This window comes from Streptomyces sp. NPDC037290 (assembly GCF_055603245.1).
On the sequence record NZ_JBVJVZ010000006.1, the window covers coordinates 449,348 to 504,658 of the forward strand.

51 protein-coding genes (1 of these 51 running past the window's edge) are annotated in these 55,311 nt (G+C 71.2%); 22 read left to right on the plus strand and 29 right to left on the minus strand.

What is annotated here, in order from left to right:
• Positions 1-145: 145 nt before the first annotated feature.
• Together ACZ7HQ_RS23925 and ACZ7HQ_RS23930 are read right to left on the minus strand one after the other, a co-directional pair.
• Positions 146-1,120: a ParB/RepB/Spo0J family partition protein gene (locus ACZ7HQ_RS23925; RefSeq protein ID WP_470993359.1), complete on the minus strand. Its 975-nt coding sequence runs from the start codon at positions 1,118-1,120 to the stop codon at positions 146-148.
• Positions 1,117-1,317, minus strand: a complete 201-nt coding sequence (locus ACZ7HQ_RS23930) for a hypothetical protein (RefSeq protein ID WP_470993362.1) — start codon at positions 1,315-1,317, stop codon at positions 1,117-1,119. The genes ACZ7HQ_RS23925 and ACZ7HQ_RS23930 overlap by 4 nt, the downstream gene beginning before the upstream one ends.
• 657 nt (positions 1,318-1,974) lie before the next feature.
• Between ACZ7HQ_RS23930 and ACZ7HQ_RS23935 the strand changes: the two genes are divergently transcribed.
• Entirely contained in the window at positions 1,975-3,057 is a 1,083-nt protein-coding gene (locus ACZ7HQ_RS23935; protein WP_470993365.1) for a helix-turn-helix transcriptional regulator, read from the plus strand.
• 45 nt (positions 3,058-3,102) lie between these two features.
• Here the strand turns inward: ACZ7HQ_RS23935 and ACZ7HQ_RS23940 are convergent, their stop codons facing one another.
• The 4 genes from ACZ7HQ_RS23940 to ACZ7HQ_RS23955 form a co-directional block, all read right to left on the minus strand.
• Positions 3,103-3,645: a hypothetical protein gene (locus ACZ7HQ_RS23940; protein ID WP_470993368.1), complete on the minus strand. Its 543-nt coding sequence runs from the start codon at positions 3,643-3,645 to the stop codon at positions 3,103-3,105.
• 132 nt (positions 3,646-3,777) lie between these two features.
• Complete coding sequence (locus ACZ7HQ_RS23945) at positions 3,778-4,188, minus strand: RidA family protein (RefSeq protein WP_470993371.1); 411 nt, start codon at positions 4,186-4,188, stop codon at positions 3,778-3,780.
• Positions 4,185-4,946 (minus strand): IclR family transcriptional regulator, encoded by a 762-nt coding sequence (locus ACZ7HQ_RS23950; RefSeq protein WP_470993374.1) that lies wholly within the window; start codon positions 4,944-4,946, stop codon positions 4,185-4,187. The genes ACZ7HQ_RS23945 and ACZ7HQ_RS23950 overlap by 4 nt, the downstream gene beginning before the upstream one ends.
• Positions 4,943-6,082 (minus strand): sugar kinase, encoded by a 1,140-nt coding sequence (locus tag ACZ7HQ_RS23955; RefSeq protein WP_470993595.1) that lies wholly within the window; start codon positions 6,080-6,082, stop codon positions 4,943-4,945. The genes ACZ7HQ_RS23950 and ACZ7HQ_RS23955 overlap by 4 nt, the downstream gene beginning before the upstream one ends.
• Before the next feature lie 202 nt (positions 6,083-6,284).
• Here ACZ7HQ_RS23955 and ACZ7HQ_RS23960 point away from each other — a divergent pair, with 202 nt between their 5' ends.
• Complete coding sequence (locus ACZ7HQ_RS23960) at positions 6,285-7,565, plus strand: alanine racemase (RefSeq protein WP_470993377.1); 1,281 nt, start codon at positions 6,285-6,287, stop codon at positions 7,563-7,565.
• Between the two features lie 23 nt (positions 7,566-7,588).
• Positions 7,589-9,199 (plus strand): N-acyl-D-amino-acid deacylase family protein, encoded by a 1,611-nt coding sequence (locus ACZ7HQ_RS23965; RefSeq protein WP_470993380.1) that lies wholly within the window; start codon positions 7,589-7,591, stop codon positions 9,197-9,199.
• A gap of 6 nt (positions 9,200-9,205) precedes the next feature.
• Here ACZ7HQ_RS23965 and ACZ7HQ_RS23970 read toward each other — a convergent pair whose 3' ends face one another.
• The 3 genes from ACZ7HQ_RS23970 to ACZ7HQ_RS23980 form a co-directional block, all read right to left on the minus strand.
• Complete coding sequence (locus ACZ7HQ_RS23970) at positions 9,206-10,039, minus strand: S1 family peptidase (RefSeq protein WP_470993383.1); 834 nt, start codon at positions 10,037-10,039, stop codon at positions 9,206-9,208.
• Between the two features lie 149 nt (positions 10,040-10,188).
• Positions 10,189-10,605: a DUF1707 SHOCT-like domain-containing protein gene (locus ACZ7HQ_RS23975; RefSeq protein WP_470993386.1), complete on the minus strand. Its 417-nt coding sequence runs from the start codon at positions 10,603-10,605 to the stop codon at positions 10,189-10,191.
• A gap of 128 nt (positions 10,606-10,733) precedes the next feature.
• Positions 10,734-11,414 carry a hypothetical protein gene (locus ACZ7HQ_RS23980; RefSeq protein ID WP_470993389.1) on the minus strand — a complete coding sequence of 227 codons (681 nt, stop codon included), beginning with the start codon at positions 11,412-11,414 and terminating at the stop codon, positions 10,734-10,736.
• A gap of 126 nt (positions 11,415-11,540) precedes the next feature.
• On the opposite strand from ACZ7HQ_RS23980, the gene ACZ7HQ_RS23985 reads away from it, so the two are divergent.
• Both ACZ7HQ_RS23985 and ACZ7HQ_RS23990 read left to right on the plus strand, forming a co-directional pair.
• Entirely contained in the window at positions 11,541-12,752 is a 1,212-nt protein-coding gene (locus ACZ7HQ_RS23985; RefSeq protein ID WP_470993393.1) for a pyridoxal phosphate-dependent aminotransferase, read from the plus strand.
• An 89-nt stretch (positions 12,753-12,841) separates the two neighbouring features.
• Complete coding sequence (locus tag ACZ7HQ_RS23990; RefSeq protein ID WP_470993397.1) at positions 12,842-13,261, plus strand: SCO4983 family protein; 420 nt, start codon at positions 12,842-12,844, stop codon at positions 13,259-13,261.
• A 143-nt stretch (positions 13,262-13,404) separates the two neighbouring features.
• Here the strand turns inward: ACZ7HQ_RS23990 and ACZ7HQ_RS23995 are convergent, their stop codons facing one another.
• Positions 13,405-15,396 (minus strand): CARDB domain-containing protein, encoded by a 1,992-nt coding sequence (locus tag ACZ7HQ_RS23995; RefSeq protein WP_470993400.1) that lies wholly within the window; start codon positions 15,394-15,396, stop codon positions 13,405-13,407.
• Positions 15,397-15,662: 266 nt separating this feature from the next.
• Positions 15,663-17,483 (minus strand): phosphoenolpyruvate carboxykinase (GTP), encoded by a 1,821-nt coding sequence (locus tag ACZ7HQ_RS24000; RefSeq protein WP_470993402.1) that lies wholly within the window; start codon positions 17,481-17,483, stop codon positions 15,663-15,665.
• A gap of 309 nt (positions 17,484-17,792) precedes the next feature.
• Between ACZ7HQ_RS24000 and trhA the strand changes: the two genes are divergently transcribed.
• From trhA to ACZ7HQ_RS24020, 4 genes are all read left to right on the plus strand, one after another.
• On the plus strand, positions 17,793-18,506 hold the full coding sequence (gene trhA, locus ACZ7HQ_RS24005; protein ID WP_470993405.1) for a PAQR family membrane homeostasis protein TrhA: 714 nt from the start codon (positions 17,793-17,795) through the stop codon (positions 18,504-18,506).
• A gap of 183 nt (positions 18,507-18,689) precedes the next feature.
• Complete coding sequence (locus ACZ7HQ_RS24010; protein WP_470993408.1) at positions 18,690-19,322, plus strand: TetR/AcrR family transcriptional regulator; 633 nt, start codon at positions 18,690-18,692, stop codon at positions 19,320-19,322.
• A gap of 33 nt (positions 19,323-19,355) precedes the next feature.
• Positions 19,356-20,087: a Mut7-C RNAse domain-containing protein gene (locus ACZ7HQ_RS24015; RefSeq protein WP_470993412.1), complete on the plus strand. Its 732-nt coding sequence runs from the start codon at positions 19,356-19,358 to the stop codon at positions 20,085-20,087.
• Positions 20,088-20,148: 61 nt separating this feature from the next.
• Complete coding sequence (locus ACZ7HQ_RS24020) at positions 20,149-20,493, plus strand: hypothetical protein (RefSeq protein WP_470993415.1); 345 nt, start codon at positions 20,149-20,151, stop codon at positions 20,491-20,493.
• Here the strand turns inward: ACZ7HQ_RS24020 and ACZ7HQ_RS24025 are convergent.
• The 6 genes from ACZ7HQ_RS24025 to ACZ7HQ_RS24050 all read right to left on the minus strand — a co-directional run bounded on the left by ACZ7HQ_RS24025 (position 20,480) and on the right by ACZ7HQ_RS24050 (position 29,909).
• Complete coding sequence (locus tag ACZ7HQ_RS24025) at positions 20,480-22,885, minus strand: galactose oxidase-like domain-containing protein (RefSeq protein ID WP_470993418.1); 2,406 nt, start codon at positions 22,883-22,885, stop codon at positions 20,480-20,482. The genes ACZ7HQ_RS24020 and ACZ7HQ_RS24025 overlap by 14 nt on opposite strands.
• Positions 22,882-24,057 carry a glycosyltransferase gene (locus tag ACZ7HQ_RS24030; RefSeq protein ID WP_470993421.1) on the minus strand — a complete coding sequence of 392 codons (1,176 nt, stop codon included), beginning with the start codon at positions 24,055-24,057 and terminating at the stop codon, positions 22,882-22,884. Before ACZ7HQ_RS24030 ends, ACZ7HQ_RS24025 begins: the two co-directional genes overlap by 4 nt.
• Positions 24,054-25,703: an ArnT family glycosyltransferase gene (locus ACZ7HQ_RS24035; RefSeq protein WP_470993425.1), complete on the minus strand. Its 1,650-nt coding sequence runs from the start codon at positions 25,701-25,703 to the stop codon at positions 24,054-24,056. The genes ACZ7HQ_RS24030 and ACZ7HQ_RS24035 overlap by 4 nt, the downstream gene beginning before the upstream one ends.
• Entirely contained in the window at positions 25,700-26,968 is a 1,269-nt protein-coding gene (locus ACZ7HQ_RS24040) for a glycosyltransferase (RefSeq protein WP_470993428.1), read from the minus strand. Before ACZ7HQ_RS24040 ends, ACZ7HQ_RS24035 begins: the two co-directional genes overlap by 4 nt.
• Before the next feature lie 234 nt (positions 26,969-27,202).
• Positions 27,203-29,242 (minus strand): thioredoxin domain-containing protein, encoded by a 2,040-nt coding sequence (locus ACZ7HQ_RS24045; RefSeq protein WP_470993431.1) that lies wholly within the window; start codon positions 29,240-29,242, stop codon positions 27,203-27,205.
• Positions 29,223-29,909: an ArsR/SmtB family transcription factor gene (locus tag ACZ7HQ_RS24050; protein ID WP_470993434.1), complete on the minus strand. Its 687-nt coding sequence runs from the start codon at positions 29,907-29,909 to the stop codon at positions 29,223-29,225. Before ACZ7HQ_RS24050 ends, ACZ7HQ_RS24045 begins: the two co-directional genes overlap by 20 nt.
• Positions 29,910-30,041: 132 nt before the next feature.
• On the opposite strand from ACZ7HQ_RS24050, the gene ACZ7HQ_RS24055 reads away from it, so the two are divergent.
• A complete protein-coding gene (locus ACZ7HQ_RS24055) occupies positions 30,042-30,440 on the plus strand; it encodes a hypothetical protein (RefSeq protein ID WP_470993437.1) in 399 nt (132 codons plus the stop codon).
• A gap of 253 nt (positions 30,441-30,693) precedes the next feature.
• Here the strand turns inward: ACZ7HQ_RS24055 and ACZ7HQ_RS24060 are convergent, their stop codons facing one another.
• Positions 30,694-30,936 carry a hypothetical protein gene (locus ACZ7HQ_RS24060; protein WP_470993440.1) on the minus strand — a complete coding sequence of 81 codons (243 nt, stop codon included), beginning with the start codon at positions 30,934-30,936 and terminating at the stop codon, positions 30,694-30,696.
• A 543-nt stretch (positions 30,937-31,479) separates the two neighbouring features.
• On the opposite strand from ACZ7HQ_RS24060, the gene ACZ7HQ_RS24065 reads away from it, so the two are divergent.
• Positions 31,480-34,704 carry a tetratricopeptide repeat protein gene (locus ACZ7HQ_RS24065; RefSeq protein ID WP_470993443.1) on the plus strand — a complete coding sequence of 1,075 codons (3,225 nt, stop codon included), beginning with the start codon at positions 31,480-31,482 and terminating at the stop codon, positions 34,702-34,704.
• Here ACZ7HQ_RS24065 and ACZ7HQ_RS24070 read toward each other — a convergent pair.
• A complete protein-coding gene (locus tag ACZ7HQ_RS24070; protein ID WP_470993446.1) occupies positions 34,690-34,944 on the minus strand; it encodes a hypothetical protein in 255 nt (84 codons plus the stop codon). The genes ACZ7HQ_RS24065 and ACZ7HQ_RS24070 overlap by 15 nt on opposite strands.
• Positions 34,937-35,818, minus strand: a complete 882-nt coding sequence (mca, locus tag ACZ7HQ_RS24075) for a mycothiol conjugate amidase Mca (RefSeq protein ID WP_470993449.1) — start codon at positions 35,816-35,818, stop codon at positions 34,937-34,939. The genes ACZ7HQ_RS24070 and mca overlap by 8 nt, the downstream gene beginning before the upstream one ends.
• Before the next feature lie 116 nt (positions 35,819-35,934).
• Here mca and ACZ7HQ_RS24080 point away from each other — a divergent pair, with 116 nt between their 5' ends.
• Positions 35,935-36,333, plus strand: coding sequence for a DUF4307 domain-containing protein (locus ACZ7HQ_RS24080; protein ID WP_470993452.1), 399 nt, complete (start codon positions 35,935-35,937; stop codon positions 36,331-36,333).
• A gap of 191 nt (positions 36,334-36,524) precedes the next feature.
• Positions 36,525-37,025: a transcription elongation factor GreA gene (gene greA, locus ACZ7HQ_RS24085; protein ID WP_470993455.1), complete on the plus strand. Its 501-nt coding sequence runs from the start codon at positions 36,525-36,527 to the stop codon at positions 37,023-37,025.
• An 81-nt stretch (positions 37,026-37,106) separates the two neighbouring features.
• Here greA and ACZ7HQ_RS24090 read toward each other — a convergent pair whose 3' ends face one another.
• From ACZ7HQ_RS24090 to ilvA, 3 genes are all read right to left on the minus strand, one after another.
• A complete protein-coding gene (locus ACZ7HQ_RS24090) occupies positions 37,107-37,964 on the minus strand; it encodes an ABC transporter permease (protein WP_470993458.1) in 858 nt (285 codons plus the stop codon).
• The gene (locus ACZ7HQ_RS24095) at positions 37,961-38,944 is read right to left on the minus strand and encodes an ATP-binding cassette domain-containing protein (RefSeq protein WP_470993461.1); all 984 of its coding nucleotides are present in this window, start codon (positions 38,942-38,944) and stop codon (positions 37,961-37,963) included. The genes ACZ7HQ_RS24090 and ACZ7HQ_RS24095 overlap by 4 nt, the downstream gene beginning before the upstream one ends.
• Before the next feature lie 252 nt (positions 38,945-39,196).
• Entirely contained in the window at positions 39,197-40,426 is a 1,230-nt protein-coding gene (gene ilvA / locus ACZ7HQ_RS24100; protein ID WP_470993464.1) for a threonine ammonia-lyase, read from the minus strand.
• 162 nt (positions 40,427-40,588) lie between these two features.
• Here ilvA and ACZ7HQ_RS24105 point away from each other — a divergent pair, with 162 nt between their 5' ends.
• From ACZ7HQ_RS24105 to ACZ7HQ_RS24115, 3 genes are all read left to right on the plus strand, one after another.
• A complete protein-coding gene (locus ACZ7HQ_RS24105) occupies positions 40,589-41,095 on the plus strand; it encodes a MarR family winged helix-turn-helix transcriptional regulator (protein ID WP_470993597.1) in 507 nt (168 codons plus the stop codon).
• A 150-nt stretch (positions 41,096-41,245) separates the two neighbouring features.
• Positions 41,246-41,749 carry a sigma factor-like helix-turn-helix DNA-binding protein gene (locus ACZ7HQ_RS24110; protein ID WP_470993467.1) on the plus strand — a complete coding sequence of 168 codons (504 nt, stop codon included), beginning with the start codon at positions 41,246-41,248 and terminating at the stop codon, positions 41,747-41,749.
• A gap of 46 nt (positions 41,750-41,795) precedes the next feature.
• On the plus strand, positions 41,796-42,044 hold the full coding sequence (locus tag ACZ7HQ_RS24115) for a hypothetical protein (protein WP_470993470.1): 249 nt from the start codon (positions 41,796-41,798) through the stop codon (positions 42,042-42,044).
• A gap of 41 nt (positions 42,045-42,085) precedes the next feature.
• Here ACZ7HQ_RS24115 and ACZ7HQ_RS24120 read toward each other — a convergent pair whose 3' ends face one another.
• On the minus strand, positions 42,086-43,240 hold the full coding sequence (locus ACZ7HQ_RS24120; protein WP_470993473.1) for a cystathionine gamma-synthase: 1,155 nt from the start codon (positions 43,238-43,240) through the stop codon (positions 42,086-42,088).
• 152 nt (positions 43,241-43,392) lie between these two features.
• Here ACZ7HQ_RS24120 and ACZ7HQ_RS24125 point away from each other — a divergent pair, with 152 nt between their 5' ends.
• Positions 43,393-44,511 (plus strand): hypothetical protein, encoded by a 1,119-nt coding sequence (locus ACZ7HQ_RS24125; RefSeq protein ID WP_470993476.1) that lies wholly within the window; start codon positions 43,393-43,395, stop codon positions 44,509-44,511.
• Between the two features lie 110 nt (positions 44,512-44,621).
• On the opposite strand, the gene ACZ7HQ_RS24130 is transcribed toward ACZ7HQ_RS24125, so the two are convergent.
• On the minus strand, positions 44,622-45,158 hold the full coding sequence (locus ACZ7HQ_RS24130; RefSeq protein ID WP_470993479.1) for a hypothetical protein: 537 nt from the start codon (positions 45,156-45,158) through the stop codon (positions 44,622-44,624).
• A gap of 312 nt (positions 45,159-45,470) precedes the next feature.
• On the opposite strand from ACZ7HQ_RS24130, the gene ACZ7HQ_RS24135 reads away from it, so the two are divergent.
• The 3 genes from ACZ7HQ_RS24135 to ACZ7HQ_RS24145 all read left to right on the plus strand — a co-directional run bounded on the left by ACZ7HQ_RS24135 (position 45,471) and on the right by ACZ7HQ_RS24145 (position 47,269).
• Entirely contained in the window at positions 45,471-45,728 is a 258-nt protein-coding gene (locus tag ACZ7HQ_RS24135) for a DUF6400 family protein (RefSeq protein ID WP_470993482.1), read from the plus strand.
• Entirely contained in the window at positions 45,715-45,939 is a 225-nt protein-coding gene (locus ACZ7HQ_RS24140) for a hypothetical protein (RefSeq protein WP_470993485.1), read from the plus strand. Before ACZ7HQ_RS24135 ends, ACZ7HQ_RS24140 begins: the two co-directional genes overlap by 14 nt.
• Positions 45,940-46,537: 598 nt before the next feature.
• On the plus strand, positions 46,538-47,269 hold the full coding sequence (locus tag ACZ7HQ_RS24145) for a type 1 glutamine amidotransferase family protein (protein WP_470993488.1): 732 nt from the start codon (positions 46,538-46,540) through the stop codon (positions 47,267-47,269).
• Between the two features lie 67 nt (positions 47,270-47,336).
• Here the strand turns inward: ACZ7HQ_RS24145 and ACZ7HQ_RS24150 are convergent, their stop codons facing one another.
• Positions 47,337-48,383, minus strand: a complete 1,047-nt coding sequence (locus ACZ7HQ_RS24150) for an NAD(P)-dependent alcohol dehydrogenase (protein ID WP_470993491.1) — start codon at positions 48,381-48,383, stop codon at positions 47,337-47,339.
• A gap of 169 nt (positions 48,384-48,552) precedes the next feature.
• Here ACZ7HQ_RS24150 and ACZ7HQ_RS24155 point away from each other — a divergent pair, with 169 nt between their 5' ends.
• On the plus strand, positions 48,553-49,446 hold the full coding sequence (locus ACZ7HQ_RS24155) for a helix-turn-helix domain-containing protein (RefSeq protein ID WP_470993495.1): 894 nt from the start codon (positions 48,553-48,555) through the stop codon (positions 49,444-49,446).
• A gap of 78 nt (positions 49,447-49,524) precedes the next feature.
• Here the strand turns inward: ACZ7HQ_RS24155 and ACZ7HQ_RS24160 are convergent, their stop codons facing one another.
• From ACZ7HQ_RS24160 to ACZ7HQ_RS24170, 3 genes are all read right to left on the minus strand, one after another.
• Positions 49,525-52,764: a S8 family peptidase gene (locus ACZ7HQ_RS24160; protein WP_470993497.1), complete on the minus strand. Its 3,240-nt coding sequence runs from the start codon at positions 52,762-52,764 to the stop codon at positions 49,525-49,527.
• Between the two features lie 395 nt (positions 52,765-53,159).
• Positions 53,160-54,407 (minus strand): L,D-transpeptidase, encoded by a 1,248-nt coding sequence (locus ACZ7HQ_RS24165; protein ID WP_470993500.1) that lies wholly within the window; start codon positions 54,405-54,407, stop codon positions 53,160-53,162.
• A 231-nt stretch (positions 54,408-54,638) separates the two neighbouring features.
• On the minus strand, positions 54,639-54,983 hold the full coding sequence (locus ACZ7HQ_RS24170) for a hypothetical protein (protein ID WP_470993503.1): 345 nt from the start codon (positions 54,981-54,983) through the stop codon (positions 54,639-54,641).
• Between the two features lie 109 nt (positions 54,984-55,092).
• Here ACZ7HQ_RS24170 and ACZ7HQ_RS24175 point away from each other — a divergent pair, with 109 nt between their 5' ends.
• Positions 55,093-55,311 carry the 5' portion of a hypothetical protein gene (locus ACZ7HQ_RS24175; RefSeq protein WP_470993506.1) on the plus strand. The gene runs 102 nt beyond the window's last position, so 219 of the gene's 321 nt are visible here — the first part of the coding sequence; the start codon lies at positions 55,093-55,095; its stop codon lies off the right edge, out of view.

Consider the following 55,311-nt stretch of genomic DNA (forward strand, 5'->3'; position numbering starts at 1 on the left):
CCTCGTTTGGGGGGGGGGGGGGGGGGGGGGGTGGGGGGTGGTGGGGGGTGGGGGGAGTTTGGGGGGGGGCACCGGTGGCAAGGGACCTCGGTAAGGGGGGGCGGCTGGCCGTTCGCCCCCCCCCCCGCTCCTGGTACGCGCGGGTTCAGCTCACTTGGTCGAGCACGGTGACGAAGGACATCCACAGGTCGATGTGCTGGTGCACCGCGGCGATCAGCACGGCCCTGCTGTGCCGGGGCACGGCCGCCAGCAGCGTCTGCGAACCGTCGTCCACCAGCGCACGGTTGTCGAGCAGGCGCAGCAGCCGCCGTCCCGGCTCCGAGAACCGCAGCGAGGGGTCACGGGCGAGGGCGGCGAGGGGATCCGCGGCGGGGGTACGGCGCCGGCCGGGCACCGGCGCGCCGCGGTCACGGGCGACCGCGGCCAACGGGACGGGCCCGGCCGGAGCGCAGGTGTCCTTGCGCGCGACGGGGTCCTCGCCCCGCTGCACCCGGACCCGGACGTCACGGGCGGTGCCCACGGAGACCTGGGCGGCGGAGGCGATCTGCCGCAGCGACGCGTCCGGGTGGTCCCGCAGGTAGGCCGCCGCCCGCTGCCGTCCGGCGGAGGGGTCCACCGGGCGCGTCCGGCCGTCCCGCCCCACCCGGGTGTTCAACTGTGGCCCGTCACCGGATGAACTGCGCCTGATCGCGGCGACGGTCTTCGTGGACAGGCCCGCGGCCTGGGCTATCGACCGGTTCGACCACTGCGGGTACGCGGCCAGGATGCGGTGGGCCGCCGCGGTCCGCTCCTGCTGGGTCAGCCGCCGCCCGTGGTGCAGATTGGCCTGCACGGCCTGGACGAACGCCTCCTCCTGGTCTCCGTCGAAGAAGCGCACGTCGATCTCGGCGTGCCCGGCCAGCAGTGCCGCCGTGAGCCGGTGCATGCCGTCGATGACCCGCATCGTGCGCCGGCACACCAGGATCGGCGGCAGTTCCGGGAGCGCCATGAGTGACCTGGCGTAGGAGAGGTCGACCTCCCCGGCCCGGGGGGAGTCGGCGGGCGCCAGCGCCGAGACGGCCACCTTTTCCGTACGGCGTTGTGCGGGGCCGGTCTGCGTACGAGACGTCGCCGCGGTCATGGCCGGCTCTCCCGGAGGGCTCTGCCGACGGTGGTGAGCAACTCGGCGGCCACGATGGCCTGTTCGGCAAGGCGACGCGGCGCTTCCAGGCGGTCCGCGCCGCGGGGCGGGAGGTGCGCCGAACCGGTCACCGCCGGGCGCGGCGACAGCGCCCCGGCCGGTTTCCGGGCAGGAGAGAAGGAAGGCGTACTGGTCATGGTCGGTTTCCCCCTGGGTGTCCATGACGTGTGTCGAGCGGGTACGGGGTAGCCGGGAGCGTCACTGATCCGCGACTGGGCCGGTCTCGGGGGTGTCGGTCGGCTGCGGGAAGCCGCTGGTCAGCGACTGAGGAAGGCGGCGGCCGGAATCGGTTGCCGTGCGGTGCGCTCCGGCCTGCGGCTCACGGATGTGAGGAAACGGGCCCCCGCGTGGCCGGACATGCCGAACTCGCGCCGTACCGGAGCCACCGGGTGACAGAGTCGGCCGCCGGGTACGTCGTCGTCCCCGGCCTGCCGTCCACCATGGTCATGCTGCTGTACATGCTCGGACTTCCCCCGCCGTGCCATCACACATACCTCCGTGCACTGGCGAGTTCACAGGGTGGGCACTTCGATGGCCAGGTGGACTTGTGGCCGATTGGACGTGAGTGGCCACCGCCCGGCCCGAGGGCGCCGCTCCGGTGAGGTCCCGCGATCCGGCCAGAGGGTGTCGCCCGGGGCGCGCCACCCTGCCTTCCTTCTCTGCGGCCACCCTTCTGACCTGCGGGGACGTCTCGGTCCCGGCCCCAGGGCGCAGGGTTCAAGCTGTTTTCAAAACGGCTGTAACGAACCCTTGCGAGACTGCACGATGGGGACACGAAAACGGGGAGGAAGATTGTGGACAGCAGGACACCGGGAGACGCGCAACTCATTGACAGACCCGTCGTCTTCACCACCAGCGCCACGGAGTTACTGGCCCGGACCGTGGGCACGCTGACCGCGCTGACGACGGCCGACCTGGCGGACGGCTACCGCAGTCTGGCAGAGGCGGGCGGGCCGATTCCGCTGGAGGGGGCCGACGCCCGTCTGGGCGGTGCCGGGCGCAGCGCGCGTCTGCTGGCCATGGGGCTGGCGCACGTACTGCCCCACGACCCGCCGGTCCTGGCGGCCGCGGCACCGGTTCCGGCGCTGGAGGCGGCGCTGGCCCAGAAGCAGCACGATCTCCACGCCCAGTACGACCTCGTGGCCCGGGCGCAACGGGAGGCGGCGCAGATCCGTCAACTCGCCGACCGGCAGGGGCAGGAGGGCTCCTCCCACCGGCTCGCGCGCGTGCTCACCGACTCCGACGACATCGCCGCGCTGTCCAACACGATCGGAACGGCGGCCACCGAGGAGCACCTGACGCTGGAGACCTTCCGTTACGACCTTCCGCTGACGGAGAGTTCCGCACAGCCTCCGACGGCCGCGTCGATCGCCCGCGGGGTGCGGCACCGGAGCATCTACGAGACCGGGTTCCTGAGCGATCCCGTGGGCTCCGCGATCGTGGAGCGCTGCGCGGCCGCGGGCGAGGAGATACGTCTCCTGCCGCGACTGACCATGAAGATGAAGATCACGGACGGTGCGCAGGCCCTGTTGGCGCTCACGCCGACCGGCTCCAGCGTGGCCCTCCACCTGACCTCACCGGTCGTGGTGGCCGCCCTGCGCCACTACTTCGAACTGCTGTGGCAGGAAGCCCGGCCGCTGACGGCCCCGCCGCCCTCCGGGGGCGCCCTCGGGGAGCGGGAGCGTCAGCGTCTCGGGATCGCGGCGCTGATGCGGCAGGGCCTGAAGGACGAGGCCGTCGCCCGGCGCCTCGGCCTGACCCCGCGCACCGTACGGCGGCGCATCAGCGAGCTGATGGACGAGCTCGCCGCCGAAACCCGCTTCGCCGCGGGGGCCGAGGCCCAGCGCCGGGGCTGGTTCGACGAAACGGGCGAATAGCCGGGGAGACGGAACGGGCGGGCGGCCGGGCGGGGCGACGACGTGTCAGCCGGCGTCCTCGAAGTACGCGTCGAGCACCGCGTCCAACTGCTCGTCCCACTCCTGGAAGCGGGCCCTGGCCGCCGCCTCGATCTCGATCGGGTACCAGCGGCGGTCAGGGGTGTGCACGGTGACCGTGAAGCGCTTGCCGAAGCGGGGGGACTCCGTCTCGACCGCGGCGATCTCGTCCCAGCGGAACTCGCAGGACTCCTCGTCGAGGCTGAGGCGGACGCCCCTGCGGTCGGCCACGATCTTCGCGCGGCGGTCGGACGCCTCGAAGACCGGTCCGCCGGCCGCGGCGTCCTCCGACTCCTCGACCGCCTCGGCCTCCCCGCCCTCGTCCAGCTGAGCCGGGCCGGCGTCCGCCGTTTCGGCGTCCTCGGGTTCGGCGTCCTCGGGTTCGGCGTCCGCCGGCCCGGCGGACCTGGCCGCGGACGGGCCCGTGATGCCGGGGATGAACGCCGGGTCGAAACCGGCGCCCGTCACGGGCTCGGCCTTCAACGGCTCGGTCTCGGACGGCTTGCTGCTCGCTCCTATGCGCTGCTCCACGGCGGCAGTATGGACGACTTCCCTGTGCCGGAACCAGTCAGCCCGCTCATCCCCGGGTTCACTCACGTCACACTCACACGAACACACTCACGGGGCCAACGCGAAAGGGTCACGGGTTCGAGTGCCGGTCAATCAGTCGAGTACCGCCAGGGCGTCGATCTCGATCAGCAGCCCCCTGGGAAGACCGACATACACCGTCGTACGGGCGGGTGGGGGCTGGGTGAGTCCCTGCTGCTCGAAGTACATGTCGTAGATCTCGTTCATCTCGGCGAAGTGGTCCACGTCCGTCAGATAGACGCGGATCATCATCACGTCGTCCCAGGTGGCGCCGCCCTCCTCCAGGATCGCCCTGACGTTGGCGAGGGTCTGCAGGGTCTGCTCGCGCAGGGCCGGACCGGCCGGCGTCGGAGGCCTGCCCTCCTCGGCGGGCAGGAAGCCGACCTGCCCGGCGACCTGGAGGATGTTGCCCTTCCTGACACCGTGCGAGAACTTCGCGGGCGGGGCGGTGTGGGTCTTCGGGGTGAGCGCGATCTTGTCCGTCATTCGGGGTCCCTTACTGGTGTGCGTCCGGAGTACTCGCCGCTGATCGCGTCCGCGGTGCGGCGGACCTGTGGGAGCAGGGTGAGGAGTTCCTCGGCGGTGACGACCACGTTCGGCGCGGACACCGACATCGCGGCGACCACCCGGCCGTCGGCGCCGCGGATGGGGGCGGCGACGCAGTTGATGGACTCCTCGTGGCCACCGAGGTCGGTGGCCCAGCCCTGTTCGCGCACCGTGGCCAGCTCCCTGAGGAAGGCCTCGGCGTTCGGGGTCGAACGGGGCGTGTACAGGGGGTAGTCGAGCTTGTCCGCGAGGGCGCGGCGCTCGGGTTCGGGGAGGTCGGCGAGGAGGAGTTTCGCGACGGCCGCGACCGTGAGGGCGACGGGCTTGCCGATGCGGGAGTACATGCGGACCGGGTAGCGGCTCTCCACCTTGTCGATGTAGAGCACCTCGTTCTCCTCGTGGACGGCGAGGTGCACGGTGTGACCGCAGGCCTCGTTCAGCCGGACGAGGTGGGGGTGGGCGATCTCGCGGATGTCGAGGTTCTCCATCGCCTCCTGGGCGAGGGCGAAGAGACGGGCGCCGAGGCGGTAGCGCTGGTCGGACTGGCGGTAGACCAGGCCGTGCTCGTGCAGGGTGCGCAGGAGGCGCAGTGCCGTGGATTTGTGCACGCCGAGGCGGTCGGCGACCTGGCCGAGGCCGGCGGGTCCCTCCGCGAGCAGCGGCAGGATGCTCAGGGCACGGTCGACGGTCTGACTCATGGGGTGTTCGCCTCCTCCTTGTGCCGCTCGGCCTGCGTCCAGCCGGGGGCGAGTCGAAGTCTCCCCCATGCGGTGTCGTCCAGGGCGGTCAGACGGTCGGCGTGGGCCCGGGAGGGCGGGAGGGCCAGGTCACCGGGGGTGGTGAGGGCCGCCGCCGCGAAGAGGTGGCCGAGTCGGAGCCGGCTGCCCAGGGGGAGGTTCCGCAGGGTGCCGGAGAGAAAGCCCGCGGCAAAGGCGTCTCCGGCACCGGTGGTTGCCACGACGTCCACGCGCGGGGCCGGTTCGAAGATGGCCGTGGTCGCGGTGGGCCGGGGGCCGGTCGCGCGATCCTGCGCTGGAGGGGTGCCGTCCTTCTTCGGGAGGGGCGCCGCCTCGGCGGCACGACCGCCCGCGGGCCGGCGGAAGGGGTGCGCGCCGGCTGCGTCCGCCCCGGCGGCGGGGCCGTCCGTGGACAGACCGCGTTCGAACGCCGTCGCCCCCCGCTCCCTCTGTTTCACCACCAGCACCCCGGGCTCCGGCAGTGCCCTTCTGATCGCTTCCGGGCCGCCCGTGACGCCCCACGCCTGCTCCGCCTCGTCCTCGCCGACGAAGACGACGTCCGCCCGGCGGGCCAGGTCCAGCGACTGCAGGGCGGCCTCGGCGCTCGTCCACAGGGCCGGGCGGTGGTTGACGTCGAAGGACAGCAGCGGGCGGCCCGGCCGGGGAGCCGTCAGGGAGTGCACCAGGGCGCGGCAGTCGTCGGACAGCGCTGCCGTGATGCCGGACAGGTGGAGTACCCGGCCCGAACGTACCGCCGCGAGCTCCACGTTCCCGGTGCTCATCGCCGACGCCGCCGACCCCGCCCGGTAGTACGCCACCTCGTGGGCGCCCGTGCCCCGGTCGCCGGCCGTGCGGAAGTAGACGCCGGTCGGGCGGGACGGGTCGCGGGACACGGACGAGACGTCGACGCCGTACCCGGCGATGCCCTCCACCAGGTGCTGCCCGAAGCCGTCCGCGCCCACGCGGCTCACCCAGCGGGCGCTGTGGCCGGCGGCGGCCAGCACGCAGGCCACGTTGGACTCGGCGCCGCCGATCGCGCGGTCGAAGGAGGGCACGTCCGCGAGGCGACCCGGCCGGCTGGGCAGGAAGGTGACCATGGACTCGCCGAGCGCCACGACGTCCACGATGTCCACGCGGCCGTCCGCAACGGGTGAGACGTAAGCAGCGTCGTTGATGATGACTCCTGTCCGATATCCGGGTGGCGGTTCCGTTGACCCGGTGTCGGCGAGATGCTAGACACCAGTTAGCAACACATGCAATGACTGTTGCAGAGAATGCAACAGCCAGGAGAGGGGCTCCATGAGCACCGAAGCGCTCGCCCGGCTGGCCGAGGAACGCGTCGACCACCGTTTCAAGGGCCTCCCGCCGGACGCCGACGGCCTCACCGTCGCCGAGCTCACCGCCCAGCGCCGCAACCTCTTCACCGAAGCCACCGCGACCGGCGGCTTCACCACCCCCCTCCTCGCCCTGTCCGCCGAGCGCCTGGAGCACAACCTGGCGCTGATGGAGACGTACACCGCCCGGCACGGTCTCGCCTTCGCCCCGCACGGCAAGACCTCCATGGCCCCGCAGCTCTTCCACCGCCAGCTCGCGCACGGCGCCTGGGGCATCACGCTCGCGGTGCCCCACCAGGTGCGTGTCGCCCGGGCGTTCGGCATCCAGCGGGTGTTCCTCGCCAACGAACTGGTGGATGCCCCGGCGCTGCGCTGGATCGCCGGGGAACTCGCCGCCGACCCCGGCTTCCGGTTCGTCTGCTACGTCGACTCCGTGCGCGGCGTCGAGCTGATGGACTCCGCGCTCCGGGGCGCCGCCCGGCCCGTCGACGTCGTCGTCGAACTGGCCGCCGGACAGGGCGCCCGCACCGGCGTGCGCACGGAGGCGGACGCCCGGGCCGTCGCCGGTGCCGTGGCCGGCACCGGGACCCTGCGACTCGTCGGCGTCGCGGGCTACGAGGCCCAGGTGCCCGGCGCCGATCCGGCGCTGGTGCGCGAGTGGCTGACCCGGCTGGTCTCCCTCGCTGTCGAGTTCGACAAGGCGGGGCTGTTCGCGGACGCCGAGGAGATCGTGGTGAGCGCCGGCGGCAGCGAGTGGTTCGACGCGGTCGCCGACGTGTTCGCCCGGATCCCCGGGCTGTCGCTTCCCGTCCTGAAGCTGTTGCGCTCCGGCGCCTACGTCTCGCACGACGACGTGCACTACAGCAGGCTCACCCCGTTCAACCGGGTACCCGAGGAGGGCGCCCTGGAGCCCGCCTTCCGGCTGTGGGCGCAGGTGGTCTCGCGTCCCTCGGCCGACCAGGCCTTCGTCAACGCGGGCAAGCGGGACGCCGCCTACGACCTGGACCTGCCCGTCGTCCAGGTGGTACGCCGGGACGGTACCGAGCACCCGGCCACCGGGATCGAGGTGAGCGCCCTGTCCGACCAGCACCTGTGGCTGCGCACCGGACCCGGCGCGGACATCGAGGTCGGTGACTGGATCGGTCTCGGGCTGTCCCACCCGTGCACGTCCTTCGACAAGTGGCAGCTGATCCCGGTGGCGGAGGCGGACGGGACGGTCGTCGAGTACATCCGTACGTTCTTCTAGAGCCGGGGAAGGGGAGGCGGGGCATGGAGGACCTGGTCATCCGGGACGCCGACGTCGTCGACGGCAGCGGCGACGCGTCGTACCGGGCCGATGTGGTGATCGACGGCGGCCGGATCGTGTCGATCGTCAAGGAGGCCGCCGCGGCCGGCTGCCAGCGCCCGCGCGCCGTGCGGGAGCTGGACGCGGAGGGCCTGGTCCTCTCCCCCGGCTTCATCGACATGCACGCCCACTCCGACCTCGCCCTGCTGCGCGACCCCGACCACAGCGCGAAGGCGGCACAGGGGGTCACGCTGGAGGTCATCGGCCAGGACGGGCTGTCGTACGCGCCGGTGGACGACCGCACGCTTCAGGAGGTGCGGCGGGCGATCACCGGGTGGAACGGGTACGGCGACGACCTCGACCTCGACTGGCGGTCGGTGGGCGAGTACCTCGACCGGCTGGATCGCGGGACCGCCGTCAACGCGGCCTACCTCATCCCCCAGGGCACGGTCCGCGCGCTCGTCGTCGGCTGGCAGGACCGGCCCGCCACCCCCGAAGAGCTGGACCGGATGCGGCAGCTGGTCGCGGAGGGGCTCGAACAGGGCGCGGTCGGGCTGTCCTCCGGGCTCACCTACACCCCCGGCATGTACGCCCCCGACACCGAACTGACCGAACTGTGCCGGGTGGTGGCGTCGTACGGCGGCTACTACTGCCCGCACCACCGCTCCTACGGCGCCGGCGCCCTGGAAGCCTACGCCGAGACGGTCGCCCTCGCCCGGGAGGCCGGCTGTCCGCTCCACCTGGCCCACGCGACGATGAACTTCGGCGTGAACGAGGGCCGGGCTCCCGAGCTGCTGGCCCTGCTGGACCAGGCCCTGGACGCGGGCGCGGACATCACCCTCGACACCTATCCCTACACCCCCGGCTGCACCACCCTGGCCGCGCTGCTGCCCAGCTGGGCGAGCGAGGGCGGCCCCGGGGAGGTCCTGGCCCGGCTCACCGACCCGGCGACGGCGGACCGGATCCGGCACGACCTGGAGGTGACCGGGCCGGACGGGTGCCACGGCGTGCCCGTGGAGTGGGAGACGATCGAGATCTCCGGCGTCACCGACCCCGCGCTCGGGTACCTCGTGGGCCGTACCGTCCGGGAGGCGGCCCGCTCACGCGGCGAGGCGCCCTGGGACACCGCCCGCCGGCTCCTGGTCGAGGACCGGCTCGGTACGACGGTCCTGCAGCACGTCGGCCACGAGGACAACGTCCGCACGATCATGCGGCACCGCACGCACACGGGCGGCTCCGACGGCATCCTGCGGGGCGACAAGCCGCACCCGCGCGCCTATGGCACCTTCCCGCGCTATCTCGGCCACTACGTGAGGGAGTTGGGCATCCTCTCGCTGGAGGAGTGCGTCGCCCACCTCACCTCCCGGCCCGCGGCCCGGCTGCGGCTGCCGGACCGGGGGCTGGTGCGCGAGGGGTACCGGGCCGACCTGGTGCTGTTCGACCCGGGGACGGTGGCGCCCGGCGCGACCTTCGCCGAGCCCCGCACGCTGCCGGCCGGCATCCCGCACGTCCTGGTCGACGGCCGGTTCGTCATCGAGGGCGGAAAGCGGACGGACGTGCTCGCGGGCCGGTCCGTCCGCCGTACGCCGGTGTGACCGCCCTTACGGCTTCGGCAGGGTGCAGCCGGCCGCGTTCAGGTCGAGCTTGTTTCCGGTGGTGAAGCAGGCCGGGATGATGTACGTCTCCTCGGCGTAGTTGATGCCCTGGCGGACGGTGACGTTGCCGCTCTCGTCGACCTCGCAGGGGTTGTTCTCGGTGCAGCGCTCGCCGTCCTCGTTGCCGGTGTTGTTGACGGCGACGACCTTGCCGGTGGCGGTGTCGATCACGGGGGAGCCCGAGGTGCCGCCGATGGTGTTGCAGGAGGAGGTGTAACGGAGCGAGTCCTTCCAGGTCCAGTCGCCCTCCTTCAGCCGGTACACGAACCCGTCGACGTTGCAGCTGTAGGTGCGCTTCCAGTAGCCGGAGACGACCTTGATGGCGGTGCCGGCGGCGGGGTGGGTGTCCTGCACGGTGAGCGGGGAGATGCCGTAGGAGTTCTTGATGGCCGCGTAGGTCGTGGTGGTGCGGTAGATCGTGACGTCCGTGTCCGTCATGGTCGAGTAGACGACCTGGTTGGCACGGAGGGTGGCGACCCTGCTGCCGTTGGCGTTGAGCAGGCCGAAGCTACGACTGGAGGACTGGCCGGTGATGACCTCGCCGGGGCTCGGGAAGCCGGTCTCCAGGCAGTGGCCGTTGGTCAGCACGAGGGCCGGGTCGGTGTCCGCGGAGTTGGGGAAGCGGATGACGGAGCCGGAGCAGTTGCTGAGCGAGACGGTGCCGGCGAAGTTGACGGTGACCGCGGCGGGCTTGGCGGTGTGCGGGGCGGCGACCGCGGGGGCGGCGCCCAGCCCGGCCAGGGCCAGGGAGGAGAGTGCGGCAAGGAGAGGCTTGTTCATGTGGGGGTCCCCTCTGACGACTTGGGCGGCCGGACATCTTCCGGCGACCGGTGTTTGTCATGTGCATTCTCAACGCCAGGAGGGGTGCGAACAAGAAGCCACGTCAGGTCATAGGGGTTTCCCTGTGCCTCCCGCCCTGGGCAACCGCGTTATTTCTCAGGCGGTTTGGTGACAACCGCCCCGAACAGGGCGACGGCCCGGATCACGGTCTCCTGGGCGGCGAACCGGGCCTCGGTCAGGCCGAGCCGGCCGCCGCCCCACATGGACGAGGCGGTGAACCGGGGCGGAACGACCCACTCGCCGTCACGGCGGAATCCGCCGAACACGCCGAACGCGAAACGTGAGGCGGGCGCCCGGTCCACCACCAGGCGGTCCCCGGGCCCCGGTTCGGGCAGGCCGCGCGCGGCGGCCGCAGGCTCGCCGGGCGTCCGGGCACGGTGGACCCGGCCCAGCCGGTCGTCCAACTCGCCCAGCGGCAGGCGCCCGTCGGCCACGGCGGCCCGCACCCGCTCGACAGCACGCTCCCGGTCCTCGTCGGAGACGAGCGTGTCGGGAGCCGGCGGCACGTGTCCCGCGGGAGCGGGGTGACCGGTGTCATGCGGTCAACTCTGACAGGCGAACCCGTCACACCACCCTGCGGCAGGCCGAGTGACCTGGCTGAAAGCAGAGTTGCCGCAAAAGCGATGCCCGCCGGTCAGCGAGGGCGTTTCGTGGTGCCGTGGCCGTGGCCCCGGCCGCCGGGCAGGGCCGGTGTGGAGGAGGCCGGGTCGGTGGCCGGCGCGGTGGGCGCGGGCGCGGAGGTGGCCGGAGCGGGAGGCGGAGCGGTCGTGGCGGCGCTCGGGCCTTCGGCCGTCCGGGACCCGTGGCCGGCCGGGGGCGCGGCCGCCCCGGACGGCGCGACCGAGGCGGCGCTGACGGGGGTCGCCGAGGCCGGCCCGGCCGGGGAGCCGTCGTCCGTGCGGGGGCTCGCGGTGGCGGAGTCGCCGACGGCGACGCGTCCGTCGCCGGCCGGCCGGGATCCGTCCGGGGTCGCGGGATCCGTGCCGCCCGCCACGGCGGCGATCACCGCGACCGCGCCGGCCACGCCCAGCACCCCGGCGACGGCAGCCACCCGCCGGCGACCGCCCGTGCGCCGCCCGGCGCGCCGCCGCGCGGCCCGTCCCTCGCCCGGGCGGTACGGCTCGACGGGCCCGGCAGGCTCAGTGGGCTCACTGGGTTCGGTCAGCGGGGGCAGCTCGCGCGTCTCGTCGTAGGCGCTCTGCCAGCCGTGGGCGGCGGCGGGGTCGGTGTACGCCTCGTAGGCCGGGGCCGGGGCCTGCCGGAGGTACACGTTCGGTGGAGCCGGAGGCGTCGGCCGCTCCCGTTCGGTGGACATGACAGCGGATTGTAGGGACGCAAGGGGCTCGTGAGACAGCCTTCGGCGATATCCGGGCAAACCTCCGTGTCTCACGTGGTGGAAAACACGACCCGAGCCGCGTTACCGGGCCGTAAGCTCACGGTTATGCAGGTGATCCAGTCGACCAAGCTCGCCAACGTCTGTTACGAGATCCGGGGTCCGGTTCTCGAGGAGGCCATGCGGCTCGAGGCGGCGGGACACCGCATCCTCAAGCTCAACACCGGCAACCCGGCCGCCTTCGGCTTCGAGTGCCCCCCGGAGATCCTGGAGGACATCCTCCGCAACGTCTCCAGCGCGCACGGCTACGGCGACGCCAAGGGCCTGCTGGCCGCCCGCCGCGCGGTCGTCATGCACAACCAGACCCTCGGCATCGAGACGGACGTCGAGCACGTCTTCATCGGCAACGGCGTCTCCGAGCTGATCGTGATGGCCATGCAGGGCCTCCTCGACGACGGCGACGAGGTCCTCGTACCGGCGCCGGACTACCCCCTGTGGACGGCGGCCGTCTCCCTCTCCGGCGGTACGGCGGTCCACTACCGCTGCGACGAGCAGTCCGACTGGATGCCCGACCTGGCCGACATCGAGCGCAAGGTCACCGACCGCACCAAGGCGATCGTCATCATCAACCCGAACAACCCCACGGGCGCGGTCTACGACGAGGCCGTGCTCAAGGGGCTGACGGACATCGCCCGGCGGCACAACCTGCTGGTGTGCTCCGACGAGATCTACGACAAGATCCTCTACGACGGCGCCACCCACACGCCGACCGCCAAGGTCGCCCCGGACCTGCTCACCCTCACCTTCAACGGCATGTCGAAGGCGTACCGGGTGGCGGGCTACCGGGTGGGGTGGATGTCGGTCTCCGGGCCGCGTGCGCACGCCGACTCCTACATCGAGGGCCTGACGATCCTGGCGAACATGCGGCTGTGCGCCAACATGCCGGGGCAGCACGGCGTCGTGGCGGCCCTCAGCGGGCGCCAGTCGATCAACGACCTGGTGCTGCCCGGCGGCCGGCTGAAGGAGCAGGTGGACACGGCGTACGAGCTGCTGACGCAGATCCCGGGCGTGAGCTGCGTACGGCCCAAGGGCGCGCTGTATCTCTTCCCGCGCCTCGACCCCCAGGTCTTCAAGGTCAAGGACGACCGGCAGCTGGTGCTGGACCTGCTGCGGCGGGAGAAGATCATGGTCGTCCACGGCACGGGCTTCAACTGGCCGGAGCCGGATCACTTCCGGGTCGTGACCCTGCCGACGGTCGGCGACCTGCGGGACGCGATCACCCGGATCGGGAACTTCCTGGACGGCTACAGCCAACCGTAGCCGACGGACTCCATTCCGTGACACGACTCAACTTTAGACGAAATCCAAGCTAGGATGGCTTCCTGTCAGAGCACAGGAGGCCATCCCGCATGTACGAACCGATCCGCACCAAGTCGGTCCACAGCACGAGGGCCGGCACCGCCTCCGACTTCCCCCACCGGTCGTGCGAGGAGGAGCTGGACATCCAGCTGGCCGGACACCTCGCGGCCCTGCTCGCCGTGACGGACGAACTGCGCGGGTCGGCCCCCTCGGCCGATCTGGAGTGCGCCGCCGAGCGGCTCGCCGCACAGGTGGCCCGGCTGCGGTCAGGACGCGCCCCGCTGCGGGCGACACCGTCCGCCACCGGCGAGGCCACGGCCCTGCACCGGCGCGCGCACGCTCTCGCCGGACGCGCGCTCGTCGTCGCCGCCTCGCGCGCGGACACGGCGGCGGCGATCCTGTCCGCCGAGCGGATGGACGCCCACGCCGCGGCGCTGGCCGAGCCGAAGGAACTGAGCACCACCGCCTGACCCCTCCGGGGTCCCCCTGAGCGGCCCCGGTCCGCGTGCACCCGCAGCGACGCGCGGACCGGGCGCCACACGTCGCGGTGCCGGACCGGGTTCGGCCGGCCCCCGCACCAGGGAGACCGGCCGAGTCCCGATGGAGTCCCTGCTCAGGGGCAACTGATCCGCGTGTCGCCCGTGTCGGTGGTGCAGGTGTCGAAGTCGGGGCCGCCGTTGGCCGTGTCGTTGCCGGAGACGCCGTCGGCGGTGTACACCCGGTCGTTGCCGTAGGAGCCGTTCACCGAGTCGTTTCCGGCGCCGCCGTACAGGGTGTCGTTGCCGGTGCCGCCGTCGATGGTGTCGTTGCCGAAGTCGCCGTAGACGGTGTCGGCGCCGCCGTTCCCGCGGATCGTGTCATTGCCTCCCAGACCGCAGATGACGTCGTTCCCGGCCGTGCCGTTGAGGGTGTCGGGCCCGCTGGTGCCGACGATCGTGCAGCCGCGGGTGTTGGCGACGCCGCTGCTCGCCGTGGCCGTGTTGTTGCCCGGCACCGGGTCGCTCTGGGCGGCGGCGACCGTCGCGGTGTTCCGGAGCGTGCCGGTGGTGCGGGGTTCGGCGACCACCGTCACCGTGGCGCTCGCCCCCGGAGCCAGCGTGTTCAGGGAGCAATTGGCGCCGGTGGCGGTGGTGGTGCAGCTGCCCTGGGAGGTCGTGGCCGACACCAGGGTCACACCCGCTCCGGACATCGTGTCGCCCAGCGTGACACCCGTGGCCGCCGCCGTGGACGTGCCGGCGTTGGTCACGCGCACGGTGTACGTGGCCTGGTCGCCGAGGGTGACGGAGGACGGGCCCGTCTTGGTGACCGAGAGGTCCGCGCTGGGCGGGGGCGGCGGCGGTGCGCTGCCGCCACCCTGGTAACGGGCCAGCGCGAAGTCGCTGTTCGGGCCGCCCTGACCGGCTGCGACGATCTTTCCGTCGGACTGGAGTGCCACGCCGGAGGCCATGTCCGTGCCGCCGAAATCCGTGGTCACCTCACCGCCGGGACCGAAGCCGGAGTCCAGGCTGCCGTCGGGGTTGTACCGCAGGACCGCGAAGTTGCCGCCGCCGCCCGCGACGACGATCCTGCCGTCGCCGGGCTGCACCACCACATCCGCGGCCGTGCCACCGGGGGTGAGGACCCTGCCGTCGCCGTCGAGACTCGTGTCCAGGCTGCCGTCGGGGTTGTAGCGGGCCACCGCGAACCGGCCGCCGCTGCCACCGGTCGCGACGATCTTGCCGTCGGACTGGACCGCGAGGCCCTCCACCGCCTCGTAGTCGCCGAAGTCGGTGCGTTGGATGCCGTCGCCGGCGAATCCGGTGTCGAGACTGCCGTCGGCGTTGTAGCGGAGGACGACGAAGTCGAAGGCGGTCGACCCGACCTGACCCCCGACGACGATCCTCCCGTCGGGCTGCAGCGCCAGGGCACGGACGTCCCCGCCCTCCTGCGGCGACGCCGGCTCCGGGTCGGTGGTCACCATGCCGTCGCCACCCCCGAAACCGGTGTCCAGGCTCCCGTCGGGGTTGTAGCGGGCCACCGCGGCCTGGCCCCCGACATAGCCGGCGGCGACGATCTTGCCGTCGGGCTGTACGGCGACGTCCATGGCCTCTTCGGGGGTGCCGAAGTCGGTGAACACCCTGCCGTCACCGCCGCCGAACGTCGTGTCCAGCGTGCCGTTCGCGTTGTACCGGGCCACCACGAACCAGCAGCAGCTCTCGTAGCCCCGCCAGCTGCCGCCCGCCACGACGATCTTGCCGTCGGGCTGCAGCGCCACGCCGTGGGCCTCGCTCCACTGGAGATCCCCCGGCGCGATCATGTTGTTGACGGGGGTCGTCACCGTGCCGTCGCCGCCGAAGCCGGTGTCCAGGGTGCCGTCGGCGTTGTGGCGGGTCAGCGCGAAGTCGCTCTCGGGCACCGAGCCGTCGACGGTGGCGCCGACCGAGACGATCTTCCCGTCGGGCTGCACGACCACGTCATCGGCATGGTCGTCACCGCCGACGTCGGTGAGGACTCTGCCGGTGCCGCCGAAGCCGGGGTCCAGGTCACCGGGGGCGGCTACCGCGGTGCCCGGCAGGGCCAGGACGAGCGCGAGGACGGTGGCCGCCACGGTCCCGGCCCGCGCCATACGTGATCGAACACGAGTTGTGAACGATCGAACGTGAGGTGTGAACATGGGCGACAGCCTTCCGCCCCTCACCCACCGGCCCGGCCCGCCGCGGGCCGTGTCGCCCAACGGGCCCGGCAATCCACCCGCGTGGACGAGCAGTCCCGCCCAACGACCGGGACCCCGCACGCCGTTGTGCGGGGTCCCGGTGGGTTTGTCACCACGACCGGCCGTGACGATCGCTGGTCAGGGCATCCGGACCGGCCGTGGAGTCTTCAGCGGGCCGTTCAGCCCAGGCGCTCCACCAGGGCGTGGTACTGGTCCCACAGCTCCTTCGGGGTGTGGTCGCCGAAGGTGTTGAGGTGCTCGGGGACCAGGGCGGCCTCCTCGCGCCAGACCTCCTTGTCCACGGTGAGCAGGAAGTCCAGGTCGGACTCGGACAGTTCGAGACCGTTGGTGTCCAGCGCGCCCTTGGCCGGCAGCACGCCGATCGGGGTCTCGACGCCCTCGGCCTTGCCGTCGAGGCGCTCCACGATCCACTTCAGGACACGGGAGTTCTCGCCGAAGCCGGGCCAGACGAACTTGCCCTCGTCGTTCTTGCGGAACCAGTTGACGTAGTAGATCTTCGGCAGCTTGGACTGGTCCTTGTCCTTGGCCACGTCGACCCAGTGGCCCATGTAGTCGCCCATGTTGTAGCCGCAGAACGGCAGCATGGCGAACGGGTCGCGGCGCAGCTCGCCGACCTTGCCCTCGGCGGCTGCGGTCTTCTCGGAGGCGACGTTGGCGCCGAGGAAGACGCCGTGGTTCCAGTCGAAGGACTCCGTCACCAGCGGCACCGCGCTGGCGCGCCGGCCACCGAAGAGGATCGCCGAGATCGGCACGCCCCTGGGGTCCTCCCACTCCGGCGCGATGATCGGGCACTGCGAGGCGGGGGTGGTGAAGCGGGCGTTGGGGTGCGCGGCGGGCTCGGCGGAGTCCGGGGTCCAGTCGCGGCCCTTCCAGTCGGTCAGGTGGGCCGGGACCTCCTCGGTCATGCCCTCCCACCACACGTCGCCGTCGTCGGTGAGGGCGACGTTGGTGAAGACCGAGTTGCCCCACAGGGTCTTCATCGCGTTGGCATTGGTGTGCTCACCGGTGCCGGGCGCGACGCCGAAGAAGCCCGCCTCGGGGTTGATCGCGTACAGGCGGCCGTCCTCGCCGAAGCGCATCCAGGCGATGTCGTCGCCGATGGTCTCCACGGTCCAGCCGGAGATCGTGGGCTCCAGCATGGCGAGGTTGGTCTTGCCGCAGGCGGAGGGGAAGGCCGCCGCCACGTACTTGGACTCGCCCTGCGGCGGGGTGAGCTTGAGGATCAGCATGTGCTCGGCCAGCCAGCCCTCGTCACGCGCCATGACGGAGGCGATCCGCAGGGCGTAGCACTTCTTGCCGAGCAGGGCGTTGCCGCCGTAGCCGGAGCCGTAGGACCAGATCTCGCGGTCCTCGGGGAAGTGCGAGATGTACTTGGTGGAGTTGCACGGCCACGGAACGTCCTCCTGGCCCTCCTCCAGCGGGGCGCCGAGGGTGTGGACGGCCTTCACGAAGAAGCCCTCGTCGCCGAGCTCGTCGAGGACCGGCCGGCCCATGCGCGTCATCGTGCGCATGGAGACGGCGACGTAGGCGGAGTCGGTGATCTCCACGCCGATCGCGGACAGCGGGGAGCCGAGCGGGCCCATGCAGAACGGGACGACGTACATGGTGCGGCCACGCATCGAGCCGCGGAACAGGCCCTTCTCGCCGCTGAAGATCTCCCGCATCTCGGCGGGGGCCTTCCAGTGGTTGGTCGGGCCCGCGTCCTCCTCCTTCTCGGAGCAGATGAAGGTCCGGTCCTCGACCCGCGCGACGTCGGTCGGGTCGGACGCCGCGTAGTAGGAGTTAGGGCGCTTGATCGGGTCGAGCTTCGTGAAGGTGCCCTTGGCCACCAGCTCTTCGCAGAGCCGGTCGTACTCGGACTCGGAGCCGTCACACCAGACCACGTTGTCCGGCTGCGTCAGTTCGGCGATCTCGTCGACCCACGAGATCAGTTCCTGGTGGTTTGTGGGAACGCTGGAAGCCGAGTTGTCGCGCGCCACGGTTGCTCCTAAGTGAGGGATTTACACCCTGGTGAGGGATTTTGTCCTTGTTGCCCCGTGGGGGCTGCGACCCGGACGCTTCTGGATGCTCATCCGGTGCCGACTGCACTCATTTGATCGTATCCGACACGAGTGCCCATATGTCCAGGGGACCTCACAGGTGAGCGACGTGAGGAAGGCCACGGTTTTCCAGGGACGTTTACATTTCCTTTGCGTCCAGGTTTGCGTCACCTGAAGGTCTTTTTGCGTTCGATCGACCAAGAGCCGCGCTGATACCCGACTTACGGCTCCGTCGGTACCATGCCCCGCATGACTGCGTCCGCCCCTGACGCGCCCACGGAGACGCCGGCCAGTGGCCGCGGTCCCGTCGCGCTCTCCTTGCCGCACCCGGTCAAGCCCAGGCTCCGCGGCTGGCTGCACCTCGGCATGTTCCCGGCCGTACTCATCGCGGGCCTCGTGCTCACCGCCCTCGCCGACTCCACCAGAGGCCGTGTCGCCTGCGGGATCTACGTCCTGACGGCCTGCCTGCTGTTCGGCGTCAGCGCGCTGTACCACCGGGGCAACTGGAGCCCCCGGATGGACGGCGTCCTGCGCCGCCTGGACCACGCCAACATCTTCCTGATCATCGCGGGCACCTACACCCCGCTGACCCTGCTGCTCCTGCCCGGCGCCAAGGGCCAGTGGCTGCTGTGGGGCATCTGGGCCGCCGCCGCGGCCGGCATCGTCTTCCGCGTCTTCTGGGTCGGCGCACCGCGCTGGCTCTACACGCCCTGCTACATCGCGATGGGCTGGGCGGCCGTCTTCTTCCTGCCCGACTTCCTGCGCACCGGCGGCATCGCGGTCCTGATCCTGGTGATCGTCGGCGGTCTGCTCTACAGCGCCGGCGGCGTGGTCTACGGCATCAAGCGGCCGAACCCGTCACCGCGCTGGTTCGGCTTCCACGAGGTCTTCCACTCCTTCACGCTCGCCGCGTTCGTCGTCCACTACGTCGGCATCTCGCTGGTGGCCTACCAGCACGCGTAGACCCCCTCCCCCTTCCCGCCCGGCCACGGCTCACCAGCCGTGGCCGCTTCCTTGTGCCTGACATCAGCTGCTCATTGACATTCTCATCATTTTGAGAGTTACCCTCATTTCCGCGGACGGCGCCCACGGTGCCGTCGCCCCAGGCAGGGCCGCTCCCGTGGCGGATGCCCGACAATGACCCCCATGACGGCCGCACGTTCCCCCCTCTCCCCCGCCGACCGCCCGCAACCGAGCCTCCGCGAGCGCAAGAAGATCAAGACCCGTGAGGCGATCCGCAGCGCGACGTACGCACTGATCAGGGAACAGGGGTACGACGCCACGACGATCGACCAGATCGCCGACCGGGCCGAAGTGTCGCCGTCGACCGTCTTCCGGTACTTCCCGACCAAGGCGGACATCGTCCTCACGGACGAGTACGACCCGCTCATCCTGGAGGAGATCCGGGCGCGGCCCGCCGACGAATCCTGGTTCGAGACCATGCGGTACGTCCTGCACCGGGCCGTCGAGTCCGGCATCGACAACGACCCCGCGGTCTCCCGGCTGCGCACCCACCTCATGGTCCAGGTCCCGGCGGTGCGCTCGCGGATGATGGAGAGCATGTCGTCCACCGGTCGCATGCTCTGCCAGGCCATCGGCGAGCGCACCGGCGGCGACCCCGACGGCCTGGAGATCCGGGTACACGCCATGTCCCTGATCGGCGCCCTGATGGAGACGTCCATGTACTGGGCGGAGAACGACCACCGGGACGACTTCCACGACCTGATCGACCGCGCGCTCGACGTCCTGGAGCGCGGCCTGCCCAAGGAAATCCACTGAGGTGGGGACGGTCCGGCGTGCGATGCTGACGGAGTGAACCGCCCCGAGATCCACGTCGAAGTCGCCCCCGCGCTCCACCTGTTCGTGCCGGCCGCCCGACGGGCCGGCGCCACACCGCTCGGCACGGACGGCGTCTCGACCCTCGGCCATGTCATCGAGTCCCTCGGCGTCCCGCTGACCGAGGTCGGCGCACTGGAAGTGGACGGCCAGGAGGTACCGGTGTCCCACATCCCGCAGGCGGGCGAGACGGTGCGGGTACGCCCCGTCGAACGCCCCCAGCAGGTCCCCGGCGCCCCGCTGCGCTTCCTCCTCGACGTCCACCTCGGCACCCTGGCCCGCCGGCTGCGCCTGCTCGGCGTGGACTCGGCGTACGAGTCGACGGACATCGGCGACCCGGCGCTGGCCGCGCGCTCGGCCGCCGAGAAGCGGGTCATGCTCAGCCGCGACCGGGGCTTGCTGCGCCGCCGCGAACTGTGGGCCGGCGCCTTCGTCTACAGCACCCGCCCCGACGACCAGCTGCACGACGTCCTCGACCGCTTCGCCCCCGAGCTGAACCCCTGGACCCGCTGCACCGCCTGCAACGGCCTGCTGAGACAGGCCACGAAGGCTGAGGTGGCCGACCAGCTCCAGCACGGCACCCAGCGCTCGTACGACGTCTTCGCCCAGTGCACGCAGTGCGGCCGGGCCTACTGGAAGGGCGCACACCACGACCAGCTGGAGGCGGTCGTGGAGCGGGCCTTGAGCATGCGTACCCAGGGAGACTGAGCAGGCGGATTGAGTACGCTCGCCGATCCGCCGGGCCCGGCCGGCGCGGTGGGATGGGGTCATGAACACCACGACTCCGCAGCCGGGGACGCTCACCCCGCAGCAGAAGGACCGCTTCATCTCCGGCTGGGCCGTCGCCGGACTGGTCTCGCTCCTGCCGATCGTCGTCCTGTGCTGGATCGTCGTGCTCTCCGGTGAGCGCGGCAGCAAGTGCCTGGAGTACGGCGAGCAGTGCTCGACGATCCCCGGCCCGGCCCTCTACGGCGCCTTCTGGCTGGCGCTCCTCACCGGTGTCACGGCACTGGTGTGGCCCAGAGCCCGGTGGACGTACGCCAGGCTCTGGACCGTGTTCGTGCAGTGGGGTGCTCAGCTCACCCTGGGCGCGCTGATCCTCAGCGGCGCCTGACGTCCCCCTTCCCGCACGCCACCCCGTCCCGGTTCCGGTCCAGCCCCAGCGGGTCGTCGCCGCCGTTGACCTTCAGACGGCCGTAGTGGTTCTGCCCGAGCCAGGTGCAGCGCGCCGCCGCCGTCTTCTTCACGCCGGCCGGGAAGACCGTCGGCACACACACGTTGACCGAACCGTAGTGCCGGTCGCAGCCGGAGATCGTCGGGCTGACCGCCTGCGAGGTGCGCTTCTGGCCCGGGCCGGACTCCTTGCCGGACAGGTCGTCGGCGAAGGCGTGGATGTGCGGTGACGCGGTGGTGGGGCTGAGCGCCGCCGGGCCCGTCAGGTGCACCCACTTGGCCACCGAGGGCACCCCGTTGGCGTCGACCGCGAAGAGCATGTACCAGCCGGGCGGCGCGATGTTCGGGTTGTTCGTCACGTTCAGGTCGACGTTGTTGCCGTCCACCGACAGCGGCAGGTCGACGAAACGCTGGTTGGGGTCGGAGGAGTGGGTGACCGCGGCGGGGCGGATCAGCTCGGCCTTGGCGATGGGGTGGTCGACCGTGATCCGCTGGGTGTCGCCGTACTTCCACTCCTGGTTGATCACCGAGGTGATCGTCGGCCGCGTGCCCTTGTACAGGTAGGGCGGGGTGTAGATGGACACGTTGTGGTTCCAGCTGCCGTTGCCCGGGTTGTCGCCGGTGGCCATCACCCGGCCGTCGGGCAGCAGGAACGCCGAGGAGTGGTAACCGCGGGACTCGGGGTCGGCGTTCACCGGGGCGAAGGTGTTGGTCCCGGGGTCGTAGACCGACGATTCATGGACCGAGTTGGCCCGGTTGTGCAGGGCGCCGCCCGTCTCCAGCACCTTGCCGTCGGGCAGCAGCACGGCTGAGACGTACATCTTGCCCTGGTTGCCGGTCTCCGCGACCCTGCCGCCCGCGAGGTCGACCGTGCCCTGGGGGATCGGCGGCCCGGCGACGTACGACGGGTTGGCCTGCTTGAGGTCGATCACGTCGGTCAGCCGGTTCGCGTCCGGGTTGGAGTCGATGTTGCCGCCGCCGATGGTCAGCACCCTCTGGTCCTGCGCCGGGGGCAGCAGCACACTCGCCGACTGGTCGCGTTCGTCCTTGTTCTGCAGTCCCGGGATCTGGGTGATCGTGTTGGCGTCGTAGTCGTAGATCGCCGAGCCGGTGCCGGGGATGTTGTTGCCGAAGACATGGCTGCCCGTGTAGAAGAGGCGGCCGTCCTGCATCAGCACCATCGCCGGGTACAGGCCCCAGAAGGACCAGGTCTGGTTGACCTTCCAGGCCGGCAGCCACTGCTGGTCCTTGTCCGACCAGCGGTCGGCGGTCACCGAGCCCGTGGAGTCCTCGCGCAGCCCGCCGAAGGTGATGACGTCACCGTTGCCCAGCTCGGTGGCCGACGGGTACCAGTGGCCGTCGTTGAGGTCGTTGGTCCTGGTGTAGGTCTCGGTCTTCGGGTCGAAGATGTACGAGTCCTTGAACCCCTCGTAGCCGTGTCCGCCCGCCACCGGGTACGCCTTGTTGCCGCTCAGGACCAGCACCCGGCCGTCCTGGAGCTGCACATGGCCCGCGCAGAACATGTCCTTCGGCGTCGGGATGACCTTGTAGGTGCCGTTCGCCGGGTCGTACACCGCGGACGTGAACGTGCCCGCGTTGAAGGCGTCCTCGCTGTTGCCCGAGCCGGCGATCAGCAGCACCTTGCCGTTGTTGAGGACGACGGAGTGCATCGAGCGGACCGGGTTCTGCGTCGGCAGCACCGACCAACTGCCTTTGGCGCACTGGTCGCCGGTACCCGTGCACTGGGCGGGCGGCAACGCGTCGGGGACCTGCGCCATGGTGTAGTCGTCCGTGGTCGCCGAGCCGGTGCCGTAGACGGAGACACCCCAGGTGATGCGGTCGGTGCCGGCCGGGACCTCGGGGGTGCGGACCGTGGCCTGGGTCCAGGTGGACGCCATGTCGAGGGTCTTGACGTCGGTCCAGTACTGCCAGCCGGTCGTGGCGTCGTGCCGGAAGAGGGTGACGTTCGCGTCCGGGGTCGTGGTCTTGTACCAGAGCCCCAGGTCGTACTGCTTGCCGACGCTCACACCGGGCGCGCAGTCGGTGGACTCGGTGAGCATCGCCTTCCGGTCGCCGTCGACCCGGCGGGTCAGGGTGACCTTCATCGCCTTCGTGCCGGAGTGCGCGTCGGAGGTGGTCTCGTAGGTGAAGTCGTTGTCACCCCAGCCCGCCTTCTCCCAGCAGTACGGCATGTCGCCGCTGCCGGCCGTCTCGAAGCCGGGGTTCTTGATCAGGTTGGCGGCCTCGGCGCTCTGCGGCGCGGCCAGGAGCAGACCGGCGGTCAGGGCGCCCACCCCGGCCAGTGCGGTCCGCCTGCGGTACTTACTGCTCACACGGCTCTCCTTGCTCGGTTCCCCCGGCGGCGGGGGAGATAGACCAGCGCCTCGGTCCCGACGAAGCGCAGGACGAACGTCATGACCAGCGCGAGCGCGGTGGCGGCCAGCGCCCCCATGCCGAACCGGCCGACGAGAAGGGCGATCAGCGGGATGCGCAGCACCAGGTCGGCGTTGGCCAGCAGCGCGAACCGGCCGAGCCGGTCCCACCAGCGGCGGTGGGCGCGCCGGTCGCGGAACAGCAGGTGCTCGATGAGCAGGAAGTTCCAGGCGACGCCGAACTGGTTGGCGAGGATCTCGGCGGGCAGGTAGTGCATCCCGAGGGCGGTGAGGACGGACAGGCCCAGGAGGTCCGGTACGAAACCGCTCGCCCCGATCAGCCCGAAGCCCACCATGCGGGCCACCGGGGACGCGGCGCGCAGGCCGGCCAGGTGGCGCAGGAAGCGGAAGCCCTCCTGGGCGGTGGACTTGGACTCGCCGGCGAACCGGTCCTGGAAGACGAACGGCACCTCGGCGATGCGGCGGGGGCGGCTGCGGACGGCCAGCTCCAGCAGGATCTTGTAACCGAGGGGCTTCAGCACCTCGGCGGTGACCGCGCTGCGCCGGATGGCGAAGAAGCCGCTCATCGGGTCGCTGATGCCGTGCAGCCTGCGCGGGAAGAGCGCCTTGGTGAGCCAGGTGGCGCCGCGCGAGACGGCCACCCGGTAGCCGCCGGCGAGCCCGGCCCGGCTGCCGCCCTCGATGTACCGGGAGGCGACGACGAGCCCGGCGTTCGCCCGCTCGCCGGTGGCGACCAACTCGGGTATCAGGGACGGCGGATGCTGGCAGTCGCCGTCCATGACGACGATCCACTCCGAGGTAGCCGCCCTCAGCCCCTCGACCACCGCCCCGCCGAGCCCGCCGACGGGTTCCGCGCGGTGCAGCTGGGCCACCGGGAACGGGCAGTCCCGGGCGGCCTCGCGGATCACGTCGGGGGTGTCGTCGGTGGAGTCGTCCACGAAGACGACCTCGCAGGGCAGCCGCGCGGGCACCGACTCGGTGATCCGGTGCAGCAGCTGCCGGATGTTCGCCGACTCGTTGAAGGTCGGTACGACGACGGTGACGGCACCCGGTTCGGGGACCTCGACGGCGTCGAGGCCGGGTATGGGGGCGGTGTACTCGTGACTGCTCATCGGGTGCCTCCCGCGGCCGCCGTGCCGATCTGCCGGATCTCGATGCGGTCGGGCCCGGTGCCGAAGGTGGCGACCGGCGTGGAGTGCTGGATGGCGGCCCTGACGTTCGGCAGGTCCTTGGCGTCGCGGCGGACGGTCGGTGAGGCGACGACGTAGTCGATGTCCCGCCAGCCGTGCGGCAGGGCCCGGGTGACGGCCGGGTCGAGGTCTGCCTTGTAGAACCAGATGGCGCCGAGCCCGGGCCGGTAGCCGGCGTGTACGAGGTCCAGCCAGAGGGCGTCGTCGACGAGGACCCGGGTGCCCCCCGGGTCCGTGACCTTCGTGCCCAGCCAGTGGGACGCCTGCCGGTAGGGCCGGTTGGCGTCGGCGGTGACGGCGGTGCGGTCGCCGTCGTACCAGTGCGGTACGACGTAGGCGCCGGCGGCGAGCGCGAGGGTGGCGGCGAGCGCGTACCGGCCGCCGGTGACGTACCGGCGCTCGTTCTCCTTGCGCCATCTGCTGATGACCGCCTGCGCGACCGAGGCGGCACCGCCGGCCAGGACCAGGGCCAGGAAGGGCAGCGCGCCGATGACGTACATGGCGGGCAGATAGCCGCTGGGCCGCAGGGCGACCGCGGCGAGGACGGCGACCGTGAGGGCGGGCCCGGCGAGGGCGCGGGCGGTGACCGACCAGCGCCAGGTGAGCAGCAGGAGCAGGGCGCCGGCGAGGCCGCCGAGGGGCAGCACGCGGTCGTAGTACAGCCAGGAGTGCAGGACGCCGTACGAGCCGGAGCCGGGGTCGAGGATGAAGCCGGAACCGGGCCTGGACATCTGGTACGTGATGCCGTCCCACAGGGACACGTGTCCGGCGCCGGGCAGCAGCTCGCCCTTGAGCAGGGCGAACAGCGGGTACGAGAAGCCGATCAGGGCGCAGGCGGTGACGGCTCCGGTGAGGGCGAACTTACGGGTGTCGCGGTGGCTGTGCCGCCACATGGTGACGAACAGGGCGGGCAGGACGACGAGCATCGTCTCCTTGGTGAGGACGCCCGCGGCGGCGGCGAGGCCCGCGCCGAAGTGGTGCCAGAGGTGGCGGCTGGGCGAGGCGGCGAGGCAGAACGCCAGCAGCAGCCACATCACGGCGATGTTGTCCAGGAAGATCTCCCGGTTGAGGACGACCGCGAGCGGGGAGAGCCCGAACAGGGCCATGCCGAGTCCGGCGGCCCAGCGGGGCAGCGAGAGCCGGCGCCCGAGGACGTAGACGAGGACCGCGCTGACGCCGCTGACCAGCAGCATGACCAGCCGCATGGTGCCGACGGTCATGGCGCCGGGGCTGATCGCCGAGGGGATCCAGCTGAGCAGGGCTATCTGGATCCAGCCGAGCGGCGGATGGTCGTACCAGTAGGTGTAGTGGGCCAGGCCCCGGCCCTGCTGGACGGCCCAGGCCTGGGCGAGATAGGTGCCCTCGTCGTCGCTGAGGGTGGGGTAGTCGGCGATGTTCCAGCCCTGGACGACGAGGATCACCGCGAGCAGGACACCGCAGAGCACCAGGTCGGGGCGGGAGGAGCGGAGTCGGGGCGGCGACGTTCGACTGGTCGAACGGGTGGTGGGCACAGCTCGGCGTTGCGCGGGGACCTTCGCTGCGGTCACCGCGGGCAGTGTGGAGGTCACGCAGGAACGTCCTCTCGATGGGGCTCGGCCGCGGTGAGGTGCGCGCCGACGTGCGTGGTCAACTCCCAGTCGTTACGGCCGCGTTGCTCGCGCCACACGGCACGGATCGCGGCACCCGCGAGGAGGACCTGGTAGAAGGGGCCGCCCACGATGAGCTTCACGTAGTGGACGAAGCGGACCTTCAGGCCGTACTGCTTGCCGAAGTCGTGCAGCCCGACCACCTCGAAGACGAAGGTGACGGCGGCCGTGACCAGCGGCAGGAAGGTGAGGAAGGCGACCCCGACGGGCACGTCCAGGAACAGCGCGACGGCCGCGTTGAGCGGGATGACCACGCCGGAGAAGGCCTGCAGGAACGGCGTCATCAGCGTGTACCGGGCGAGCAGCCGCTGCCCGAACGCGGGCAGTTGCTTCCAGTCCCGCTTCCGGTACACCTGCAGGAAGCCCTGGTTCCACCGGGTGCGCTGCTTGAGCAGCGACATCAGCGAGCCGGGGGTCTCCTCGCGGGTGACCATGTCGGAGTCGTAGGCGACGACGACCTTCTTGCCGACGCTGGACAGCCGCACCCCCAGGTCGCAGTCCTCCGCGAGGCAGTCGGGGTCCCAGCCGTCCGCTTCCCTGAGGACGTCGGTCCGTACGAAGACGGTGTTCCCGCCGAGCGGGATGAACCCCTTCTGGGCGTGCAGGTGCAGCCGGGAGCGGAACCAGAAGAAGTACTCCAGGCAGTTGCGCAGGCTGTACCAGCTGGAGTGGAAGTTGATGAGCTGGACCCCGCCCTGGACGACGTCCGCCCGCGTGGTGCGGAAGGCGTGGTCGACGTGCGCGAGCAGCTCCGGATGGACCTGGTCCTCGGCGTCGAAGACCCCGACGACGTCACCGCGGCAGTGCGGCAGCGCCGTGTTCATGGCCTTCGGTTTGTTCTTCTTCTCGTGGGTGTCGACGACGACCCGGACGCGCGGGTCCCGGGCGGCGGCCTGTTCGGCGACGGCCGTGGTCTCCGGGTCGTCGTGCCCGACGATGACGATGATCTCGAAGTCGGTGTGCGCGGACTCCAGTAACCGCTGGATGGTGTGGTCCAGCACCGCCTGCTCGTGCCGCGCGGGCAACAGCAGGGAGAACGACAGGTGTTCACCGCCGTCCGGTCTGCCGAACCGGGTGGAGGCCAGCACCTCGGGCGTGCGCCACGCGTGCATCTGCCACCACAGGGTGAAGGCGGCCATCCAGAACAGGGCCAGTGAGACGGCGCCGATGAAGACAGACGTGAGCAAAAAGATCCCCCCAGATCCCCAATACCCCCTGTGCGCACGGCGGTTTGTCATGCCGTCGCGTCGCTGTGGAGAGACTAGGGGGGAAGTGTGAAGCGCGTGAGCCGTTCCGATAAATAGCCTGTTTCGGGAGGTGGTGCGGGTAGCGGGAGCTATCCGAACACCTGCTCACATTCGGACAGTTCACCCTTTGTCGGTCCCTGGCGTTCGCCCAGTTCAGCGGCCTTTCCGGGACTGTCAGTGACTGTTGAGCACAGCCCGCAGCCGCTCCGGACCGGTCGTCGGCGCGTCACAGGTGAAGTGACGGCAGACGTACGCCGCCGGCTCTCCGTCCACCAGCGGACGGCCGGCGAGGAGCGGGAACTCGTCACTGTCCGCGGCACCGACCGCGACCACCGCACCCGGGGCTGTCCCCAGAAGTGCCGTACGGTGCAGGGCCGCCGTCCCCTCGTCCGCCAGGTCGGGTCCCGGTCCGACGACGGCGACCTCCCTGGGCCCGTCGAGGAGGGCCTCGGCGACGGCGAGCCCCCAGCCGATGAACCGGGGCACGCGCGGCCCGAGGGTCTTCACGACCCCCAACGCCCGCTCGGCGGCGGCTCGGTGCGACTCGGACCCGGTGTGCGCGCCGTACGACAGCAGGGCGCCGGCCGCGGCCGTCCAGCCCGACGGTGCCGCGTTGTCGGTGGGGTCCTGCGGCCGGCGGATGAGCCGCTCGGCGTCGGACGCGGTGTCGTAGAGCGCGCCGCTGTCCGGGTCGGTGAAGCGGGTGAGCACATGACCGAGGAGCAGCCCGGCGAAGTCGAGCCAGACACCCTCGCCCGTCACGGACGCGAGCGCCAGGAAGCCCTCGGCGACGTCGGCGTAGTCCTCCAGCACACCGGCGTTGGGGCCGACGCGGCCGTCCTTGCTGGTTCGGGCGAGGCGGGCGTGCTCGTCGAGGTGCACCCGCACGAGGAGGTCGGCGGCGCCCAGGGCCGCCTCGATCAGGTCGGGCCGGTCGAAGTAGGCGCCGGTCTCGGCGAGTGCGGCGACCGCGAGGCCGTTCCAGGCGGTGACGACCTTGTCGTCCCGGCCGGGTGCGGGGCGTTCGGCGCGCTCGGCGAGGAGCCGCTCCCGGATGGAGGCGATCTTCCCGGCGTCGAAGACGCTGTCGCCCTGCGGCAGTTGGAGCACGGACAGACCGTGCTCGAAGGTGCCCTCCTCGGTCACGCCGAAGTACTGGGCGGCGAGGTCGCCGTCGGCGTCACCGAGGACGGCGCGCAGCCGCTCGGGCGTCCACACGTAGTACGCGCCCTCGACATGCCGTCCCGTTCCGTCGTCGCTGTCGGCGTCGAGCGCGGAGGCGAAGCCGCCCTCGTCCGTGCGCATCTCCCGCACCAGGAAGTCGGCGGTCTCCAGCGCGACGCGCCGGGCGAGCTCGGACCCCGTGGCCCGCCAGAGGTGGGCGTACACCCGGCAGAGCAGGGCGTTGTCGTACAGCATCTTCTCGAAGTGCGGTACGACCCAGTCGCGATCGACGGAATAGCGGGCGAACCCGCCACCCAGCTGGTCGTAGATCCCGCCCCGGGCCATCCGCTCGCAGGTGTCCTGGGCCATCTGCAGCGCGCCCTCGGCGCCGGTGCGCGCGTGGTGCCGGAGCAGGAACTCCAGCACCATGGACGGCGGGAACTTCGGCGCCCCGCCGAAACCGCCGCGCTGCGGGTCGTACTCGCGGGTGAGCCCGAGGAGGCCCTGCGCGAGTTCCTGTTCACCGGGCGGCCGGGGGGCCTGGTGGCTGAGCTCGCGCTGGGCGAGATCGCGGACGATCTTCCCGGCGACCTCGGAGACCTCGTCGCGCCGGGTGTCCCAGGCCTGCCGCACCCCTTCCAGCACCTGCCGGAAGGAGGGCATGCCGTGGCGGGGCGCGGGCGGGAAGTAGGTGCCGAAGTAGAAGGGTTCGGCGTCCGGGGTGAGGAACACGGTCATGGGCCAGCCACCCTGACCGGTGGCCGCCTGTACGGCCTCCATGTAGACGGCGTCGACGTCGGGGCGCTCCTCGCGGTCGACTTTGATGCTGACGAAGTGCTCGTTGAGGTAGTCGGCGGTGGCCCGGTCCTCGAAGGACTCGTGAGCCATGACGTGACACCAGTGGCAGCTCGAATACCCGACGCTCAGCAGTACGGGTTTTCCGGCCCTGCGGGCCTCGTCGAAGGCCTCGGCCGACCAGGGCCACCAGTCGACGGGGTTGTCGGCGTGCTGGAGCAGATACGGGGACGTCTCATGGGCCAGTCGGTTCACCGTTCCACTCTCCCACGGGCTCCGGGGCGGCGTGCCGGTCCGGCCCGGGGGCGGCGTGGCCCCCCGGCCCGGGAGCGGCGTGGCCCCCCGGCTCGGGAGCGGCGTCGCGGTCCGGCTCGGGTACGGCATAGAAACGCATCAGTACCGGGCGGGCCCCGTCCGGGGCCTCCTCGCGTGGATGGCCGTAGCGGTCGAGGAGCGCGTGGTACTCGCGCATGAAGTCGAGCAGTTCCGCCCTGGTCAGCCAGGTGCCGTGGCGCTGGACCTGGGCCCAGCCCTCGGGGCCGCGGTACTCGTGGTGGGCGCGACGGTAGAGGGCGGTGTCGAACTCGATCTTGAGGTGGGCGAGCTGGGCGGCCGCCTCGTACTCCTCCGGGGTCATCGTGGCGGGGTCCGGCGTGGTGTGCCGGAAGGGCAGCGACCGCCACCAGCGCTCGCGCCCGCCGGATTTCTCCGGGATCTCCTCGATGAGCCGCTGCTCGGCGAGTTTGCGCAGGTGGTAGCTGGTGGTGCCGGAGCTCTCGCCGAGCTCGCGGGCGAGGACGGTGGAGTTCGCCTCGCCGTGCCGGCCGAGGTACTCGAGGATCCGGCGGCGCAGGGGGTTGCCGAGGGACTTGTAGAGGGCGGTGCGCTCCAGGCTGGTCATCTCGGGCATGCCGTCGGTCATGCGGCCACGGTAACCCTGAGAACCCTGAGAAGCCCCTGAGGTCTGCCGACTTTTCTTTGCAGAATTTTCTCTGCGGTCTACGGTGGAGGCCGTCAGGGTGGAGGAGTCGGAAATGACGCGGAGGGGAAGGACGTGAGCGCACGGAGGAAGTGGCCCTTGGTTCTGCTGGGTGCGGCGGCGGTCCTGCTGGTGCCGTGGACGGTGGTGCTGGCCCGGACCCTGCCGGGCAGCACCGAGGTGGACAACTGGCCGCTGGCCTGGATCGGTCTCGACGTCCTCATGGCGGCGGGCTGCGCGGCAACGGCCCTGCTCGGCCTGCGCGGTGACACCAGGGCCCGTCTGACCGCCTCGGCGACGGCGTCGGTGGCGGTGCTGGACGCCTGGTTCGACATAACGACGGCGGGCGGGGGCGCTCCGCTGGCCGAGGCGGCGCTGTGCGCGGTGGCGGAGGCGGGGCTGGCGGGTGCGTGCGTGTATCTGGCGATATCCAACGGGCGTATCTGGCGGCATCCGAGGGGCGAGGACCGGTGAGCACCCGCTGAGATGAGCGCGCACGCGCGGGGACGGGCTCGGCCGGTGCGCCCGCCTCGCTGGTGCAAGCCGGCCTCGCTCAACGGCGGTTCTCTTTCCTGCGCGCCGTGGGCGCGGGCGTTCGGTGGTGGTCGGCAGGGCGGTCAGGAGAGGGATCCTGCCCCTGTTCCTGACCGCCCTGGGAGCGGATCGGGTGGACTTCTTCCATGTGTGGTTGTGTCGTTGGCGGACGGGAACTACCGCCGGTCGTCGGTCAGTTGCAGAAGTTGAGCAGGTCGAGGAGGCCGTTGCCGCACTGGAAGTGCTCGCCCCCGTCCCCGCCGCCGTGGCCATAGGCCGGGACGGCCTTGGTGACGACGTGCGTGGCGGGCGTCGCGGCCACGGCGGACGTGGCGGTTGCCACCCCCGCCGCACAGGCGATGCCCACGGCGGCGCTCACCGCGAATGCTCGCGGAATCCAGGAAACGGTCTTCTTGGGGTGAGGTGTGCTGTTCATGCACTCACCATGCACACCCCCGCAACCAGTTGCCCGCCGAGCGCATCCGAGCGGGTGAGACCCCCTCAGATCCGGATACGGCGGCCTCGGCTGACCGTGATTCACGGCCTGTCGGGGGGTGAGCATGTGCGGCGCGGCCACTGATCGGGTGACGGTGCCCATGTCCTCAACGGCCCAGGACCGCGCGCCCCCGAGGGAGGGACTCATAGCCGCAACTGGCTGACACGCGCGCTGTGTTGAACACGCGCCGGTCGAATGGGTCACGCCCCTCGCCGTCACCCGTGAGGGTGAGCGCGTGCAGACCATCCGGCCGGGAAGATATGGGACGCGTGGAGCAGCTTCCAGGGCAGGGGGTGCCGAGACCGTCCGTCCCGGCGAGCAGCGTTCTCCACGCGGACGACACGAGGGATCGTCTGCCGCCGCACAGCCGCGAGAATCCGGCACCAAACCCTCACCCACCCGCTGATCGTCGACCCCTCGCCATCCCGTCCCCCGCGAAGGACACTCATACGCAAGCGAGTTGACGCCGGAGGGGGACGGGACATGCGGGACGGGCATCGCGCGGAGGCCGAACGGCTGCTGGTACGGGCAGTCGAGGAGGAGGTCCGGCGCTCGGGCGGGCGGATCGACGGGCAGGTGCTGCTGTCCCGGGCGCGCGGTGCGCTGGACGCGATGGCGGGGGCGGCCGGTGAGGAGTACGAGACCTACACCCGCGCCCTGGACGAGGCCGAGGCGGGCCGGCTGACCTTCGGGCAGCGGTACGCCCGCCAGGGCGCCGGAACCGCCTTACTGGTGGCGGCCGTTGCCGCGGTGGCCGCCGCCGTGGCCGACCTGTCGCTCGGCACCGGTACGGGTACGGCCGTCGGCGCGGGCGTCGCCGCGGGCGTGGTCGGTGCCGCCGCCTCCGTGGTGAAGGCGGCCGGGGCCCATGTGCCCGCCGCGCACCACCACGCGGGCGCGGCCGGCCAGCCCGGCGGGCCGGAGCAACTGCGGCTGCAGTGGCTGACCGCGCTGGAGGTGCGCGGTATCCGTCCGTTCCTCGACCAGCAGCGGGTGATCAGCGCCTCCACCGGCCCGAAGAAGACCGGCGGCCCCACACTGCGCGGTGCGGACAAGAGCGCGGCGGCCCGCCGGCGCACGGTGCTGGAGCAGTCCTTCGGGCAACTCCCGGACGCGGCGGGCCCGTTCGCGGGGCGCCGGGCGGAGCTGGCGCGGATCCGGCAGTGGGCGCAGGCCGCCCGGGCGGCCACGGAGACCCGGCCGACCGTGGTCGTGCTGCACGGCGACCCCGGCTCCGGCCGGACCACGCTCGCGGTGCGTGCGGCACATGACCTGCGGGACCACTTCCGCGGCGCGGTGGTCGTGGACCTGCGGGGCGGCAGGCGCGAGGAGGCGCCGCTGTCGACCCGGGACGCCCTGCTGCATCTGCTCAACCGGCTGGGGGCACCGCGCGAGCAGTTGCTGTTCCGGGAGCGTTCCTCACCCGACCAGCGGGTCAAGCGGCTCGGCGAGCTGTACCACCGGCATCTGACCGGGCTGCCGGTGACGATCGTGCTGGACGACGCCTCGGACCCGGAGCAGGTGTGCGCCCTGGTGCCCGAGCGCTCCGACAGTCTGATCCTGGTCACCGCACGCACCGCGCTCGACCTGCCCGCCGACCTGCCGGCCTGGGTGCACCACCTGCCGCTCGAGCCGCTGGACGCGGCGGGCGCCGAGGAACTGCTGGGCGCCGTCGCCGAGGACGCGTCGGGTCCGTACGACGCCGAGTCCGCCGACCGGATCCGGGACCTGTGCGGTGGGCTGCCGCTGGCGCTCAGGATCGCGGGCTCCGCGCTCGGACCGCGCTCGCCCCGGCAACTGGCCGCGGACCTGGGCGCGTACGGCCCGGTGGAACCGGTGGAACGTGCCCTGTGGCTGCGCTACACCGACCAGCCGGAGCCCGCGCGCCGGCTGCTGCGCAGACTCGCGCTCGCGGGGCGTGCCTCGCTCGGTGCCGCGGCGGCCGCCGCCCTGCTCGCCACGGACGAGGCGGAGGCCACCCGTCACCTCGTCGACCTCACCGGGGCCGGCCTCCTCGACCATGTGCGCGGCAACCGCTACCGGCTGCACGACCTGGTGCGTGCCTACGCCCAGGCCCGGCTGCTGGACGAGGAGGACCCGGCCGAGCGCACGGCGGCGCAGGAGCGGCTGATCGTGAACTACGCCGAGCTGGCCGACTCGGTGCTGCGGCTGGTCGACGGGAACATGTCGACGCGGTCGCACCAGTTCGGCTCGCACGGCTTCACCTCGCTGGACGAGGCGCTGCGCTGGCTGGACGACGAGTCCAGCTTCATCACGGCGGCCCTGCGGCACGCGGAGGGCGTGAACCAGTCGGCGGTGCTGAACCTGCTGGGCGCGCTGTGCGACTACTGCCTGCTGCGCGGCGACCTGTACCGGCTCGGCGAGATCAGCGAGCTGGCGCAGGCCGTGGACCAGGGGCTGCTGGTGCGCTCGGTGCAGTGGCGCACCGGTATCGCGGCCCGGCAGCTGGGTGAGCTGGACAGGGCGCGCACCACGCTGACCTCGGTGGTGGACCTGTACCGGGAGGCACACCACGACGCGGGCGCGGCCCGCGCCCTGTGCTCCCTCGGGATCACCCTGCACCACCAGGGCAACCTCGTGGAGGCCGCCGCCAGGCTGCAGGAGGCCCTGGATCTGCAGGCGGCGCCGGAGCTCTCGACGGACCGGGCCTGGACGATGCACGCCCTGGCCGCCGTCCAGCGCGACCGGGCCCGGCTGGCCGAGGCGCTGGAGCTGCTCACCCGCTCCCTGGTCCTGCACCGCGAGGGCGGCTCGGTGCACGGCGAGGCCTGGGCGCACTTCCAGCTCGGCCAGCTGGCCCTGCGGCTGGGGGACGCGCCGCGTGCGGAGTCCGAGCTGCGGGCCGCCCTGGAGCGGTACGGCCGGACGCACGACGCGCGGGGCGAGGCGTGGGCGCTGACCCAGCTGGCCCGGGCACGCCTGGTCGACGGGGATGCCTCACCGGCCGTCGAGGGGCTCAGGCAGGCCGCCGCCCGGCACCGGGAGAACGAGGACGCGCGTGGCGAGGCATGGACGCTCTACTACCTGGGCCAGGCGCTGGAGGAGACCGGTGAGCTGGATCCGGCGGTGCGCGATCTGGAACGGTCCCGCACCATGTTCTCCCGGATGCGGGACGTCTACGGCCTGGCCTGTGCCCGGCACCACTCGGCCCGGGTCACCCGCGACCAGCGGGCCGCGCAGACCGGCTCGCTGCGCAACTCCGGCTTCGCCCGGCAGCTCCTCGTGGACGCCCGCGCCGACTTCCAGCGCATCGGCGTCGCCCACGGCGAGGCGTGGACCTGCCTGGAGCTGGCGGTGGTCGACGCGGGCAACGCCCGTACGCAGCCGGCGCTCGCCCTGTGCGACGAGGCGCTGGACCTGTTCGCCTCCTACGGCGACCGGCGCGGCGAGGACTGGGCCCGCTTCCTGCGCTGCACCCTGCTGCCGTACGCGGCGCCGGGCGGAGTGGAGGTGGGCACGGCGGTCGCCCAGGAGGAGCTGGCCCAGCTGGCCCGTGCCGACCACGCCCTGCGGGACGAGAAGCTCACCGACTACGTCCGGGCGTACGCCCTGCTGCTGGAACGCGGGGTCAGCCTGGAGGACGGCTGGCAGGCCTGGCGTCTGCGCATGACTCCGGACCGTCACGCCCGGGAGGTGATGGGCGTGACGGTGGCGGCCCCACGGGGGGAAGGCTCAGCCCTGCTGTGACGTGACCTGGCCGGAGGCCTGGCCCTTGCCGGTCTCCTCGCCGGAGGGCTCCGCCTCCTTGAAGTCGACCTTCCGCATGTGCTTGCTCATCGACTTCATCAGGCCCCACACCGCCAGGGCCATCACCGCGAAGACGATGAAACCGAGGACACCGGGGGTGACCTTGTTCTCGTCGACCTCCTTGGCGAGGGGGACGAGGTGCGTCACTGCCAGGCTCACGCTTGCGCTCATGTCAGGCATTGTCCCGGATGCCCGCGAAGAGGTCGTCCTCGGGGAGGGAGGTGTCGACGAGGGACTTCGCGAGCTCGTACTCCTCCGTCGGCCAGACCTCCTTCTGCAGCTCCATCGGCACCTTGAACCAGCCGCCGTCGGGGTCGATCTGCGTGGCGTGCGCGATCAGCGCCTTGTCGCGGATCTCGAAGAAGTCCGCGCACGGAATGTGCGTGGTCAGCGTGCGCTCGACCCGCTCGAACTCCTTCCACCGCTTGAGCCAGTCCCCGTACGGCGACTCCATGCCGCGCTCCAGCAACGCCTGGTGGAGCGCTTCGGTGCGGGGGCGGTTGAAGCCCTGGTTGTAGTACAGCTTCTGCGGCTGGTAGGCCGGGCCGAACTCGGCCTCCGGGTACTTCTCGGTGTCCGCCGCGCCCTCGAACGCCACCATGGAGATCTTGTGGGTCATGATGTGGTCGGGGTGCGGGTAACCGCCGTTCTCGTCGTAGGTGGTGATCACCTGCGGGCGGAAGGAGCGGATCTGGCGCACCAGCTCACCGGCCGCCTTGTCGACGTCCTCCAGGGCGAAGCAGCCCTCGGGCAGCGGCGGCAGGGGGTCGCCCTCGGGCAGCCCCGAGTCGACGAAGCCGAGCCACTCCTGCTTGACGCCGAGGATCTCGCGAGCCTCGTCCATCTCCTTCTTGCGTACCTCGTGGATGTGCTCCTCGATGTACGTGTCGCCCTGCAGCTTCGGATTGAGGATGGAGCCGCGCTCTCCGCCGGTGCAGGTCACCACCAGCACGTCCACCCCCTCGGACACGTACTTCGCCATGGTGGCCGCGCCCTTGCTCGACTCGTCGTCGGGGTGCGCGTGAACGGCCATCAGTCGCAACTGGTCAGTCAAGACTCAATCCTCGGTAACTCGGCGCCCCCGTGGCTCCGGGTGCGATCGGCGGCTTCTATAGTGACGGAATCGGGGGGCGAATAATTCCGGGTCCGGTTCCTGCCGAGAGGACGATCATGAGTACGGCAAGCACGCGGCTGCCCGAGGGCCGCTACGGCCGGTCCTCGGACGAGCGTGCCGACCGCAAGCTCAGGGTCGCCGGTGCGGTGCTCGGCGCGGCCCTGCTCGTACTGGTCGGTTACTTCGCCTACCACTACGTCGTGGAGAGCCGGATCAGCGCCCAGGTGATCACCTTCGACGCCACGGACAGCGCGGTCAAGGTGCATCTGGAGGTCCACAAGGACTCCGGCACCTCGGGCTACTGCACCCTGCGCTCCCAGGCGGCGGACGGCTCCGAGGTGGGCCGGGCCGACTTCCGGTTCACCGGGCCGGCCACGCGCATCGACCAGGTCGTCACGCTGCGTACGACGGCGAAGGGCACGACGGCCGAGCTGCTCGGCTGCCACAACGGCTGACGCAGGCCGGACACCCCCCGGCCGTCACCCGGAATACGTACACGCTGACCTGCGTTGATGTGATTCTGATGGCTTATGTCCTCCCCCTTCCGGCCTTGAATTGTTAGGCTCGTGGTTTCGCCCATCCGAGAGGGAACATTCTTCTGGGTAGGGCGATGCTTTGTATTCCCAGTACCGACGAGGAGCACCCTGTGACCCAGACCAGCGAGAACGTCACCTGGCTGACCCAGGAGGCGTACAACAAGCTCAAGGACGAGCTTGAGTACCTTACTGGTCCTGCGCGCACGGAGATCGCCGCCAAGATCGCCGCAGCGCGCGAGGAGGGCGACCTGCGCGAGAACGGCGGGTACCACGCGGCCAAGGAGGAGCAGGGCAAGCAGGAGCTGCGTGTGCGGCAGCTGACCCAGCTTCTCGAGAGCGCCAAGGTGGGCGAGGCTCCGGTCTCCGCCGACGGTGCCGTCGCGCCCGGCATGGTCGTCACGATCGCCTTCGACGGTGACGAGGACGACACGCTGACGTTCCTGCTCGCCTCCCGCGAGTACGCGAGCGCCGACATCGAGACGTACTCCCCGCAGTCCCCGCTCGGCACGGGGGTCATCGGCCACAAGGTGGGCGAGGACGCGGAGTACGAACTGCCGAACGGCAAGAAGGCCTCGGTGACGATCCTCAAGGCCGAGCCGTACTCGGGCTGATCCACACCTCGAGGGGACCTTGAGCCCCCGGTGTCCGCCGGATCCCGGCGGACACCGGGGGCTTCGCCGTGTCCGGAGCCGTCAGGCGGTGGCCGAGCGGTACTTGCGGACCGCGAGCGTACGGAACACGGCGATGATCAGTATCGAGTAGATCAGCGAGGCCCAGACCGGGTGCTCCATGGGCCAGGCGTGCGAGGCGGACCGGCCGGGGTTGGCGAAGAGCACGCGGCAGGCCTGCGCGGTGGCGCTGAAGGGGTTCCACTCCGCGATGTGCCGCAGCCATGGGGTCATGTGGCCGGGGTCCACGAAGGCGTTGGAGATGAAGGTGACCGGGAACAGCCAGATCAGTCCGCTGGAGGTCGCCGCCTCGGGGGTGCGGACCGACATGCCGATCAGGGCGCCGATCCAGGTGAACGCGTAGCCGAGCAGGAGCAGCAGGCCGAAGGCGGCGAGCACCTTGCCGACGTTGGTGTCGCCGTCGGAGCCGACGCGCCAGCCGACCAGCAGGGCGACGACGGCGAGCACGACCAGCGTCACGGCCGTCTGCACCAGGTCGGCGAGCGTCCGCCCGGTCAGCACCGCGCCGCGCGCCATCGGCAGGGAACGGAAACGGTCGATGAGCCCCTTGTGCATGTCGTCGGCGATGCCGGCGCCGGAGCTGGCGGTGGCGAACGTGACGGTCTGCGCGAAGATCCCCGCCATGAGGAAGTTCTTGTAGTCGACGGGGCTGGCGCTGCCGCCGATCTGCATGGAACCGCCGAAGACGTAGCTGAACAGCACCACGAACATGATGGGCTGGATCAGCCCGTAGATGATCATCTCGGGGATCCGGGACATGCGGATGAGGTTGCGCTTGGCCACCACCATCGAGTCGCGGACGGACCGGCTGACGGGGTTCCCGGGCGGTGCCACCCGCACGGTTTCGCTGACGGCGCTCACTTGACGGCCTCCTTGCCGTTCGCCTCGTCCTGGCCGGCTGCCTCGGCCACGTGTCCCGTCAGCGACAGGAAGACGTCGTCGAGGGTGGGGCGGCGCAGCCCGATGTCGTCTATCTCGATCCCGCGGGTGTCCAGCTCGCGGATGACCTCGGCGAGCAGCTTGGCGCCGCCGGTGACGGGGACCGTGAGCTTGCGGGTGTGCTCCTCGACCGTGACGTCACCCTTGCCGAAGCCGCCCAGCACCTCGGCGGCGGTCGTGATGCGGTCGCGCTCGTGCACCACGACCTCGACGCGTTCGCCGCCGGTGCGGGCCTTGAGCTGGTCGGAGGTGCCCTTGGCGATGACGCGGCCGTGGTCGACCACCGCGATCTCGTGGGCGAGGTGGTCCGCCTCCTCCAGGTACTGCGTGGTGAGCAGCAGGGTCGTACCACCGGAGACGAGCTGTTTGATGACCTCCCACAGCTGCTGGCGGTTGCGCGGGTCGAGACCGGTGGTCGGCTCGTCCATGAACATCACCGGCGGCGAGACCACGAGCGCCGCGGCGAGGTCGAGCCGGCGGCGCATGCCCCCGGAGTAGGTCTTGGCGGGACGGTCGGCGGCGTCCGCGAGGTTGAACTGCTCCAGCAGTTCCGATGCGCGCTGCCTGGCCGCCCTGGCCCTCATCTGGTACAGCTGCCCGACCATCTGCAGGTTCTCCCGGCCGGTCAGGTACTCGTCGACCGCCGCGAACTGGCCGGACAGGCCGATGGAGCGGCGCACGGCGTCGGGGTGCTTGAGCACGTCCACTCCCGCGACGACGGCCGTGCCGCTGTCGGGGCGCAGCAGGGTCGTCAGGCAGCGGACGGTCGTCGTCTTACCGGCGCCGTTCGGTCCGAGGAGGCCGAGGACCGTCCCCTCGGGCACGTCCAGGTCTACGCCGTCGAGGGCCCTTACGTCGCCGAAGGTCTTGACCAGGCCTTCGGCATGGATGGCGCCTGGCATGTCAGTCTCCACGTCATCGGGGATGTCGGTCGGGACTTCTCGTTCTTCTGACTTCTGAGCGGGATTCTTCGCAAAGGCTAGGTTTGATCGCCCTGTTACGCCCGCCCTTTTCCCGGTACGGCAGGGCGGAACGGCGACCACCCCCACACCATAACGCGATGTATCGCGTCCTACAACGCACTTCACCCGGACGGATGGCGGGACGGGCGGCGAGGCGAGAGCGGCGGGGCGGATGGCGAGTCGTGCTCGGCGTCAGCCGATGACCGTGTACCCCGCGTCTCGGAGGGCCTGGCCGACCTCGACGCAGTGGGCCGGGCCCTTCGTCTCCAAGTGCAGCTCCACCTCCACCTCCGTGAGGCCGAGCCGCGGGTCGGTGCGTACGTGACTCACGTCGAGGACGTTGGCGTCGACCGCCGACAGCACCCCGAGAAGCGTGGCGAGGGCACCCGGGCGGTCCGTCAGGCGGAGCCGGACGGCCAGGTAGCGGCCCTGCGCGGCCATACCGTGCCGCAGCACGCGCTGCATCAGCACCGGGTCCACGTTCCCGCCGGAGAGCACCGCGACGACCGGGCCCTCGAAGGCGTCCGGCGCCGCCAGCAGCGCCGCGACAGGGCTCGCCCCGGCCGGCTCCACGACCAGCTTGGCCCGCTCCAGGCACAGCAGCAGCGCGGCCGACAACTGGTCCTCGCTGACCGTGCGCACCTCGTCGACCAGGTCCTGGATGATCCCGAACGGCACCATGCCCGGCCGGCCCACCTTGATGCCGTCGGCCATCGTCGCCGGGTCCCGCACCGCCACCGGGTGCCCTGCCGCCAGCGAGGGCGGATAGGCCGCCGCGCCCTCCGCCTGCACCCCGACGATCCTGACCTGCGGCCGGATCGCCTTCACCGCCACCGCGATGCCGGCCGCAAGCCCGCCGCCGCCGATACCGACGACGATCGTGCGCACCTCAGGGCACTGCTCCAGTATCTCCAGGCCGACCGTGCCCTGACCTGCGATGACGTCGGGATGGTCGAAGGGGTGGATGAACACCGCGCCCGTCTCGGCGGCGTACTCCTGCGCGGCGTGCAGCGTCTCGTCGACCACCTGGCCGTACAGGCGCACCTCCGCGCCGTAGTCCCGGGTCGCGCTGACCTTCGGCAGCGGGGCGCCCTTCGGCATGAACACCGTGGAGCGCACCCCGAGCAGCGAAGAGGCCAGCGCCACGCCCTGCGCGTGGTTGCCGGCGCTCGCGGCCACCACGCCGGCCGCCCGCTCCTCCGGCAGCAGGCCGGCGATCCGCACATAGGCGCCGCGCAGCTTGAAGGAGCCGGTGCGCTGGAGGTTCTCGCACTTCAGATGCACCGGCGCACCGACCAGCTGGGAGAGGTGCCGGCTGCCCTCCATGGCGGTCACCCGTGATACGCCCGAGAGCATCTTCTGGGCGCCGCGCACATCGTCGAGGGTGACGGAACGCAGGGAGTCAGCGATGCCGTAGCTCATGCCTCCAGCATCGCAGTTCACGCTCGTACACGACTTGTGTGACCAAGCTCCGAGACCGGTTTGTGCAGCGCCGGTACGGCCTGGCGCCGGGCCGCGTACCCTGTCCCCCAACCCAGCAGCCCTTCATGAAGCGAGCCTCCGGCCATGCCCACAACACCTGAAATGTCGATGGACATGACGACCTTCGGTGACACCGGTCTCCTCGACACCCTCCAGCACGAGGTGGCCGTGTTCGCCCGCCGCGCCGAACAGACCCGGCTCGGCGGTGTCGGGCAGGTGCGCAACTCCATGGACCGCGCGGCGTATCTGCTGCTCAACCGGCTCGACAAGGAAGGCCCGATGGGCGTCAAGGCGCTCGCCGCGAGCATGGGCATCGACTCCTCCACGGTCACCCGGCAGGTGGCTCCCCTGGTCGACACCGGGCTCGTCAAGCGCACCTCGCACCCCGAGGACGGGCGTGCCGTGGTCCTCCAGCTGTCCCCGCGCGGGGTCGCCCGGCTCGAGGAAGTGCGCTCCTCCAGACGTCAGCTGATGGCAGAGCTGACACACGACTGGGCACCGGAGGAGCGCGAGCAGTTCTGCACGCTCCTGACCCGGTTCAACGGCGCGCTCTCCGCGCGGATGACCGTGCAGGGGCCCGCACCGGCGGAACAGTCGCCGGCGTCCTGAGACCGGACCGGCTCCGCCGGACCCCCGTGGGCACCGGTCGGTTCCGGAGTCTTGACCCCGGGCCGCCACTGGCCTCATATGAGACCAGGTCCTGCGTCGTACGCGGTTCACCTGTCCCGTACCGGGCAGGGCCCCTCAAGGGGAGGCGCGGTGCGTGATCGGCAGGTGCCCCGAGGTGCCCGCCGGGCCCGGGAGTTCGAGGCGTTCGTCGCGGGCGCGGCCGGCCGTCTGCTGCATGCCGCCACCCTGCTCACGGCGGAGGCACCGCACACCAACCCGCGCGCGCGGCGCCTTCTGACACGCGCGTTCGCCCACACCTACGCACGCTGGGACGGGCTGCACGGCGAGGACCCGTACGACTGCGCCCGCCAGTACCTCGCCACCCGGTTCGCACGCGCGACCTGGCACCGTCACGTCTCCTTCGGCCGCGCCCGCCCGGATCCCCGCAGCCCGCTCGCCGCGCTCACCCCGCAGGAGCGGCTGATCCTCGTACTGCGCCTCTACGAAGGCGTCGCCGAGGAACAGGCAGCGGCCCTGCTGGGCCTCCCCAGGGAACGCATCCGCATCATCTGCGAGCGCGCAACCGCCACCCTGCTCCTTCCGGTCCGCCCTGCGGCTCCGCACCCGGCGGGACGGAAGGTGGTGCCGTCGTGAGGCGGCGGGGCGGGGAGCAGAAGCCCTCTTGCCGGGGGAGGGAGTGGTGAACCGGGTTGAGCGGGAGGCCGCCGCACGGCAGATCATGGAGCAGGCTCCGGCGCCGGTGCCGCCGGACGTGTGCGCGGAGGCGGTGCGCCGCGGCGAGCGCCTGCTGCGGCGGAGGCTGCTCGTCCGCCGGGTGCTGTGGCTGCTGGCCTGCGCCGCGGCCGTCGCGTTCAGCGTGTGGGCGGCCCGCGTGCACCCGTGGGCGGAGCCGCCCTCCCAGACGACTCCGCCGATCACCGGCTGGTGAGCCGGCCCCGGGAACCGGCCCCGAGACGGCTGTCCTGTCGGCTAGCCCAGGGCCTGCTGCAGGTCTGCCAGCAGGTCGTCGACGTTCTCGATGCCCACGGACAGGCGCACCAGGTCGGCGGGGACCTCCAGTGCGGAACCGGCCGCGGACGCGTGCGTCATCCGGCCGGGGTGCTCGATCAGGGACTCGACGCCGCCGAGCGACTCTCCGAGGGTGAACACCTTGGCCCGGTTGCACACCTCGACCGCGGCCTCCTCGCCGCCCTCGACGCGGAAGGACACCATGCCGCCGAACGCCCGCATCTGCTTCGCCGCGACCTCGTGGCCGGGGTGCTCGGGCAGGCCCGGGTAGAGGACGCTGGTCACGCGCGCGTGCCGGGTCAGCATGTCGGCGATCTTCGTGGCGTTCTCGCTGTGCCGGTCCATCCGCACCGCGAGGGTCTTGGTGCCGCGCAGCACCAGCCAGGAGTCGAAGGGACCGGCGACGGCGCCCATCGCGTTCTGGTGGTAGGCCAGTTCCTCACCGAGGCCCTGGTCGGAGACGATCAGCGCGCCGCCGACCACGTCCGAGTGACCGCCCATGTACTTGGTCAGGGAGTGCACGACGACGTCCGCGCCGAGCGACAGCGGCTGCTGGAGGTAGGGCGTGGCGAAGGTGTTGTCGACGACGAGCTTCGCGCCCGCGTCGTGCGCGACCTGAGCGAGGGCGGCGATGTCGGTGATGCCGAGCAGCGGGTTGGAGGGGGTCTCCACCCAGACGGCCTTGGTCTTCGGGGTGATCGCGGCCCGCACGGCGGCCGGGTCGCTGGTGTCGGCGACCGACCACTCCACACCCCAACGTGTGGCGACCTTGGCGAAGAGCCGGAAGGTGCCGCCGTAGGCGTCGTTCGGGATCACCACGTGGTCGCCGGGGGTGAGCAGCGTACGCAGCAGGGTGTCCTCGGCCGCCAGGCCGGAGGCGAAGGCGAGGCCGCGGCGGCCGCCCTCCAGTGCGGCGAGGTTCTCCTCGAGGGCGGTGCGGGTGGGGTTGGCGCTGCGGCTGTACTCGTAACCGCCGCGCAGCCCGCCCACGCCGTCCTGCTTGTAGGTCGAGACCTGGTAGATGGGCGGGACGACCGCGCCGGTGAGGGGATCCGCGGTGTTGCCCGCGTGGATCGCGAGGGTCTCGAAGTGCTGACTGATGTGCCTGTCGCTCATGTGCACCGAGCGTAGTGCGCTCGGGCGGATGCTGGCGCCCGCGAGGCTCGACCCCACCGGACCGAGCCTCTCTGTCATGCACGTGCCCGGAGTTTTCCACAGCCCGAGGTGGGGGTTGGCCAATTGCCGGCGGGGTCTGGTTCGCTTGGGGCATGGCGATTCTCTGGCTGCTGATGGCGCTGCTCATGCTGAGCTTCGTGCTGCTCCCGCTCATGCGGCGCAGGCGCGGGGTGATCGAGCAGGTCCCCCCGGGGCACCCGGACGCCGCCGACCCGGCGGCCTACGGCTTCGTGCGCCAGGAGGAGCTGGACGTGCGCATGCCCGGACCGGACCAGGATCTGCTGGACGTCCTGGAGTTGGTGCAGCGCACCCAGGACTATCGTGCGGCCTCCCAGCTGCTGGCCGGCACCGGGGCGGAGGACGAGCAGCGCTGGCAGCGGGTGCAGGCCTTCGCCGGCGCCGCCGCGCTGGAGCTGCAGCAGCGCCCCGGCGGGGTGCACGAGACGCCGGGCGGCCAGTGGCTGCGGGTGTGGCGCGCCGAGCAGCCCAAGGACGCGGGCAGCGCCGCCGTCTATGCCGAGTTCCTGGTGCAGCAGACCTGGCGGACGTCGACGCCGGGCACGGACGACTTCCGGATCATCATGGAGGAGGCCCGGGACGCGTGCGGGCAGGCGGCCCTGCTGGCCCCCGGCGACCCGGTGCCGTACATCGTCGAGCTGTCCATCGCCCGTGGACTCGCCTACTCCCAGGCGGAGTTCGACCAGCTGTGGCTGAAGATTCTCGACCGTGCACCGCATCACATGGGTGCCCATCTGGCCGCGCTGCACTACTGGTGCGAGAAGTGGCACGGCTCCCGCGAGCAGGCGTACTCCTTCGCCGAGGCCGCCGCGGCGCGCGCCCCGCAGGGCTCGCTGCTCGCCGCGCTGCCCCTGTTCGCGGTCTTCGAGCACCTCCCCGAGGTGAACCTGGTGGCGAGCTTCTACCAGAGCGAGGTCGTCACCAAGGCGATGCACGGCGCCCTGCACGCGGTGCACTCGGCCCGCCCCGACGACCCGATGCTCGCGCACGTCCGCCATCTGCTGGTCTTCTTCCTGGTCCGCGCCGAGCGCTGGCAGGAGGCCATGCACCAGTTGATACACGTCGACGGGCACATCGGCGCGCTGCCCTGGACCCTGTCCGCCGACCCGGCCGCCGAGTTCGCCGTCTACCGCGCCCTGGCCGTGGGCGGTTACGAGGCGAACGGCGGCAGCCCGGCCACCCTCCCCGGCTGAGCCGGCGGACGCCCCGGCCGTACGACGTGGCCAAGGGGCGGTCCGTGGGGACCGCCCCTTGGCCAGATCCGGAAGTCCGGGGCCGTGCAGGGCCCCGCCTTCCGGCGCTGTCAGCCGCCGTTGTACGGGCTGGGGATCAGGCAGAAGTCGATGTGGCTGAGGCCGAAGAACAGGCTGCCGTTCGGGCCTGCGCCGGGGGGGGCGTGGAGGGCGGTGTCGGACGAGATGCCGTTGGGGAAGCCGTGGGCCGCGTCGTAGTTGTAGAGGTTCTGGTTCGGGCCGCCCTTGACGAAGACCTGGCGAGCAGCGGTCGCGCCGGTGATCGAGAAGTCGAACGTCTGGTTGTCCGAGCCGTGGATGGTGAGGGTGAGCGTCCCGTCACCGGGGATGTTGGTGACCGACGTCCCCTCGTGGAACGGTTCGTTGATCCGCAGTGCGGTCGATCCGGCGGGGCACACGGGGTCCCCGCCGGGGAAGGGAACTTCGGCGGGCTGCACGCCCGCGCCGCTCGGCGGACCCGGCAGCGCCAGGGCGGGGCTGGCGGCGACGCCGACTGCGACTACGGCCGTCAGGCCGGCGCCCAGGAACCGGGCTCCCCAGCGTGCGCGCCGGGACTGCGTCGTTGATCGAGTGGCTACTCGCATCACGAGCGCTCCTCCTTGATTCTGAGGATGTACGGAGTCTGGCCCTCGCGAGATCCCGCGCCAGTCGATTCGATGATTCGAATTCTGTGCATTTGTCCGCGACAGGGCGTCTCGAAATATGCCCGACCGCCCCGTCGCGCAACTCCACGACCCGTGGGCCGTAGTCCATATGAGCTTCATAACAGGCCAGAAAGGTGATTCGTCGTCAGTGCACGGTCACAGTCAGGCCGTTCCCCCGCCTGACCCCCTTCGACCTGCTGTGACGTGCCCCACGTGCCCTTGTCGCGACCGGACGACGTACCTATGTTCGGTCGCATGTCCACCCAAGATGCCGCGCTTCCCACCGAACCGGTCGACTTCGCCGTCGATCTCACCGGCCATGAGATGACCCGGCGGGCCCATGTCATGGACGCGCTCGGCGCCGACTGGGACCCCGTCGAGATGATGCGTGGCGAGGAGGAGGCGTACGACCTGCTGTACTCCGGCCTCGACCAGGAACAGCAGCGGATATACGACGCCCTCGTCGCGTCCGGGGTCCTCCCTCAGCGCGGAGACGGCCGTGCTTCCGCTTGATCCCCAGGCGGACATCGGACGCCGCGCCTGGGTGACCTGCCCGCACTGTGCGGACCACCGGGGCTGCGCCACGTGCGAGCAGGGTCGCAGGTGCTCACGGCACTGGCGTTATCTGCTCTCCAACACGGGCAGCCTGCTCCACCTGCAGTGCCCCTCGTGCACCCACGTCTGGGACCACGAAACGGGCTTCGGCGCCACCCGCACCGGTTGAGCACGGCTGCGCGGGTGTCCCTCCGGAGCGACGTGCCGGTGCGGTCGTCGTCAGGGTGAGGGGTGAGGGCCACCGTGGACGGGTGCTTCTCGTTCCGGGCTGGATGTGGCAGCGGGGGCCGGTGAGCCGGGGGGTGGGCGCCGTGGTGGTCTTCGGGGTGCTGAGCCTGTTGCACGGGCCCCGGGTGGCGCGCCGGATGGCCAGGTTCTGGCCCCGGCGAGACCACCGCCTCCTGGCTGGTGGTCGTGCTCTTCCTGGCCGGTCTGCTGTGGTGGCCCCGCAGCCGTGCCCGCCTCCTGGCCCGGGCCGGCCGGGCGGAGGCGTCGGCGCGCCGCGTGACGGGCGACTCCTGACCACGAGCCCCGGCGCGACCTCGTAACTCAACGCCGACTCCTCGACGCCGTTTCCTCGGCGCTGAACGCTCACCGCAACTCCGCGACCAGCCCCGCAGTTCCGTTCGTCCCGCTTCCAACCGCGCGACCCGGGGATCCGGTTCGGACAGGCGGGACCGCCCGGTAAATCCGGCGACGGGGCGGCCCCTGCCCCGTACATTCACCGCTCACGAGACCACAGACGCACAGCAGGGGGAGGCAGCGGGATGAGCACGTTCCTCATCGGCGGCGGGTGGGACACGGTCGAGGTCTACGAGCCGTTCGTCCATGCGGTCGGCCACGGCCGGCGCATCGGGTGTCTGGTCGTCGACGAGGGCGACGGGGCGGCCCGGTACGAGCGGTATGCCGAGGCGCTGCGGGGGGCCGGGCCGTGCACGCCCGTGCCGTTGCTCGTACCGCTGGGCGACCGGTTCGAGCCACAGGAGGCGCTGGACGGGATCGACGGACTGCTGGTGTGCGGTGGGCTGACACCCGCCTACCAGGAGGCGCTCGCGGACTGCCGCGAGCGCCTGCCGGCACTGCTCGCCGGGCGCGGGATGCCGTACGCGGGCTTCTCCGCCGGTGCCGCCGTGGCCGCGCGGCGGGCGGTGGTCGGAGGGTGGCTGGTGGACGGGGTGCCGGTGTGCCCGGAGGAGACCGGGGAGGACCTGGCGGAGGTCGAGGTGCGGGCGGGGCTCGGGCTGGTGCCGTTCGCGGTGGACGTCCACGCGGCCCAGTGGGGGACGCTGGCCCGGCTGGTCGCGGCGGTCGGGCGCGGGGACGTGCCGTACGGCGTCGCCGTGGACGAGAACACCCTGGTCACGGTGGAGCACGGGGAGGCGCGGGTGGCGGGCCGGGGACGCGTCCATGTCGTACGGCCCGGCGGGGGCGGGGGTGTGCTGGTGCGGGCCCACCGGGCCGGGGAGGGGTTCCCGGTGACTCCGGCCGGGACCAGCTGAGGCATGCCTCCCCCTCCCCCGCACCGCCCGCCTGCCGCGCTGCCGGGCACCGGGCAGGACCGGTGACTCAGATCGTGGCCGTGTCGATCACGAAGCGGTACCGGACGTCGCTGCCCACGACACGCTCGTACGCCTCGTTGATCTGGTCGGCCCGGATCAGTTCGATCTCGGCGCCCAGGTTGTGCTCGGCGCAGAAGTCGAGCATCTCCTGGGTCTCCTGGATGCCGCCGATCCCGGAGCTGCTGATGCTGCGGCGGTGGCCGAACACCGAGGAGAGCAGGATGTTCACCGGCTCCTCCGGGATGCCGACGTTCACCATCGCACCGTCCGTGCGCAGCAGGGACAGGTAGGCATCGAAGTCGAGCGGCGCCGACACCGTGTTGAGGATGATGTCGAAGGTGCCCTTGAGGTCCTCGAAGGTCTTCGGGTCACTGGTGGCGTGGTAGTGGGTGGCGCCCAGCTTCAGACCGTCGTCCTTCTTGCGCAGGGACTGGGAGAGGACCGTGACCTCCGCGCCGAGGGCGGCGGCGATCTTCACTCCCATGTGCCCGAGGCCGCCCAGGCCGACGACCGCGACCTTCTTGCCCGGACCGGCGTTCCAGTGCTTCAGGGGCGAGTAGGTGGTGATGCCGGCGCACAGCAGCGGGGCCGCCACGTCGAGGGGGAGGCCGTCGGGGATGCGGACGACGTAGTTCTCGTCGACGACGATCTTCTGCGAGTAGCCGCCGTAGGTGGGCTGCCCGTCCTTGCCGACGGAGTTGTACGTCCAGTTCGGGCCGCCGCCGGTGCAGTACTGCTGCAGACCGGCCCTGCAGTTGTCGCACTCACGGCAGGAGTCGACCATGCAGCCGACGCCCACGCGGTCGCCGACGGCGTACTTCGTGACACCCGGGCCGACCTCGGAGACGACGCCCGCGATCTCGTGGCCGGGCACCATCGGGAAGATCGCGGTGCCCCAGCCCTCCCGGGCCTGGTGGATGTCGGAGTGGCAGATACCGGCGAACTCGATGTCGATCAGGACGTCGAACTCGCCGACCGCGCGCCGCTCGATCGTGGTCCGCTCCAGCGGGGCCTTCGCGGCGGGCGCGGCGTAAGCAGCAACAGTGGTGGTCATGCCGGGGTTCTCCTAGCGATGTCATCGCGCCCGGCTGCCTTTCCGCCGGGCACGCAATCACCCTCTCTCACGCTACGACGGCCACCCAGACCACGCCTCTGCGTACGTCTGCCGTGCCTACCACTGGCGGGGTCAGGTTCCTGTACGTACGACCGTGAATACTGGTTGTATGGAAAACCAGCCCCTGCCCTCCTCCCCGCCCCTGGACCGGCGGGCCGAACTGAGCGAGTTCCTGCGCAGCCGGCGGGCCCGGCTGAAGCCGGAGGACGTGGGGCTGCCCGACTTCGGCCGGCACCGGCGGGTGCCGGGGCTGCGCCGCGAGGAGCTGGCACAGCTGGCCGGGGTGTCGGTGGCGTACTACACCCGCCTGGAACAGGGCAACGGGCGGAACGTCTCGGCGGAGGTCCTGGACGCGATCGCCCGGGCGCTCAGGCTGACGGACGCCGAGCACGCGCACCTGACGCATCTGGCCAAGCCGAAGTCGCACAAGAAGAAGCCGGCGGCGCGCCAGCAGCAGGTCCGCTCCTCGCTGCGGCAGCTGCTGGACACGATGGACGGCGTACCGGCGTACATCGTCGGGCGGCGCTCGGAGATCCTCGCCTGGAACCGGATGGCGGCGGCGCTCTTCGGCGACTGGGCGGAGCTGCCGCCCGCCGAGCGCAACTGGGCCCGCCTGGTGTTCCTGCGCCCCGACTACCGCGATCTGTTCGTCGACTGGGAGCAGAAGGCGATCGACATCGTCTGCGCCCTGCGCATGGACGCGGGCTGCTATCCGGACGACCCGCGGCTGTCGGCGCTCGTCGGTGAACTGTCCGTCAAGAGCGACGAGTTCCGCCGGCTGTGGGCGACGCACGACGTCAAGGAGAAGAGCCACGGCGTCAAGTGCCTGCACCACCCGCTGGTGGGTGACCTGTCCCTGAACTTCGAGTCCTTCCGCCTGACGGAGGACACCGACCAGTCCCTGGTGACCTACCACGCCGAGCCGGGCTCCCCGTCCGCCGACTCCCTCCGGCTCCTGGCCAGCTGGGGCACGGACGCGGCCCACGCGGTGCCGTCGGCCTGACGGCCCGCCTCCCGGTGTGAAAAGGGGCACCCGGAGCCCTGCTCCGGGTGCCCCTCACTCGTCAGTGGGCGCTGCGGCTCACTTGCCGAAGTACGCGTCGTAGACCGTGATCTGCGACGTGTTGCCCTGCTTGTCGGTGATCGTGGAGCGCAGGGAGAGGGACGCGCCCTTCGCCGGGTTCTTCACGGTGATCCTGCCGCCGCGGACGTCGGCCTTCTTGAAGGTCGTGCCGTCGTAGGAGACGTACACCGTGAGCGACTTCAGGTTGCCGCCCGCCGCGGAACCCTCCACGGTGACCGGGAAGGTGACCGTCCGGCCGGCCTCGACCCGGCTGTCCAGGCCGGTCGTGACGCCGTAGCGCAGGACGGAGGCGGGGAGCTGGACCGCGGTGCCGGACACCTTCCTGGAGCGGAACGTCCAGGTGGCGTCGATCCGGGAGGAGGCCCGGGCGACGCTCGCCGAGCGCTTGACCGAAGTGGTCAGCTTGTAGGCGGCGTCACCGGCCGGCACCTTGAAGGTCGCCTCGCCGACCAGCGGGTCGTCGGTGGAGCCGACCTTGGTGCCGTCGCGGTAGAGGGTGGTGTTCACCGAAGTGAAGGCCGAGGACCCGGGGTGGCTGCCGGAGTCGGCGAACAGCGGCAGCGAACCGTAGATCTCGTCGCCGTTGCGGTAGAGGCCGAAGTCCTTGTCGAGGTGCGGGCCGAAGACCGCGGTGTTGACCGTCCTCGTGTAGCTGCGGCCGGCCTTGAAGGAGGACTCGCCGAGCGAGTACGAGGCGTCCGTCAGCGGGAAGCCGTCCTGGTCGACCCCGCCGTACTGGGTGAACTCCAGGTCCCACAGGACCCCGCCGACGGCGGACAGGTGCAGGGTGCGGATGCCGGGCAGCTTCTGCGGCACCTCGATGGACGAGGCGCCCGTGCTGCCGGGCAGCCAGCCGGCGGCCCCGACCGAGCCGGTCCTGCCGTCCACGGAGGAACCGAGCCGGGCCTTGACGGTGGCCAGCTCGCTCGCCTTGTAGTGCTTGGTGTAGCCGGTGGCGAGCCTGGTGACCGGGCCGCCGCCGGTGACGTCGTACTGCTCGCTCGTCCCCCTGGTCCAGTGGCCGTCCCACTGCTGGTACAGCTGTCCCGCGGGGAGCTTCGGGCCCAGGTGGGCGGTGCGGAAGTTCTTGTACGTGTCCAGGAACCAGCCGTAGCCGTACTCGTAGTCGCCGATCGTGAGGGTGTAGCCCGGCGAGGCGAACTGCGACGTCACGTGTGAGGCCGGCACGGTGATGTCCACCGGCTTGGCCTTGCGCGCGTCGATCGTGATCGTCTGCTTCTTGGCGACGGTCAGCTTCGGCTCGGCGATCCAGTCGGCGCCCTTGGTGCCGTCCTCGCTCCCGAAGACGGAGGAGTTGAGGATGTACGTGCCCTTGGGCGCGCGCACCCTCACCGTGCCGGACGGGTCGTTCGGGCTCGCTTCCGTGCCCTTCGCCAGGCCGCCCACGCCGCTGAGGTCGGCGCTGTAGTACTTGGCGGGCTTGCCGTCACGGCCGATGAACTTCAGCGTGACGTCGTACGACTCCACCTCGCGCTGCACCGCGGCGGCCGTGCGGACGCTCTGGCCGGCGCCGGTCGCGGTCACGTACGCGGAGTAGGCGCCGTCCAGGGTGCCGCCCAGCCTGGTGTCGGCGGTGAGGTCGACGGACGCCCTGCCGTGCGCCGGGACCGTCAGCCGCGTCGCGCCCAGCGTGAAGAAGCCCGACGGGGCCGCGTGGCCCCTGGGGTCGGTGGCGGTGCTGCTCAGGGTGAGCGTGACGTCCTTGTCGCCGAGGTTGCGGTACGTCACCTTCCTGGTGACCGGCTTGTCGTCGGTGTGCGGCCACTGCTGCACACCGAAGCTCACCGAGACCGGCTCGGCGATCACGGTCTGCCGGTAGGCCTTGTCCACCGCGATTCGGCCCGAACCCTGCTGGAACGGCGTGTACTTGCCGCCCTTGGCGGAGCCGGTCAGCGCGCCCTTCAGCTCGGCGTAGCCCCAGTCGGGGTGTTCCTGCTTGAGGATCGCGGCGGCGCCGGCGACGTGCGGGGTGGCCATCGAGGTGCCGGAGAGGGTCAGGTAGCCCTCGGGCTTCTCGCCGACCTCCTGGTCGATGACGCTGCCCTTGGCCGCGGCGGCGGTGATGTCCACGCCGGGCGCGGTGACGTCGGGCTTGATGGCGCCGTCGCCGACGCGCGGGCCGGTGGAGGAGAAGTCGGCGAGCTTGTCCTTCTTGTCGACGGCGCCGACGGTGAGCGCGGCGTCCGCGCTGCCCGGCGAACCGATCGACTGGGGGCCGTCGTTGCCCGCGGCGATCGCGAACAGGATGCCCTTGGTGGCGGAGAGCTTGTTGACCTCGGCCTCGAGCGGATCGATGCCGGGGCTGTCGTAGCCGCCGAGGCTGAGGTTGACGACGGAGGCGCCCTGTGCGGCCGCCCACTCCATGCCGGCGAGGATGCCGGAGTCGTCACCGGAGCCGGTGTCGTCCAGGACCTTGCCGTTGAGGATCTTGGCGTCCGGTGCGACACCCCGGTACTTGCCGCCCGACCTGGCGCCGGTGCCGGCCACGATGGAGGCGACGTGGGTGCCGTGCCCGAAGTGGTCGGCGGCGTCGGACGCGGAGGTGAAGTTCCTGGACTGGACCACCTGGTCCTTGAGGTCCGGGTGACGGGTGTCCACGCCGGTGTCCAGGACGGCGACCTTCACGCCCTTGCCGGTGTAGCCCGCCTTCCACGCGACGGGCGCGCCGATCTGCGGCACGGACTTGTCGAGGGAGGCCCGGCGGACGCCGTCGAGCCAGACGTGCGCGATGCCGGAGGCGGCCCGGCCGCCGTCGGTGACGGCGTGCCACAGCCGGGCGGTGCCCTGGACGGGCGTCTGCACGGCGTCGGCGTCGAGGGCGCCGAGGCTGCGGCGCAGATGGCCCGCGCCCCGGACGTCGGCCCTGGCCGTGGCCGCGGAACCGGTGTAGCCGACGATGACCTTCAGGCCGTTCTTCTGGGCTCTGCGGGTGTCGGCCTTGTTCAGCTCGGTGACGTCGAACAGGCGCTGGTCCAGCACTCCGGAGGCCACCAGGCGCGCCGCGTCCACCGGGACGACGAGCGTGTGGCTCTTCGTTCTGCGGACCTGGACGGGTATGTGCTCACGTCCCTCGGCCCGCTCGATGCCGACGATCCGGCCCTTGGCGTCGAGGGCGACGCGGTCACCGGTGATGAGAGTGACATGGGTCTTCGCGGTGAGCGCGGAGGCGACGGTCGGGGTGCGCTCCGCGGGCCTCGCCGACGCCGGGCTGGTCATACCCGCTGCGAGGGCGACGGCTGCGGCCGTGGCAATACCGGCCGCAGCAGCTCTTTTCACTTGTCTGCGCAAGTTCTCCCCCTGGAGATGGAGTACCGGGCGAATTCCCCGTTCACCCGGGCGGGGTCGATGGCGTACGCAGGCACGGCACCCCCCGGATCACGCAGTATGCCGGGGGGTGTTCGGGCGGCTCAATGGACGAGAGGACGGTAAGAAAGAGCGACGGAAAACTGTTACGCCGTGGCCGGATCGCTGTAACAAACCGTCAGGTGCCGGCGTTCTCCCTCACTGTGATCATTCCCTTCCGGATGGTGGCGAGCCGCGGGGCCTTCTTCGCGGTCAAAAACGCCAGTGCCGCCCCTGGGGGCGGCACTGGAGAGGCAGGGACGGGAGCGTCAGACGGCGGAGCCGGCCTTCCACTGGGCCCAGCTCATGTTCCAGCCGTTGAGGCCGTTGTCGGGGGCGACCGTCTTGTCGCCGGTGTTCTGGACGACGACCACGTCACCGATCAGCGAGTTGCCGTAGAACCACGCGGCCGGCGTGTTCGGGTCGCCGGCGCCCTTGACGTCCTGCAGGCCGACACAGCCGTGGCTGGTGTTGACGTTGCCGAAGACGGACGGCGCGCCCCAGTAGTTGCCGTGGATGAAGGTGCCGGAGTTGGTCAGGCGCATGGCGTGCGGCACGTCCTTGATGTCGTACTCGCCCTTGCCGTCGGAGTCCTTGAAGCCGACCGTCGCGCCGTTCATCCGGGTCTGCTTGAACTTCTCCGAGATCACCATCTGGCCCTCGTAGGTGGTGTGCTCGGGGGCGCCCGCGGAGATCGGGATGGTCTTGACGACCCTGCCGTCCTGCGTGACCTTCATCTGCTTGGTCTTCGCGTCGACGTACGAGACCTGGTTGCGGCCGATGTGGAAGGTGACCGTCTTCTGCTGGATGCCGGTGACACCGGGCGCGCCCTGGACGCCGTCGAGCGCGAGCTTCAGGGTGACGGTGGAGCCCGCCTTCCAGTACTGCTCCGGGCGGCAGTCCATGCGGTTGGCGTTGAACCAGTGGCAGGCGACCTCCTGGCCGCTGCTGGAGCTGACCGTGATGCCCTTCTGCACGGCCGCCTTGTTGGTGATCGCCTTGTCGAAGTTGATCGACACCGGCATGCCGACACCGACGGTCGCGCCGTTGTCCGGGGTGAAGCTGCCGATGAAACTGTTGGCCGGGGAGACGGTGGTGAAGGACGCGTTCTCGTTGGCTATGCGGCCCTGGGAGTCCTTGGCCTCCGCGGCGACCTTGTAGGTGGTCGAGCGCTGCAGCTGGACGGTGGGCTTCCAGCTGGTCCTGTCGGCGGAGAGCTGACCGGGGACGGCCCTGCCGTCCTGAGTGGTCATCGTGACGCCGGTCAGCGTGCCCTTGACGACCCTGACGCCGGCCGAGTTGTTGATGGAGGCGTTGTCGGAGCCGTCCTTGGGTGTGATGGTGATCTGCGCCGCGGACGACTTCTTGGCCGCCGCCTCGTCGGCCTTCGCCTGCGAGCTGTTGCCGTCGTCGGCCGCCTTGGTGTGGCCGCCGCCGGAACAGCCCGTGAGTGCCAGCACACCACCGAGCAGTGCGGACGCGGCCATCAGGCCCTTGCGCCGCTTACTGTCCGTCATCACACGCTTCTCCATCGTTGCCGAATTCCGTGAAAACCCCGAGGTCCCCCGTTGCGAACCCTCCACGCTACGGGCGATCCGTCCTTTTCCACATGGTTCGCATGTGTTAGGCGCACCACGGTCGCCCCGGTCGCCCGAGGCGGATGGTGCGGAAGTCGTCCGTGCGCCCCCCTGAGACGACGAAGCCCCGGACGGCGGTTGCCGTCCGGGGTCATGGGTGCCCCGGGACGCTCAGCCGATGCCGTCCTCTTCTTCGTCGTCCTCCCCATCATCCTCGTCGAGGTCCCAGTCGGACGAGTCAGGGTCGTAGTCGATCCGCTCACTCGACCAGGACGCCTGCTGGAGTTCCACCCCGGGCACCTCGCTGACCAGGTCGAACGGGTCCACGAGATACGCAAGAGCCTCGGCGGTGTCTTCCGTCACAGCTCCCTCGGTCTGGGACCGCTCGGCCTCCGGAAGCTCCCGGTCCCGGGCGAGCCGGCCCAGCGCGGCCTTGGCCACCTCGTCCTCGTCCTGCACCTCGAGGACCAGCTCCACTCGAAGCCGTACAAACCGTGATGTGTCTTCAGCACTCATGGCGGGAGCGTACGACCGAAACCTCCCGTGACTTTCCTGTGACCCGCGACTTTCACTAACATCGCTCCCCACGGCCAATTCGCCAGCGTCACAAGGGGATCGATATTCCGTGTCATCCGTTCGCCGACCGCTGCTGACCGCCACCGCGGCGGGCACCCTGCTGTGCGCACTGTGGTTCGTCCCGTCCGCGAACGCGTCGCAGGACTCGGGCAGAGCGCGTGCGGAAACGTCCATGACACATGTGACCCAGCAGGCCAGGGCGGTGTCACGGGCGACCTCGGAGGCCGCCCGGGACGCGGCGGACGACACCGAACTCGCCGACACCGGA

What these genes read in the sequence shown, in the direction of transcription:
- ACZ7HQ_RS24050 (WP_470993434.1), bottom strand. Translation starts at nt 29,909, where the DNA reads ATGACCGACGGCATGCCCGAGATGACCAGCCTGGAGCGCACCGCCCTC.
- ACZ7HQ_RS24155 (WP_470993495.1), top strand. Translation starts at nt 48,553, where the DNA reads ATGGAAAACCAGCCCCTGCCCTCCTCCCCGCCCCTGGACCGGCGGGCC.
- ACZ7HQ_RS23990 (WP_470993397.1), top strand. Translation starts at nt 12,842, where the DNA reads ATGTACGAACCGATCCGCACCAAGTCGGTCCACAGCACGAGGGCCGGC.
- ACZ7HQ_RS24030 (WP_470993421.1), bottom strand. Translation starts at nt 24,057, where the DNA reads ATGAGCAGTCACGAGTACACCGCCCCCATACCCGGCCTCGACGCCGTC.
- ACZ7HQ_RS23970 (WP_470993383.1), bottom strand. Translation starts at nt 10,039, where the DNA reads ATGAACAAGCCTCTCCTTGCCGCACTCTCCTCCCTGGCCCTGGCCGGG.
- ACZ7HQ_RS23985 (WP_470993393.1), top strand. Translation starts at nt 11,541, where the DNA reads ATGCAGGTGATCCAGTCGACCAAGCTCGCCAACGTCTGTTACGAGATC.
- ACZ7HQ_RS23980 (WP_470993389.1), bottom strand. Translation starts at nt 11,414, where the DNA reads ATGTCCACCGAACGGGAGCGGCCGACGCCTCCGGCTCCACCGAACGTG.
- ACZ7HQ_RS24105 (WP_470993597.1), top strand. Translation starts at nt 40,589, where the DNA reads ATGTCGATGGACATGACGACCTTCGGTGACACCGGTCTCCTCGACACC.
- ACZ7HQ_RS23925 (WP_470993359.1), bottom strand. Translation starts at nt 1,120, where the DNA reads ATGACCGCGGCGACGTCTCGTACGCAGACCGGCCCCGCACAACGCCGT.
- ACZ7HQ_RS24165 (WP_470993500.1), bottom strand. Translation starts at nt 54,407, where the DNA reads ATGACGGACAGTAAGCGGCGCAAGGGCCTGATGGCCGCGTCCGCACTG.
- ACZ7HQ_RS24080 (WP_470993452.1), top strand. Translation starts at nt 35,935, where the DNA reads ATGAGTACGGCAAGCACGCGGCTGCCCGAGGGCCGCTACGGCCGGTCC.
- ACZ7HQ_RS24010 (WP_470993408.1), top strand. Translation starts at nt 18,690, where the DNA reads ATGACGGCCGCACGTTCCCCCCTCTCCCCCGCCGACCGCCCGCAACCG.
- ACZ7HQ_RS24070 (WP_470993446.1), bottom strand. Translation starts at nt 34,944, where the DNA reads ATGCCTGACATGAGCGCAAGCGTGAGCCTGGCAGTGACGCACCTCGTC.
- ilvA (WP_470993464.1), bottom strand. Translation starts at nt 40,426, where the DNA reads ATGAGCTACGGCATCGCTGACTCCCTGCGTTCCGTCACCCTCGACGAT.
- ACZ7HQ_RS24060 (WP_470993440.1), bottom strand. Translation starts at nt 30,936, where the DNA reads ATGAACAGCACACCTCACCCCAAGAAGACCGTTTCCTGGATTCCGCGA.
- trhA (WP_470993405.1), top strand. Translation starts at nt 17,793, where the DNA reads ATGACTGCGTCCGCCCCTGACGCGCCCACGGAGACGCCGGCCAGTGGC.
- ACZ7HQ_RS24125 (WP_470993476.1), top strand. Translation starts at nt 43,393, where the DNA reads ATGGCGATTCTCTGGCTGCTGATGGCGCTGCTCATGCTGAGCTTCGTG.
- ACZ7HQ_RS24135 (WP_470993482.1), top strand. Translation starts at nt 45,471, where the DNA reads ATGTCCACCCAAGATGCCGCGCTTCCCACCGAACCGGTCGACTTCGCC.
- ACZ7HQ_RS23965 (WP_470993380.1), top strand. Translation starts at nt 7,589, where the DNA reads ATGGAGGACCTGGTCATCCGGGACGCCGACGTCGTCGACGGCAGCGGC.
- ACZ7HQ_RS24170 (WP_470993503.1), bottom strand. Translation starts at nt 54,983, where the DNA reads ATGAGTGCTGAAGACACATCACGGTTTGTACGGCTTCGAGTGGAGCTG.
- ACZ7HQ_RS23955 (WP_470993595.1), bottom strand. Translation starts at nt 6,082, where the DNA reads ATGGTCACCTTCCTGCCCAGCCGGCCGGGTCGCCTCGCGGACGTGCCC.
- ACZ7HQ_RS23960 (WP_470993377.1), top strand. Translation starts at nt 6,285, where the DNA reads ATGAGCACCGAAGCGCTCGCCCGGCTGGCCGAGGAACGCGTCGACCAC.
- ACZ7HQ_RS24145 (WP_470993488.1), top strand. Translation starts at nt 46,538, where the DNA reads ATGAGCACGTTCCTCATCGGCGGCGGGTGGGACACGGTCGAGGTCTAC.
- ACZ7HQ_RS23995 (WP_470993400.1), bottom strand. Translation starts at nt 15,396, where the DNA reads ATGGCGCGGGCCGGGACCGTGGCGGCCACCGTCCTCGCGCTCGTCCTG.
- ACZ7HQ_RS24160 (WP_470993497.1), bottom strand. Translation starts at nt 52,764, where the DNA reads ATGACCAGCCCGGCGTCGGCGAGGCCCGCGGAGCGCACCCCGACCGTC.
- ACZ7HQ_RS24020 (WP_470993415.1), top strand. Translation starts at nt 20,149, where the DNA reads ATGAACACCACGACTCCGCAGCCGGGGACGCTCACCCCGCAGCAGAAG.
- ACZ7HQ_RS24095 (WP_470993461.1), bottom strand. Translation starts at nt 38,944, where the DNA reads ATGCCAGGCGCCATCCATGCCGAAGGCCTGGTCAAGACCTTCGGCGAC.
- ACZ7HQ_RS24150 (WP_470993491.1), bottom strand. Translation starts at nt 48,383, where the DNA reads ATGACCACCACTGTTGCTGCTTACGCCGCGCCCGCCGCGAAGGCCCCG.
- ACZ7HQ_RS23930 (WP_470993362.1), bottom strand. Translation starts at nt 1,317, where the DNA reads ATGACCAGTACGCCTTCCTTCTCTCCTGCCCGGAAACCGGCCGGGGCG.
- ACZ7HQ_RS24065 (WP_470993443.1), top strand. Translation starts at nt 31,480, where the DNA reads ATGCGGGACGGGCATCGCGCGGAGGCCGAACGGCTGCTGGTACGGGCA.
- ACZ7HQ_RS23945 (WP_470993371.1), bottom strand. Translation starts at nt 4,188, where the DNA reads ATGACGGACAAGATCGCGCTCACCCCGAAGACCCACACCGCCCCGCCC.
- ACZ7HQ_RS23950 (WP_470993374.1), bottom strand. Translation starts at nt 4,946, where the DNA reads ATGAGTCAGACCGTCGACCGTGCCCTGAGCATCCTGCCGCTGCTCGCG.
- ACZ7HQ_RS24120 (WP_470993473.1), bottom strand. Translation starts at nt 43,240, where the DNA reads ATGAGCGACAGGCACATCAGTCAGCACTTCGAGACCCTCGCGATCCAC.